General features: G+C 70.9%; 51 protein-coding genes. 19 read left to right on the top strand and 32 right to left on the bottom strand.

All coding sequences use genetic code 11. From position 1 onward, the window contains the following. Position 1: 1 nt before the first annotated feature. The 3 genes from ABZY57_RS14395 to ABZY57_RS14385 all read right to left on the bottom strand — a co-directional run bounded on the left by ABZY57_RS14395 (position 2) and on the right by ABZY57_RS14385 (position 4,588). Positions 2-2,023, bottom strand: coding sequence for a kelch motif-containing protein (locus ABZY57_RS14395; protein WP_356511636.1), 2,022 nt, complete (start codon positions 2,021-2,023; stop codon positions 2-4). A 3-nt stretch (positions 2,024-2,026) separates the two neighbouring features. After that, positions 2,027-3,790 carry a glycosyltransferase family 2 protein gene (locus tag ABZY57_RS14390; protein WP_356511634.1) on the bottom strand — a complete coding sequence of 588 codons (1,764 nt, stop codon included), beginning with the start codon at positions 3,788-3,790 and terminating at the stop codon, positions 2,027-2,029. 171 nt (positions 3,791-3,961) lie between these two features. After that, positions 3,962-4,588, bottom strand: coding sequence for a C39 family peptidase (locus ABZY57_RS14385; RefSeq protein WP_356511632.1), 627 nt, complete (start codon positions 4,586-4,588; stop codon positions 3,962-3,964). A gap of 55 nt (positions 4,589-4,643) precedes the next feature. Between ABZY57_RS14385 and ABZY57_RS14380 the strand changes: the two genes are divergently transcribed. Further along, the gene (locus ABZY57_RS14380; protein ID WP_356511630.1) at positions 4,644-4,967 is read left to right on the top strand and encodes a hypothetical protein; all 324 of its coding nucleotides are present in this window, start codon (positions 4,644-4,646) and stop codon (positions 4,965-4,967) included. Beyond that, positions 4,964-5,452 carry a hypothetical protein gene (locus tag ABZY57_RS14375; protein ID WP_356511628.1) on the top strand — a complete coding sequence of 163 codons (489 nt, stop codon included), beginning with the start codon at positions 4,964-4,966 and terminating at the stop codon, positions 5,450-5,452. Before ABZY57_RS14380 ends, ABZY57_RS14375 begins: the two co-directional genes overlap by 4 nt. 39 nt (positions 5,453-5,491) lie before the next feature. On the opposite strand, the gene ABZY57_RS14370 is transcribed toward ABZY57_RS14375, so the two are convergent. Next, the gene (locus tag ABZY57_RS14370; protein ID WP_250744763.1) at positions 5,492-5,788 is read right to left on the bottom strand and encodes an MTH1187 family thiamine-binding protein; all 297 of its coding nucleotides are present in this window, start codon (positions 5,786-5,788) and stop codon (positions 5,492-5,494) included. Next, the gene (locus ABZY57_RS14365; RefSeq protein WP_356511625.1) at positions 5,785-6,129 is read right to left on the bottom strand and encodes a DUF3817 domain-containing protein; all 345 of its coding nucleotides are present in this window, start codon (positions 6,127-6,129) and stop codon (positions 5,785-5,787) included. Before ABZY57_RS14365 ends, ABZY57_RS14370 begins: the two co-directional genes overlap by 4 nt. Positions 6,130-6,300: 171 nt before the next feature. On the opposite strand from ABZY57_RS14365, the gene ABZY57_RS14360 reads away from it, so the two are divergent. From ABZY57_RS14360 to ABZY57_RS14345, 4 genes are all read left to right on the top strand, one after another. Beyond that, a complete protein-coding gene (locus ABZY57_RS14360; protein WP_356511623.1) occupies positions 6,301-6,939 on the top strand; it encodes an AIM24 family protein in 639 nt (212 codons plus the stop codon). Further along, entirely contained in the window at positions 6,939-7,589 is a 651-nt protein-coding gene (locus ABZY57_RS14355) for an AIM24 family protein (protein ID WP_250744760.1), read from the top strand. Before ABZY57_RS14360 ends, ABZY57_RS14355 begins: the two co-directional genes overlap by 1 nt. Continuing rightward, positions 7,586-8,398, top strand: a complete 813-nt coding sequence (locus ABZY57_RS14350; RefSeq protein WP_356511621.1) for an AIM24 family protein — start codon at positions 7,586-7,588, stop codon at positions 8,396-8,398. Before ABZY57_RS14355 ends, ABZY57_RS14350 begins: the two co-directional genes overlap by 4 nt. A gap of 70 nt (positions 8,399-8,468) precedes the next feature. Further along, the gene (locus tag ABZY57_RS14345; protein ID WP_243336369.1) at positions 8,469-8,945 is read left to right on the top strand and encodes a MarR family transcriptional regulator; all 477 of its coding nucleotides are present in this window, start codon (positions 8,469-8,471) and stop codon (positions 8,943-8,945) included. A 381-nt stretch (positions 8,946-9,326) separates the two neighbouring features. Here ABZY57_RS14345 and meaB read toward each other — a convergent pair whose 3' ends face one another. Together meaB and ABZY57_RS14335 are read right to left on the bottom strand one after the other, a co-directional pair. Further along, positions 9,327-10,322, bottom strand: coding sequence for a methylmalonyl Co-A mutase-associated GTPase MeaB (meaB, locus tag ABZY57_RS14340; protein ID WP_356511619.1), 996 nt, complete (start codon positions 10,320-10,322; stop codon positions 9,327-9,329). 82 nt (positions 10,323-10,404) lie between these two features. After that, positions 10,405-11,601 (bottom strand): acetyl-CoA C-acetyltransferase, encoded by a 1,197-nt coding sequence (locus ABZY57_RS14335; RefSeq protein WP_356511617.1) that lies wholly within the window; start codon positions 11,599-11,601, stop codon positions 10,405-10,407. Positions 11,602-11,738: 137 nt separating this feature from the next. Between ABZY57_RS14335 and mce the strand changes: the two genes are divergently transcribed. The 7 genes from mce (at position 11,739) to ABZY57_RS14300 (ending at position 22,199) form a co-directional block, all read left to right on the top strand. Next, complete coding sequence (gene mce, locus ABZY57_RS14330) at positions 11,739-12,167, top strand: methylmalonyl-CoA epimerase (protein ID WP_274549601.1); 429 nt, start codon at positions 11,739-11,741, stop codon at positions 12,165-12,167. Between the two features lie 181 nt (positions 12,168-12,348). After that, on the top strand, positions 12,349-16,938 hold the full coding sequence (gene scy, locus ABZY57_RS14325; RefSeq protein WP_356511615.1) for a polarized growth protein Scy: 4,590 nt from the start codon (positions 12,349-12,351) through the stop codon (positions 16,936-16,938). A 202-nt stretch (positions 16,939-17,140) separates the two neighbouring features. Beyond that, positions 17,141-18,079 (top strand): cellulose-binding protein, encoded by a 939-nt coding sequence (locus ABZY57_RS14320; RefSeq protein WP_243336252.1) that lies wholly within the window; start codon positions 17,141-17,143, stop codon positions 18,077-18,079. 144 nt (positions 18,080-18,223) lie between these two features. After that, complete coding sequence (locus ABZY57_RS14315) at positions 18,224-19,246, top strand: ABC transporter ATP-binding protein (protein WP_356511613.1); 1,023 nt, start codon at positions 18,224-18,226, stop codon at positions 19,244-19,246. Next, positions 19,246-20,025: an ABC transporter permease gene (locus ABZY57_RS14310; RefSeq protein WP_356511642.1), complete on the top strand. Its 780-nt coding sequence runs from the start codon at positions 19,246-19,248 to the stop codon at positions 20,023-20,025. Before ABZY57_RS14315 ends, ABZY57_RS14310 begins: the two co-directional genes overlap by 1 nt. Before the next feature lie 135 nt (positions 20,026-20,160). Further along, positions 20,161-21,333, top strand: coding sequence for an ABC transporter ATP-binding protein (locus ABZY57_RS14305; RefSeq protein ID WP_356511611.1), 1,173 nt, complete (start codon positions 20,161-20,163; stop codon positions 21,331-21,333). Next, positions 21,330-22,199, top strand: coding sequence for an ABC transporter permease (locus tag ABZY57_RS14300; protein ID WP_356511609.1), 870 nt, complete (start codon positions 21,330-21,332; stop codon positions 22,197-22,199). Before ABZY57_RS14305 ends, ABZY57_RS14300 begins: the two co-directional genes overlap by 4 nt. 60 nt (positions 22,200-22,259) lie before the next feature. On the opposite strand, the gene ABZY57_RS14295 is transcribed toward ABZY57_RS14300, so the two are convergent. Next, complete coding sequence (locus ABZY57_RS14295) at positions 22,260-22,601, bottom strand: ATP/GTP-binding protein (RefSeq protein ID WP_254384262.1); 342 nt, start codon at positions 22,599-22,601, stop codon at positions 22,260-22,262. Between the two features lie 240 nt (positions 22,602-22,841). Here ABZY57_RS14295 and ABZY57_RS14290 point away from each other — a divergent pair, with 240 nt between their 5' ends. Further along, positions 22,842-23,873: an LLM class flavin-dependent oxidoreductase gene (locus ABZY57_RS14290; RefSeq protein WP_356511607.1), complete on the top strand. Its 1,032-nt coding sequence runs from the start codon at positions 22,842-22,844 to the stop codon at positions 23,871-23,873. A gap of 105 nt (positions 23,874-23,978) precedes the next feature. Here the strand turns inward: ABZY57_RS14290 and ABZY57_RS14285 are convergent, their stop codons facing one another. Further along, positions 23,979-24,371 (bottom strand): SCO5389 family protein, encoded by a 393-nt coding sequence (locus tag ABZY57_RS14285; RefSeq protein ID WP_243336246.1) that lies wholly within the window; start codon positions 24,369-24,371, stop codon positions 23,979-23,981. Between the two features lie 220 nt (positions 24,372-24,591). Between ABZY57_RS14285 and nucS the strand changes: the two genes are divergently transcribed. Further along, positions 24,592-25,263, top strand: a complete 672-nt coding sequence (gene nucS / locus ABZY57_RS14280; protein WP_356511605.1) for an endonuclease NucS — start codon at positions 24,592-24,594, stop codon at positions 25,261-25,263. A 55-nt stretch (positions 25,264-25,318) separates the two neighbouring features. Here nucS and ABZY57_RS14275 read toward each other — a convergent pair whose 3' ends face one another. The 3 genes from ABZY57_RS14275 to ABZY57_RS14265 form a co-directional block, all read right to left on the bottom strand. Continuing rightward, positions 25,319-28,192, bottom strand: coding sequence for an ATP-binding protein (locus ABZY57_RS14275; RefSeq protein WP_356511603.1), 2,874 nt, complete (start codon positions 28,190-28,192; stop codon positions 25,319-25,321). A 227-nt stretch (positions 28,193-28,419) separates the two neighbouring features. Next, positions 28,420-28,743 carry an STAS domain-containing protein gene (locus ABZY57_RS14270; RefSeq protein ID WP_243336243.1) on the bottom strand — a complete coding sequence of 108 codons (324 nt, stop codon included), beginning with the start codon at positions 28,741-28,743 and terminating at the stop codon, positions 28,420-28,422. A 159-nt stretch (positions 28,744-28,902) separates the two neighbouring features. After that, on the bottom strand, positions 28,903-29,751 hold the full coding sequence (locus ABZY57_RS14265; RefSeq protein ID WP_356511601.1) for a 3-hydroxyacyl-CoA dehydrogenase family protein: 849 nt from the start codon (positions 29,749-29,751) through the stop codon (positions 28,903-28,905). Positions 29,752-29,966: 215 nt separating this feature from the next. On the opposite strand from ABZY57_RS14265, the gene ABZY57_RS14260 reads away from it, so the two are divergent. Continuing rightward, entirely contained in the window at positions 29,967-30,539 is a 573-nt protein-coding gene (locus tag ABZY57_RS14260; RefSeq protein WP_356511599.1) for a cob(I)yrinic acid a,c-diamide adenosyltransferase, read from the top strand. On the opposite strand, the gene ABZY57_RS14255 is transcribed toward ABZY57_RS14260, so the two are convergent. Beyond that, the gene (locus ABZY57_RS14255) at positions 30,536-31,102 is read right to left on the bottom strand and encodes a hypothetical protein (RefSeq protein WP_356511598.1); all 567 of its coding nucleotides are present in this window, start codon (positions 31,100-31,102) and stop codon (positions 30,536-30,538) included. The genes ABZY57_RS14260 and ABZY57_RS14255 overlap by 4 nt on opposite strands. 168 nt (positions 31,103-31,270) lie before the next feature. Here ABZY57_RS14255 and ABZY57_RS14250 point away from each other — a divergent pair, with 168 nt between their 5' ends. From ABZY57_RS14250 to ABZY57_RS14240, 3 genes are all read left to right on the top strand, one after another. After that, positions 31,271-32,500 (top strand): histidine kinase, encoded by a 1,230-nt coding sequence (locus tag ABZY57_RS14250; RefSeq protein ID WP_356511596.1) that lies wholly within the window; start codon positions 31,271-31,273, stop codon positions 32,498-32,500. After that, the gene (locus ABZY57_RS14245) at positions 32,497-33,138 is read left to right on the top strand and encodes a response regulator transcription factor (protein ID WP_356511594.1); all 642 of its coding nucleotides are present in this window, start codon (positions 32,497-32,499) and stop codon (positions 33,136-33,138) included. The genes ABZY57_RS14250 and ABZY57_RS14245 overlap by 4 nt, the downstream gene beginning before the upstream one ends. 203 nt (positions 33,139-33,341) lie before the next feature. Further along, positions 33,342-35,189, top strand: coding sequence for a glycoside hydrolase family 18 chitinase (locus tag ABZY57_RS14240; RefSeq protein WP_356511592.1), 1,848 nt, complete (start codon positions 33,342-33,344; stop codon positions 35,187-35,189). Between the two features lie 101 nt (positions 35,190-35,290). Here ABZY57_RS14240 and ABZY57_RS14235 read toward each other — a convergent pair whose 3' ends face one another. The 19 genes from ABZY57_RS14235 to rho form a co-directional block, all read right to left on the bottom strand. Further along, positions 35,291-35,740, bottom strand: a complete 450-nt coding sequence (locus ABZY57_RS14235) for a DUF2550 domain-containing protein (protein ID WP_356511590.1) — start codon at positions 35,738-35,740, stop codon at positions 35,291-35,293. 154 nt (positions 35,741-35,894) lie between these two features. Beyond that, complete coding sequence (locus ABZY57_RS14230; RefSeq protein WP_267752085.1) at positions 35,895-36,269, bottom strand: F0F1 ATP synthase subunit epsilon; 375 nt, start codon at positions 36,267-36,269, stop codon at positions 35,895-35,897. 129 nt (positions 36,270-36,398) lie between these two features. Further along, the gene (atpD, locus tag ABZY57_RS14225) at positions 36,399-37,841 is read right to left on the bottom strand and encodes a F0F1 ATP synthase subunit beta (RefSeq protein ID WP_356511588.1); all 1,443 of its coding nucleotides are present in this window, start codon (positions 37,839-37,841) and stop codon (positions 36,399-36,401) included. After that, positions 37,841-38,758 carry a F0F1 ATP synthase subunit gamma gene (locus ABZY57_RS14220; protein WP_274549591.1) on the bottom strand — a complete coding sequence of 306 codons (918 nt, stop codon included), beginning with the start codon at positions 38,756-38,758 and terminating at the stop codon, positions 37,841-37,843. Before ABZY57_RS14220 ends, atpD begins: the two co-directional genes overlap by 1 nt. Before the next feature lie 20 nt (positions 38,759-38,778). Then, positions 38,779-40,374, bottom strand: coding sequence for a F0F1 ATP synthase subunit alpha (atpA, locus tag ABZY57_RS14215; protein ID WP_274549590.1), 1,596 nt, complete (start codon positions 40,372-40,374; stop codon positions 38,779-38,781). Between the two features lie 130 nt (positions 40,375-40,504). Continuing rightward, positions 40,505-41,320 carry a F0F1 ATP synthase subunit delta gene (locus ABZY57_RS14210; RefSeq protein WP_356511585.1) on the bottom strand — a complete coding sequence of 272 codons (816 nt, stop codon included), beginning with the start codon at positions 41,318-41,320 and terminating at the stop codon, positions 40,505-40,507. Beyond that, positions 41,317-41,859: a F0F1 ATP synthase subunit B gene (locus ABZY57_RS14205; protein ID WP_356511583.1), complete on the bottom strand. Its 543-nt coding sequence runs from the start codon at positions 41,857-41,859 to the stop codon at positions 41,317-41,319. Before ABZY57_RS14205 ends, ABZY57_RS14210 begins: the two co-directional genes overlap by 4 nt. A gap of 41 nt (positions 41,860-41,900) precedes the next feature. Beyond that, positions 41,901-42,131, bottom strand: a complete 231-nt coding sequence (gene atpE, locus ABZY57_RS14200) for an ATP synthase F0 subunit C (protein WP_024884520.1) — start codon at positions 42,129-42,131, stop codon at positions 41,901-41,903. A 74-nt stretch (positions 42,132-42,205) separates the two neighbouring features. Continuing rightward, positions 42,206-43,042: a F0F1 ATP synthase subunit A gene (gene atpB / locus ABZY57_RS14195; protein WP_356511640.1), complete on the bottom strand. Its 837-nt coding sequence runs from the start codon at positions 43,040-43,042 to the stop codon at positions 42,206-42,208. Between the two features lie 210 nt (positions 43,043-43,252). After that, on the bottom strand, positions 43,253-43,690 hold the full coding sequence (locus tag ABZY57_RS14190; protein ID WP_356511581.1) for a hypothetical protein: 438 nt from the start codon (positions 43,688-43,690) through the stop codon (positions 43,253-43,255). 274 nt (positions 43,691-43,964) lie between these two features. Further along, positions 43,965-45,299 (bottom strand): MraY family glycosyltransferase, encoded by a 1,335-nt coding sequence (locus ABZY57_RS14185; RefSeq protein ID WP_356511638.1) that lies wholly within the window; start codon positions 45,297-45,299, stop codon positions 43,965-43,967. Positions 45,300-45,403: 104 nt separating this feature from the next. Beyond that, positions 45,404-46,636 carry a serine hydroxymethyltransferase gene (gene glyA, locus ABZY57_RS14180; protein ID WP_356511579.1) on the bottom strand — a complete coding sequence of 411 codons (1,233 nt, stop codon included), beginning with the start codon at positions 46,634-46,636 and terminating at the stop codon, positions 45,404-45,406. Between the two features lie 153 nt (positions 46,637-46,789). Continuing rightward, positions 46,790-47,422, bottom strand: coding sequence for a protein-tyrosine-phosphatase (locus ABZY57_RS14175; RefSeq protein WP_266881145.1), 633 nt, complete (start codon positions 47,420-47,422; stop codon positions 46,790-46,792). Next, positions 47,419-48,066, bottom strand: coding sequence for an L-threonylcarbamoyladenylate synthase (locus ABZY57_RS14170; protein ID WP_112448421.1), 648 nt, complete (start codon positions 48,064-48,066; stop codon positions 47,419-47,421). Before ABZY57_RS14170 ends, ABZY57_RS14175 begins: the two co-directional genes overlap by 4 nt. Positions 48,067-48,139: 73 nt before the next feature. Further along, positions 48,140-48,985: a peptide chain release factor N(5)-glutamine methyltransferase gene (gene prmC / locus ABZY57_RS14165; RefSeq protein WP_274549586.1), complete on the bottom strand. Its 846-nt coding sequence runs from the start codon at positions 48,983-48,985 to the stop codon at positions 48,140-48,142. 78 nt (positions 48,986-49,063) lie between these two features. Beyond that, complete coding sequence (prfA, locus tag ABZY57_RS14160) at positions 49,064-50,143, bottom strand: peptide chain release factor 1 (RefSeq protein WP_266881142.1); 1,080 nt, start codon at positions 50,141-50,143, stop codon at positions 49,064-49,066. 114 nt (positions 50,144-50,257) lie between these two features. Next, positions 50,258-50,473: a 50S ribosomal protein L31 gene (gene rpmE, locus ABZY57_RS14155; protein WP_254384240.1), complete on the bottom strand. Its 216-nt coding sequence runs from the start codon at positions 50,471-50,473 to the stop codon at positions 50,258-50,260. A gap of 188 nt (positions 50,474-50,661) precedes the next feature. Beyond that, complete coding sequence (locus tag ABZY57_RS14150; protein WP_356511574.1) at positions 50,662-51,765, bottom strand: LCP family protein; 1,104 nt, start codon at positions 51,763-51,765, stop codon at positions 50,662-50,664. A 340-nt stretch (positions 51,766-52,105) separates the two neighbouring features. Further along, the coding region (gene rho / locus ABZY57_RS14145; RefSeq protein ID WP_356511572.1) for a transcription termination factor Rho at positions 52,106-53,638 on the bottom strand (1,533 nt) is incomplete at its 5' end.

The raw sequence follows: 53,638 nt of genomic DNA, 5'->3' as shown, positions 1-53,638 counted from the left end.
CCTAGTTCAGCCAGCCGTCCCGCGACGCCGCCGACGGCGGCCGCGCGGGCGGCGCCGGCTCCGGGGCAGGACGCACCCGGACCCACTTCGCCACCGACGGGGTGCCGTCCGCGTCCGTCACGAACAGCATGTACCAGCCGGGCGGCACCAGGGTCGGGTCGGCGGGCACGGTGACCGTCACCGTGCCGGCCTTCTTCTCCAGCCCGAGTTCGATCGAGCGCTGCTCCACGTCGGTGGTGTGCGTGACCGCGCTCGGCCGCATCAGCCGGGCCCGCTGGATCCGCTCGGTCCGCGGTGCCCGGAAGGTGGCGGAGCCGCCGAGCTCGGCCTCCTCGGGGCCCTCGCCCAGGACCGGCCGCAGCGCCGGGTCCCGGTGCAGGTAGGGCGGGCTGTACACCTCCAGCCGGTGTTCGAACCGGCCCAGCCTGGTGTTGTCCTTGTCCGCGAAGAGCGGGTCGGAGCCGAAGGTCGCCACCCGCCCGTCGGGCAGCAGCAGCGCCTCGGAGTGGTAGTTGCGCCCGACCGTCGGGGCCGCGGCGGCCACGAAGGTGTCGGTGCGCGGATAGTAGAACTGCGCCTTGCGGATGTCGCTGGCCCCCCGGCCCCGGTAGTCGGCGGAGCCGCCCGTGGTGAAGACGGAGTCGTCGGGCAGCAGCACGCTGCTGAGGTAGCGCACCCCTTGCGGCAGCCGGGCCGTCGACCGGAAGACCGGCACCTCCGCCGTGAGGTCCACGACCGCCGTGCGGGCCGTGGACCGCCTGGACTCGCCGACTCCGCCGCCGCCGAGCACCATCACCTTCTGGTCCTGGGCCGGGGGGAGCAGCACGGACGAGGAGGTCTCCAGCTGGTCGGGGTCGGCCAGTCCGCCGACCTTCCGGTACTGGTTCGTCGTCAGGTCCCACACGCCCGGCTCGCGCCCCTTGCCCTTGGGCCCGTAACCCGCGTTGGAGCCCGTGAAGAGCAGCTTGCCGCCCTGGGTGAGGAAGAGGGCGGGATAGGTCGGGAAGTAGCGGAAGGGGCCCTTGGACCACTTCTTCGTCTTCGGGTCGTAGTACTCGTTGTCGCCGGGTACGACGTCGCCCACGTCGTTGAGCCCGGACACCGCGAGGACCCGCCCGTCCTGGAGCGCGACCAGGGTCGGGTACCAGCGGGCGTCCTTCATCGGGTCGACCGGTACGTACTTCTCCGCCAGGGGGTCGAACTCGTAGGCGGACTTGATGCCCTGGAAGTCCTGCTTGCGGGCGCTGAGCCGCTCCGCGAGCCCGTAGACGTCGCGGGCGTCCCTGCCGGTCAGCCCGGCCACCGTGTACTGGGCGGCCTGGGTCGTCAGCCCCGCGGCGCCCTCCCGCACCGCCTCCACGAAGACCCTCGCCTCGGCCGCGACCACCTTGGTCCTCCACGGCATCATCTGCCCGCCGCGCCCCTGGGCGATCTCGAACCGCCGGGTGGCCTTGGGGACGGTGACGGCGAACTTCGACACGTACTCGACGCCGGAGGGGGACCGGAAGACGGTGCCCTTCGCCAGTGTGACCGCCTTGTCGGGGCTCTCGTTCTTGACCCGCATCCCGCCGCCGGCCCGGGTGACCTTCCCGTCGAGCACCTCGTAGCGCGCGGTCCCGCCGGCCACCAGGAGCTGCCCGTCGGGGAGTTGGCTGTGGCCCGAGCAGAAGAAGTCCTCCGGCGTCGGGATCTTCTTGAAGCTGTCGTCCTTCGGGTCCCACAGGACGGTGGAGAAGCTGCCCTTGTCGAAGTTCCGCTGGTCGTTGCCGGAGCCGGCGATCAGCAGCACCTTGCCGGTGCGCAGCAGCGCCGCGTGCATGGCGTTGATCCGGTACTCCCCGGGGAGGCCGATCAGCCCCCACGAGCCGTACTGGACGCGGTAGCTGGACCGCCCGATCTTGTACGAGTGGTAGCGCTCACCGGCGAAGGAGAGCGCGGCGGGCGCGTTGAGCGCGAGCAGCAGGGCGACGGCTCCGGCGCCCAGGGCCGTCTTCTTGAACTGCTCCGAAGGGCGGTACCCCATGGCTCAGTTCCCTCCCGCCGTCGTCGCGAAGGCCTGCTCCGGCTCCTCGCCCGGCTCGGGTCCCCCGTCGGGCGCGGCCCGGGCCGTACGGGCGCGCAGCTCCGTCACGGCCCATACGGCCGGCGGGGCGAGGGTGACGGCCAGGGCGAGCAACGCCCAGACGCGCATGGCCGCGTGGGTGTGCTCGTAGCGCACGGAGGCCGCGAGGGAGACGAGGAGGACGGCGGCCCAGAAGAGGTGGATGCGGAAGGTCGCGGGCCGGTCGGGGCTGGCGACGCCGCCCTTGGGGGTGACGACGAAACGGCCCCGGGTACGCAGGACGGCCGAGCCGAGCGATACCAGGTAGACGGGCGCGCAGACGGCCGACATGGCCATGCCGGCGAGGCCGCCGGAGCCCTCCGGCTCGTGGGGCGAGACGTTGTGGCGGCGGTTCCACAGGTACAGGCCGACCTGGAGGGCGGCGGCGTCGGAGCACAGCATCAGCCAGACCTCGGAGGAGACCTGGGTGCCGGAGGCGCCGAACCACAGGAACAGGACGCAGCTGAGGACGCCGAGCAGCCAGGTGACGGCGGTCATCGGGTAGTAGACGAGCATCAGGGTGTAGTTGAGCCGGCGGCCCGGGGGCATCCGGAAGCAGCCCCGCCAGTACTGCCGCAGCAGGGTCTCGTACGTCCCTCTCGACCAGCGCAGCTGCTGCGTGAAGAAGTCGGTCCAGGTGCTCGGCCCCTCCCCCACGGCGAGCACATCGGGGGTGTAGACGGAGCGCCAGAACCTGCCGGTGCCGGGGTTCCTGCTCCGGTGCAGCTCGAAGCCGGTGGCCATGTCCTCGGTGAGGGAGTCGTAGAGCCCGCCGACCTGCCGCAGGGCGCTGATCCGGACGGCGTTGTTGGTGCCGACGAACATGGGGGCGCCGTAGCGGTTTCCCGCGCGCTGGATCAGTGCGTGGAAGAGGTACTGCTGGGACTCGGCGGCCTTGGTGACCGAGGCGGTGTAGTTGCCGTAGACCTGCGGGCCGACGACGAAGGCGATGTCGGGGTCGCGGAAGAAGCCGAGCATCCGCTCCAGGTACTGCGGCAGCGGCACGTGGTCGGTGTCCACGGAGGCGAGGTAGTCGTAGTCCGCGCCGTGCCGGGCGAGCCAGGCGTTGTAGTTGCCGTGCTTGGTCCTCGCCCGGTGGGCACCCTCGGCCGTGTTCCACTCGGGGACGCCCTTGCGGGTGAAGTGGCGCACGCCGAGCGCCGCGCACAGCTCTTTGGCCTCGGGGTCGTCGCCCTCGTCGAGGAGCCAGACGTCGAGCGGCCCGTCGTGGCGGACGGCCACGGCCGCGCGCAGGGTGGCGGCCGCCATGGAGAGGGGTTCCTTGCCGGGGACGTAGGTGGTGAGGAAGGCGACGCGGGTGCCGGGTTCGGCGGGGACGGGGACGGGGTCCCGGGCGACCATCGTGGCGTGGGCGATCGAGATCACGTTGACCACCATGAAGAGCATGATCAGGGCGACGGAGCCGAGCATCACGGCGTCGAGCCGCACCAGCCAGGCCTCGCCGCCCTCCCGGACGGTCCGGTGCGTGGGCCAGACGAGGTAGAGCAGCAGCCCGGTGGCGGCGACGGGGGCGAGCGTCATGAGCGCGACGGCCCGTATTCGGGTCCGGAGGTCCTCGCCCGCGAGCAGGGAGCGGTACTTCACGCGGTAGGCGACGGCGGGATCCGGCTCCTCACAGGGGCCGGCCAGCCGGCTGTGGGTCTCGTAGTCGAAGGCTTCCTGCCGCACGGTTTCCTCCAGCGCTCGAAACCGGGGTACACATCCCCACGAAAGGGGAGATGCCTCCGGCTGTCGAACGGGACGCACCCGACCGGGCGGTTCCCTGCCGCGCCCGCCCGAACAGGGCCGAACGGGTCACCGCACCGGCAGGCGGAGACGCCCGTGCCCCGGCTGCGCCCCTCAGCCGGCCCGGCCGCCGAGCAGGATGCCGCGTCCGGCGTAGAAGCGGTCCAGGTCGGCCCAGGGGACGGGCGCGTACTGCTGGGAGCCGTCGGGGAAGCCGGAGGGATTGTGCACGAAGACGGCGTCCTCGGTGGCCCCGACGGCGAGCACCAGGTGGCCGCCCCTGGCCTCCGTCACGGGGGTCAGGGTGCGGATCGCCCAATGGACCGACAGCATCACCAGACCGCCCCCGGCGAGCGTGTCCCGGACGGTCCGGTGATCCAGTACGGGCGCCGAGCGGGCGTCCAGCCCCCAGCGGGCGCTGACGTACTCGGCGAACGGCTGATAGATGAGCCCCTTCACCGCGTCCCCGTCCCGCACGTACGCCCCGGCCCCGGAGAGTTCCTTCACCAGCTCCACCGAGGGCGGCACCGGGAGCCCCAGGCGCCCCAGCGCCATCCGCAGGCAGGCCACTCCGCACATGCGGGGCGCCCAGAAGGCGTACTCCTCGGGCGACTCGGCGCCCGACCCGGCCCACAGGGGATCCCGTGCCGCGTCGGCGCCCGCGACGAACTCCGGCACCAGCGCGGCGGACTCCCACTGGGAGTAGTACGGGACGACGTGCTTGATCATGGAGGTGGTCATGCCTCCGAAGTCTGCCAGGCTGGCCGGGGCGTAATACGCGTCATACACTGCGAGGGTGGCCAAGACCAGGATCAGCATCAGCCTCGAGCAGGAGCAGGCAGAGCGCATCAGGCGGCACGCCGAGCACGCCGGCCTGGACGTCTCCGCGTACCTCGTGCACGCGGCGACACGGCAGATGGCTGAGACCGAGGCCATAGAGGCGCGGTTCGCGGATGTGGACGCCTTGATCGCGGCGGCCGAAGCCGAGGCCGCGAACGCACCGCAGGCGGACGCGGCCGTCCCGGACCTGACGGAGCAGGAGCGGCGGGAGGTCGAAGCCGCCCTCGGTCTCGTCTACGGGGCGGACCGATCCGGCGCGGGTCCCGGAAGAGCCGCGTGAGCGGAGCGAGGGTCCCCGTCTACGACACCGGGATGCTCATCGCCCTTGCCGACCGCAAGGCCAAAGCGGTCCACCTGCATCAAGCCCTGAAGGAGACCCCGCACCGGGCCCTCGTCCTCGGGCCGGTGCTGGCGCAGGTGTGGCGCCCCCGCCCTGCACTGATCCATGCGCTGGCCACTGTGCTCGGGGACTGCACCGTGCCGCAGGCACGGGCTTCGGCCCCGCCGATGCGCGAGACCAGGGCGGGCCGTCCGGAGTGCATCGCCTGCGCCACGGGCTTCGACCTGGCGGACTGGCGGCGGATCGGCACCGCCCTGGGGGAAGCCGGACTCCCCCCGAAGAAACGGCCGGACGCGGTGGACGCCGCCGTGGCCCTGGCCGCCGCGAAGCACGGCAGTGCGGTGATCTTCACCAGCGACCCCGAGGACATCACCGCATATCTGTCGGTGCTCAATCCGCCCGACGTGCACGTCCACGCCGTGTGAGCCGACGGGCCGTGTGGGCCGGCGGGCCTCGCGATCCGCTCAGCCCCCGGCGAGGTGGCGTTCCACCGTTTCCATCTTGGACGTCATGCCGTCCGTGACGCCGGGGCGGATGTCGGCCTTGAGGACGAAGGAGACCCGGGGGGCGCGCGCCTCCACGGCGGCCACCGCGCGCTTGACCACGTCCATCACCTCGTCCCACTCACCCTCGATGGTGGTGAACATGGCGTCCGTGTGGTTCGGCAGCCCCGACGCGCGGACGACGCGGACGGCGTCGGCCACGTACTCGCCGACCTCTTCGCCGACGCCCAGCGGGGTCACCGAGAACGCGATCATCATGCGCGGGCCGCCTCGCGGGCGCGGGCGGCGAGCACGCCGGCCGTCTCGTCGCGCCCCAGCAGGCGGTCGCCGTACAGCCCGCCGAAGGGAACCAGCGCCAGCAGGAAGAACAGCACGACCTTCTTCAGGGGCCACTTCGCCTTGAACCAGACGTCCAGCAGGAAGACGCCGTAGAGGACGAACAGGATCCCGTGGAGGACGCCGAGCGGCATCATCAGGTAGTCGATGTCCGAGATCCGGCTCAGCACCGAGCCGAAGATCAGCAGCGCCGGGAACGAGAGCGCCTCCGGTACGGAGATGAGGCGCAGCCGGTGCAGGGCGGAAGCGGTCTTGATGTCCACGTGGAACCTTCGCGGTGGATGCCGGGGGTCCGTCCCAGTGTCTCAGCCGCCCCGGGCGATCTTGGCGCGGGGCCCGGGCCGCGGCGGGATCGGGACGCATGGGGACGGGTCGGGACGGATATCGGCCAACGGGCCCTGTTCGGTGCCGCCCGCTGCGGATACCGTCTTCCCGTGGCTCAGTTCCGACTCCAAGGCAGCAAGGTGCTCGCCGTCGACCTGACCGGGGACGCCGTGAAAGCGAAAAACGGCGCCATGGTCGCGTACGACGGCCAGATGGCCTTCAAGAAGATGACCGGCGGCGGCGAAGGCCTCCGCGGAATGGTGACCCGGCGGCTCACCGGGGAACAGATGACCGTGATGGAAGTGCAGGGTCACGGCACCTGCTTCTTCGCCGACCGGGCGAGTGAGATCAATCTCGTCAATCTGCGCGGCGAGAAGCTGTACGTCGAGTCCAGCAACCTGCTGTGCACCGATGCCGGCCTGCGCACCGGCACGACCTTCACGGGCCTGCGCGGCGCGACGACGGGCAACGGCCTGTTCACCACGACCGTCGAGGGCAGCGGGCAGGCGGCGATCGTGTCCGACGGCCCGGCGGTGGTGATGCGCGTCAGCGCCCAGTACCCGCTGTCCGTGGACCCGGGGGCGTACATCGCGCACACCGGCAACCTCCAGCAGTCCTTCCAGTCCGGTGTGACCTTCCGCACGCTGATCGGCGAGGGCTCCGGCGAGGCGTTCCAGATCCGCTTCGAGGGCGAGGGCCTGGTGTACGTGCAGCCCAGCGAGCGCAACACCATCGGGGGCGACGTCTGATGCCGTTCCGCGAGATCAACTCGAAGATGGTCGAGGCCCAGGTCGTCCCGGGCCAGAAGATGTACAGCCAGCGCGGCGCGATGCTCGCCTACCGCGGCGAGGTGTCCTTCACCCCGAGCCTGACCGGCGGCCAGGGCGGCGTGATGGGCATGATCGGGCGCCGCGTGGCGAACGAGCAGACCCCGCTGATGGAGGTCGAGGGCAGCGGCACCGTCATGTTCGGCCACGGCGGCCACCACATCCAGGTCATCAGCCTCACCGGCGAGACGCTCTACGTGGAGGCCGACCGGCTGCTCGCCTTCGACGGCACGCTGCAGCAGGGCACGATGTTCATGGGCGCGCAGGGCGGGGTCATGGGCATGGTCCGTGGCCAGGTGACGGGCCAGGGCCTGTTCACCACCACCCTCAAGGGCCACGGCTCAGTGGCCGTGATGGCCCACGGCGGGGTCATCGAGCTGCCGATCCACCCGAACCGCCCGATCCACGTCGACCCGCAGGCCTACGTCGCCCACCACGGCGAGGTCCGCAACAAGCTGTCCACGGCGCTGGGCTGGCGCGACATGGTCGGGCGCGGCTCGGGCGAGGCGTTCCAGCTGGAGCTGTCCGGACAGGGCGCGGTGTACGTACAGGCCTCTGAGGAGAAGCTGTGAACTTTGGTCCCGTGACCGGCGGACCGGGAGGACCGACGGTCTTCGACCCGTACACCCTGCCGTCCGACGACAACGTCAACGCCTACACCTTCTGCGTGGAGCTCAAGGGGAGCCAGTGGTTCCTGCAGAAGGGCAAGATGATCGCCTACTACGGGCGCATCGAGTTCAACGGCATCGGCCACGGCCGGTTCGACCGGCTGCTGCGCACCAGCTTCCACTCGCCGCTGCACGCGAGCGACTGGGTGGTGGCCGAGGGCCAGGGCAAGATGCTGCTCGCCGACCGGGCCTTCGACGTGAACTCGTACGACCTGGACAACGGCAACCTGACCATCCGGTCGGGCAACCTGCTCGCCTACCAGCCCACGCTCGCGCTCAAGCAGTCGATCGTGCCGGGCTTCCTCACCCTGATCGGAACCGGCAAGTTCGTGGCGGCCTCCAACGGGCCGGTGGTGTTCATGGAGCCGCCGCTGCGCGTGGACCCGCAGGCGCTGGTGGGGTGGGCGGACTGCCCCTCCCCCTGTCACCATTACGACCACGGGTACATGTCGGGCGTGATCGGCGGCCTGCGGTCGCTGACGGGCATCGGGGGTTCCTCGGGCGAGGAGCACCAGTTCGAGTTCGTCGGTGCGGGTACGGTGCTTCTCCAGTCCTCGGAGATGCTGATGGCGGAGCAGGCCATCGGGACCGTGGGCGCCGGCGCGGCCACGGGCAACGCCCAGGGCGTGCCCGGACAGGGTCCGCTGGGGCAGATGGGCGTACCCCGGATGCCGGGGCAGCTGGGTGATCTCCAGAGGCGCTTCGGCCTGTAGGAAACCTCTCACCCCGCCGTATTTTTGTACGCAATTCAACTTTTTTAGGTAGAGTTCTTTCATGGAGACCATCGAGACCGAGACGGCCACACCCTGGCTGAACGACGCCGAGCAGTGCGCCTGGCGCACCCACCTGGACGTCAGCAGACTGCTGATGCACCAGCTGGAAAAGGACCTCCAGCCGTTCGGGCTCACCAACAACGACTACGAGATCCTCGTGAACCTCTCCGAATCCGAGGAACACCGGATGCGGATGAGCGATCTCGCGACGTCGACCCTGCAGTCCAAGAGCCGGCTCTCCCACCAGATCACCCGCATGGAATCGGCGGGCCTCGTCCGCCGCGTGAACTGCGAGTCCGACCGCCGCGGGCTCTACGCCGTCCTCACGCCCGAGGGCATGGAGACGATGCGCAAGGTCGCCCCGCACCACGTGGCGTCCGTCCGCCGGCACTTCATCGACCTGCTCACCCCGGACGCCATCGCCGCGCTGCGCGGCGCCCTCGGACCGGTCGCCGAGCACCTGCGCGCGGGCCGCGGCAAGGCCTGAGACAGGCCGCTCGGCGCGCCCGCCCCGGCGGATCACCGGACCCATGGGGACCACGTACTCGCAGCCGGCCCAGCCGAGCGGCCGTAGGCGCACGTGGCCGACCGGAGGAGGTCCCATGCAGCGCACCACGCGGCCACCGCCGCGGCCAAGGTGGTCTCCTCCGAGTCCGATGACGGCGACGACGGGAACTGAGCCCCGCGCTCCACACACACGGAAGCCGCACCCCGTGGACGGGGTGCGGCTTCCGTAGGTGATCAGTGCTCACGGTCAGGCGTTGGGACGCTTTCCGTGGTTGGCCTTCTTCTTCTTGCGGGCTCGCTTCTTGTTACCGCGCTTCGCCATGAAACCTCCCTGCGTTGGGCATTCCGGGCGTTCGCCAGTCTATGACCGGCCCGCGGGCTCCGCATCCGGTTCCGCCGGTTCCGTCAGGGTCGCCAGCAGCGCGTCCGACGCCGCGTACGGATCCAGCTCGCCCGCCGCCACACGCCCGGCCAGGGCCTCCAGGTGGGCGTCGCCGTGCACGTCGGCCAGCCGGGCCCGCAGCGCGGTGATCGCGATCGTTTCCACCTCGCGCGCGGCCCGGGCCGTACGCCGCTGCGCCAGCACCCCGCGCTCGTCCATCCACGCCCGGTGCTTCTCCAGCGCCTCGACCAGCTCGTCGATGCCCGTACCGCGCGCCGCGACCGTCTTGACGATCGGCGGCCGCCAGTCGCCCTTGCCCCGGGACTCCCCGAGGCTCAGCATGTGGTTGAGCTCCCGGGCGGTGGCGTCCGCGCCGTCCCGGTCGGCCTTGTTCACCACGTAGACGTCGCCGATCTCCAGGATGCCCGCCTTGGCGGCCTGGATCCCGTCGCCCATCCCGGGGGCCAGCAGCACCACCGAGGTGTCGGCCTGCGCCGCGATCTCCACCTCCGACTGCCCGACCCCGACGGTCTCGACCAGGATCACCTCGCAGCCGGCCGCGTCCAGCACCCGGATCGCCTGCGGGGCGGCCCAGGCGAGTCCGCCCAGGTGGCCGCGGGTGGCCATGGAGCGGATGTACACCCCCGGGTCGGAGGCGTGGTCCGACATCCGCACCCGGTCGCCGAGCAGCGCGCCCCCGCTGAACGGCGAGGACGGGTCGACGGCCAGGACGCCGACCCGCTTGCCGGCCTGCCGGTACGCGGAGACCAGCGCCGAGGTCGTCGTGGACTTGCCGACGCCCGGGGAGCCGGTGAGGCCCACCACGTACGCGTTGCCCGTGAGCGGCGCCAGCGCCGCCATCACTTCGCGCAGCTGCGGGGACGCCCCCTCGACCAGCGAGATCAGCCGGGCGACCGCTCGCGGCCTGCCCTCACGGGCCTGGGCCACCAGCTGGGGGACGTCCACCGCCGTCATGCTTGCTGCGCTCCTTCGTTCTCGCGGTTCCCGCGGATCTCGTACGGACAAGGGTGCGGGCGGCCGGCCGGCCGCCCGTCCACTACGGGACGCGGACGATCAGGGCGTCGCCCTGGCCGCCGCCCCCGCACAGGGCGGCCGCGCCGACCCCGCCGCCGCGGCGCTTGAGCTCCAGCGCCAGGTGCAGCACCACACGGGCGCCGGACATGCCGATCGGGTGCCCCAGGGCGATGGCGCCGCCGTTGACGTTCACCTTTTCCGGGGTCACGCCGAGGTCCTTCATTGACTGGACGGCGACCGCCGCGAAGGCCTCGTTGATCTCGATGAGGTCGAGGTCCTCGACGCCGAGGCCCTCCTTCTTCAGGGCGTGCAGGATCGCGTTGGAGGGCTGCGACTGGAGCGAGTTGTCCGGGCCCGCCACGTTGCCGTGGGCGCCGATCTCGGCGAGCCACTCCAGGCCCAGCTCCTCGGCCTTGGACTTGCTCATCACGACCACGGCGGCCGCACCATCGCTGATCTGCGAGGACGTGCCGGCGGTGATGGTGCCGTCCTTGGCGAAGGCCGGGCGCAGCTTGCCGAGGGACTCGACCGTGGTCTCGGCCCGGATGCCCTCGTCGTGCGAGAACACCACCGGCTCGCCCTTGCGCTGCGGGATCTCGACCGGGGTGATCTCGGCCTCGAAGACGCCGTTCTTCTGCGCGGCGGCGGCGCGCTGGTGGGAGGTGGCCGCGAACGCGTCCTGCGGGGCCCGCTCGATGCCGAGGCGGGAGTTGTGCGTCTCGGTGGACAGGCCCATCGGGATGTTCTCGAAGGCGTCGGTGAGGCCGTCGTAGGCCATCGCGTCGAGCATCTCGATGGCGCCGTACTTGAAGCCCTCACGGGACTTCGGCAGCAGGTGCGGGGCGTTGGTCATGGACTCCTGACCGCCCGCGACCACGATGTCGAACTCCCCGGCGCGGATGAGCTGGTCGGCCAGGGCGATGGCGTCCAGGCCCGACAGGCACACCTTGTTGATGGTGAGCGCGGGCACGTTCATGGGGATCCCGGCCTTGACGGCGGCCTGGCGGGCCGGGATCTGGCCCGCACCGGCCTGGAGCACCTGGCCCATGATCACGTACTGGACCTGGTCGCCGGAGATCCCGGCCCGTTCCAGCGCGGACTTGATCGCGAAGCCGCCGAGGTCGGCACCCGAGAAGGACTTCAGCGAGCCGAGCAGTCGCCCCATGGGCGTGCGGGCCCCGGCGACGATCACTGACGTGGTGTTGTTCGTTCCGGACATGGAGCACAGCCCCTTGAAGATGAGGAGTGAACGAGGGTTTACCCGAATGTACTGAGCGGTACCCGTGCCGTCACCGGCACGTCAGTGTGATCGCGCGCACGTTGCGTAACCGCCCCTGATAGCGCTGCACTGTGTCCATGCTGACAAGAATCGACCACATCGGGATCGCCTGCTTCGACCTGGACAAGACGGTTGAGTTCTACCGTGCCACGTACGGCTTCGAGGTGTTCCACTCCGAGGTCAACGAGGAGCAGGGCGTCCGCGAAGCCATGCTGAAGATCAACGAGACCTCCGACGGCGGAGCCTCCTACCTCCAGCTCCTGGAGCCCACCCGCGAGGACTCCGCGGTCGGCAAGTGGCTCGCCAAGAACGGCGAGGGCGTCCACCACATCGCCTTCGGCACCGAGGACGTCCAGGGCGACTCGGAGGCCATCCGCGGCAAGGGGGTCCGCGTCCTCTACGACCAGCCCCGCACCGGCTCGATGGGCTCCTCCATCACCTTCCTGCACCCCAAGGACTGCCACGGCGTCCTCACCGAACTGGTCACGAGCAACCCCGACCACTGATGTCCCGTTTCCCCGGCCGGTAGAGTGGCTTTGGCTCGGCCGGGGTTCGGTGCGGAGACGGGGTCGTGGCCTGTATCGCCCGACCCGGGATCTGACACCATTCCCCGGGGGCGTCGTTCAGCGGGCGGACGGTGCTCGTTCGGGATCGGGCTTGCGACCAGGGGACGGATGGGACCGCGCTGTGCGGGGCTACGAAAGCCAGGAGAGCCATCAGGCCGAGGCCGACCATCTCTCGCGCTTCGAAGCCGAGATGGAGCGGCTGAAGAAGGAACGCGGGAAGGCCGTCCAGCACGCCGATGACCTGGGATACCAGGTCGAGGTGCTGCGCGCCAAGCTCCACGAGGTACGCCGCAATCTGGCGTCCCGCCCCGCCTACGACGGCGCGGACATGGGCTACCAGGCGGAGCAGCTGCTTCGCAATGCCCAGATCCAGGCGGATCAGATGCGTTCCGACGCCGAGCGCGAACTGCGCGACGTACGGGCGCAGACCCAGCGCATCCTGCAGGAGCACGCCGAGCACCAGGCGCGCCTCCAGGCCGAACTGCACGCCGAGGCCGTCAACCGCCGCCAGCGCCTGGACCAGGAGCTGAGCGAGCGCCGCCAGACGGTGGAAGCGCACGTCAACGAGAACGTGGCCTGGGCCGAGCAGTTGCGCGCCCGCACCGAATCGCAGGCCCGCCGGCTCATGGAAGAGTCCCGTGTCGAGGCTGAGCAGACCCTGAACACCGCCCGGGCCGAGGCCGCCCGGGTCGCCTCCGAGGCCACCCGCCGGCTCGCCTCCGAGAACGAAGCCGCCCGCGCCGAAGCCGAGTCGACGCTGCTGCGCGCCCGCAAGGAGGCCGAGCGGCTGCTGACCGCCGCCTCCGCGCAGGCCCAGGAGGCCACCGAGCACGCGGAGCGGCTGCGCTCCACCACCTCCGCCGAGGCCGAGCAGACCCGCCGCCAGACGATGGACCTGGGCCGGGTCGCCGAGCAGCGCACCCAGGAGGCCGAAGGGGCCCTGCGCGAGGCGCGCGCGGCCGCGGAGAAGCTGCTGGCGGAGGCCAAGGAGAGCGCCGCACGTCAGCTCGCCTCGGCGGAATCCGTCAACGAGCAGCGCACCCGTACGGCCAAGGAGCAGGTGGCCCGCCTGGTCGGCGAGGCCACCAAGGAAGCCGAGATCCTCAAGGCCGAGGCCGAGCAGGCGCTCGCCGATGCCCGCGCGGAGACCGACCGGCTGCGCGCCGAGGCCGGCGAGCAGGCCCGTACCGCGGCCGCCGAGGACACGGCGGCCCAGCTGGCGAAGGCGGCCCGCACCGCCGAGGAGGTCCTGAACAAGGCCTCGGAGGACGCCCGCGCCACCACCCGGGCGGCGTCCGAGGAGGCCGAGCGGATCCGCGGCGAGGCCGAGGCGGAGGCCGAGCGGCTGCGCGCCCAGGCCGCGGCCACGGCCGATGAGCTCAAGGGCGCCGCGAAGGACGACACGGAGGAGTACCGGGCCCGCACGGTCGAGCTCCAGGAGGAGGCCCGCCGGCTGCGCGGCGAGGCCGAGCAGTTGCGCGCGGAGGCCGTCGCCGAGGGCGAGCGGATCCGCGGCGAGGCCCGCCGCGAGGCGGTCCAGCAGATCGAGGAGGCGGCCCGCACCGCCGAGGAGCTGCTGGGCAAGTCCCGGGCGGACGCCGACGAGGTGCGCTCCGGAGCCAACGCCGAGAGCGAGCGGGTCCGCGGCGAAGCCGTCGAGCGGGCCACCACCCTGCGCAAGCAGGCCGAGGAGACCCTGGAGCGGACCCGCGCCGAGGCGACGCGGCTGCGCGCGGAGGCCGAGGAGCAGGCGGAGTCGGTACGGGCCGAGGCGGACGCCGCGGCGGCCGTACGGCGCGAGGAGACCGAGCGGGCGCTGGCGGCGAAGCGGGCGGAGGCCGAAGAGGAGCTCGTCCGGCTGCACACCGACGCCGAGGGACGCCTGACGACGGCCGAGCAGACGCTGCGCGACGCCCGGGCGGCCGCCGAGAACATCCGCAAGGAGACCACCGAGGAGAACGACCGGCTCCGGGCGGAGTCGGCGGAGCGGATCCGCACGCTGCAGACGCAGTCGGAGGCGGAGGCCGAGCAGCTGCGCACCGAGGCGGCACAGGACGCCGGCCGGGTCCGCGCGGAGGCCGAGCAGACCGCGGTACGGCTGACCGGCGAGGCCGAGGCGGAGGCGGAGCGGCTGCGCTCAGAGGCGCAGGAGACCGCGGACCGGCTGCGCGCGGAGGCCAAGGCCGCCGCCGAGCGGGTCGCGCAGGAGGCCGCCGAGGCACTGGCCGCCGCCCAGGAGGAGGCCGCCCGGCGCCGCCGGGAGTCCGAGGAGACCCTGGCTTCGGCGCGTACGGACGCGGAGAGCGAGCGGGCGCAGGCCCGGGAGGAGAGCGAGGAGCTCCTCGCCCAGGCCCGCAAGCGTTCCGAGGAGGCCACGGCCGAGGCCGTCTGGCTCACCGAGGAGGCCGAGCGGCGCGCGTCCGAGGTGGTCGCGGCGGCCGAGGCCACCGCCCAGCAGGTGCGCGACGCCGTGGCCGGCCTGCACGAACAGGCCGAGGAAGAGGTCGCGGGGCTGCGCAGCGCGGCCGAGCACGCGGCGGAGCGCACGAGGACGGAGGCCGAGGAGGAGTCCGCCCGGGTCCGCGCCGACGCGTACGCCGAGCGGGAGCGGGCCACCGAGGACGCCAACCGGATCCGCACCGAGGCGCGCACCGAGACGGACGCGGCGAAGGAGCTGGCCGCGCGGACGGTCGGCGACGCGATCGCCGAGGCCGAGCAGTTGCGCACGGACACGGCGGAGTACGCGCAGCGGGTGCGCACGGAGGCCACCGACGCGCTGGCCGCCTCCGAGCGCGACGCGGCCCGCACGAAGGCCGACGCCCGCGACGATGCCAACCGGATCCGCGGCGAGGCCGCGGAGTCCCTGGAGGCGGCACGCGCCGAGGGTGGCCGGATCGTCGCCGAGGCCACGGCCGAGGCCGAGCGCCGCACCGAGGAGACCCGCGCGGCCAACGAGGCCACGATCGCCGCGGCCGCGGCGGAGGCGGCGCGACTCACGGCCGAGGCCGAGGCCGCCGCCGAGGCGACCCGTACCGAGGCCGCGGGCACGCTGGACGAGGCCCGCTCGGAGGCCAACCGGCTGCGCACGGAGGCTGCCGAGCAGGCGGACCGCCTGATCTCCGAGGCCACCACGGAGGCCGACCGGCACACCGAGGAGACGCGCGCGGCCAACGAGGCCACGATCGGCGAGGCCCGGACCGCGGCCGAGGCGCTGCGCGCCGAGGCGGCCGCCGCCCTGGACGGGGCGAAGGCCGAGGCCCAGCGGCTCACGGAGCAGGCCGCGCAGGCGCTGGCCGGGGCCGAGCGGGACGCGACGAGGATCCTCATCGACGCGCGCACCGAGGGCGACCGGCTCGTCGAGGAGACGCGCACGGCCAACGAGGCCACCGTCGGCGAGGCCGCGGCGGAGGCCGACCGGCTGCGCGCCGAGGCGGCACGCACGCTGGACGACGCCCGCGCGGAGGGCGGCCGGATCATCGGCGAGGCCACCGCGGAGGCGGACCGGGTCACGGTCGCGGCGAACGAGACCCTGGCGAGCGCCGAGCGGGAGTCCGAGCGGACCCTGGACGAGGCGCGCGCCGAGGCGGGCCGGATCCGTACCGAGGCCGCCGAGCAGGCGGACCACCTGGTCGGCGAGGCCGTCGCCGAGGCGGACCGGCTCACCGAGCAGACCCGCAAGGACACCGAGCGCACGGTCGGCGAGGCGGCGAACGAGGCCGAGCGGCTGCGGGCCGAGGCCTCCGAGGCGCTGTCCTCGGCCCAGGAGCACGCGACCCGCACCCGGTCCGAGGCCGAGCGGGTCAAGGCCGAGGCCGCCACCGAGGCGGAGCGGATCCGCGCCGAGGCGCGCACCGAATCGGAGCGGGTGCTGGACGGGGCCCGCGAAGAGGCCAACAAGCGCCGCAGCGAGGCCGCGACCCAGGTCGACCGGCTCATCACGGAGGCCTCCTCGGAGGCCGAGAAGCTCACCGGGGACGCGCAGAAGCAGGCACTGGCCGCCACGACGGCGGCCGAGGAGCAGGCGGACGCGATGGTCGACGCGGCGCGCAAGGAGGCCGCGCGGATCTCCTCGGAGGCGACCGTGGAGGGCAACTCCCTGGTGGAGAAGGCCCGTACGGACGCCGACGAGCTGCTGGTCGGGGCGCGCAGCGACGCGTCGGCCATAAGGGAGCGGGCGGAGGAGCTGCGCAGCCGCGTCGAGGCGGAGGTCGAGGAGCTGCACGAGCGGGCCCGCCGCGAGTCCGCCGAGCAGATGAAGTCGGCCGGCGAGCGCGTGGACAAGCTGGTGCGGGCGGCGACCGAGCAGAGCGTCGAGGCCGACGCGAAGGCCAAGGAGCTGGTGTCGGACGCGAGCAGCGAGGCGAGCAAGGTCCGCATCGCCGCGGTGCGCAAGGCGGAGGCGCTGCTCAAGGAGGCCGAGCAGAAGAAGGCCGAGCTGGTCCGGGCGGCCGAGGCCGCTCTCGCGGAAGCGAAGGCGGAGGCCGAGCGGCTCGTCGAGGAGGGCCGGCGCGAGCTGGAGGTCCTCGTGCGCAGGCGCGAGGACATTCAGGCGGAGATCTCCCGTGTCCAGGACGTTCTTGAGGCGTTGGAATCATTCGAGGCACCTTCGGGTGGCGGAAAGCCCGGGGTCGGCGGCCAGGGCGCGGGGGGCGTGAAGGCCGGTGCGACAGCGGGTTCCACTCGTTCGGGTGGCAAGACGTCAGAGGGCTAGTCAGCACACTCGACTCTGTGCTCCTGATGGAGGTTCAGGCGAACGAGTGACAAGCATTCTGTCGCCTTGCCACTCAAAAGGGGTGTCATTGTCCAGATCAAACGCGGATTGACTCGATGACACGCCGTCTTGGCGCCTAGGATTCCCCTTAACACCTAACACCCCGCGTAGCACCTCATCGGTCTCATTCGACAGGAACCCCATGAGCGACACATCCTCCCCCTTCGGCTTCGAGCTCGTGCGGCGTGGTTACGACCGCGGTCAGGTGGACGACCGCATCACCAAGCTGGTCTCCGACCGTGACAGCGCCCTCGGACGTATCAACTCTCTGGAAAAGCGGATCGAGGAGTTGCACCTCGAGACGCAGAACGCCCAGGCTCAGGTGAACGACGCCGAGCCGTCGTACGCCGGTCTCGGCGCCCGGGTCGAGAAGATCCTGCGCCTGGCCGAGGAGGAGGCGAAGGACCTCCGTGAGGAGGCCCGTCGCGCGGCCGAGCAGCACCGCGAACTCGCCGAGTCGGCAGCCCAGCAGGTGCGCAACGACGCCGAGTCGTTCGCCGCCGACCGGAAGTCGACCGCCGAGGACGAGGGCGTCCGGATCGTCGAGAAGGCCAAGGGCGACGCCGCTTCCCTGCGCACCGAGGCCCAGAAGGACGCCGCCTCCAAGCGCGAGGAGGCCGACGCGCTCTTCGAGGAGACCCGCGCCAAGGCCGCCCAGGCCGCCGCGGACTTCGAGACCAACCTGGCCAAGCGCCGCGAGCAGTCCGAGCGCGACCTGGCCGGCCGTCAGGCCAAGGCCGAGAAGCGTCTCGCGGAGATCGAGCACCGCGCGGAGCAGCTGCGCCTGGAGGCCGAGAAGCTCCGTACGGACGCCGAGCGTCGCGCCCGCCAGACCGTGGAGACCGCGCAGCGTCAGGCCGAGGACATCGTGGCCGACGCCAACGCCAAGGCCGACCGGATCCGCAGCGAGTCCGAGCGCGAGCTGGCGGCGCTCACCAACCGCCGCGACTCGATCAACGCGCAGCTCACCAACGTCCGCGAGATGCTGGCGACGCTGACGGGTGCCGCGGTCGCCGCCGCCTCCGCGCCGATCGACGACGAGCCGGTCACCCGCGGCGTTCCGGCGCAGCAGAGCCGCTAGCCGGCTGCCGCCGGTCTGCGGTCGCCCGTCGCCCGTAGGCTTCCGGCACCAACTGGCGGAGGACGACAATCCGCTTCGACACCGAGGGCCCTTCGTCACCAGTAAGAGGTGGCGTAGGGCCCTCGGGCGTTCTAGCGTGGCGGAATGATCGAGCTCGAGGGCCTTACGAAACGATTCGGCGCGAAGACCGCCGTGGACAACCTCAGCTTCCAGGTCAGACCGGGGGTGGTCACCGGCTTCCTCGGCCCCAACGGGGCGGGCAAGTCCACGACCATGCGCATGATGCTCGACCTCGACAATCCGACCAGCGGTACGGTCCGGATCGACGGGAAGCACTACCGGGACCTGCCGGAGCCGTTGAAGTACATCGGGGCGCTGCTGGACGCGAAGTCGATGAACGGCGGCCGCAGCGCGTACAACAACCTGCTCTGCCTCGCCCAGTCGAACCGGATCCCGCGCAGCCGGGTCGACGAGGTGCTGGACCTGGTCGGCCTGACGGCCGTGGCGAAGAAGAAGTCGAAGGGATTTTCGCTGGGTATGGGCCAGCGGCTCGGCATCGCCTCCGCGCTGCTCGGCGACCCGGAGATCCTGATGTTCGACGAACCCGTCAATGGTCTGGACCCGGAGGGAATTCTCTGGATCCGCAATCTGATGAAGGGGCTGGCGGCTGAGGGAAGGACGATCTTCGTTTCTTCCCATCTGATGAGCGAAATGGCTCTGACCGCAGAGCATTTGGTCGTCATCGGACAGGGAAAACTACTCGCCGACCTGTCCATGGCCGATTTCATCCAGCAGAACTCCCGCAGCTACGTCCGCATGCGCTCTCCGCAGCAGGAACGGCTGAAGGACGTCCTGCACGAGGCCGGCATCGACGCGATCAGCGTCCCGGCCACCGGCACCCTGGAGATCGACGGCGTGGAGGCGGAGCGGCTCGGCGAGCTGGCCGCCCAGCACCAGATCGTGCTGCACGAACTCAGCCCGCAGCGGGCTTCACTGGAGGAAGCGTTCATGCGCATGACGGCGGACTCCGTCGAGTACCACGCCCACGCACCGGGGGCAGCCGGCTTCCCGGCCGGTCCCGGCATGGCGGCGGACAACCCGGCCCGGCCCGCCGACGTACCCGCGTGGGGCGCCGGCTTCGAGGCGACGCGCAAGGGCGGCGAGTGATCATGGCTTTCTCCGCCGTCCTCCAGTCCGAGTGGACCAAGATCCGCACGGTCGCCTCCACCAGCTGGACCCTCGCCGTCGCCTTCCTCGTCACCGTCGGCTTCGGCGCCGGCTTCTGCGCCCTGGTCAACGCGACCTTCGACGACCTGAGCGAGATCGAGAGGGCAACCTTCGACCCCACCCTGCTGAGCTTCACCGGAATGGGGTTCGGGCAGCTGGCCATGATCGTCTTCGGCGTGATGGTCGTCAGCACCGAGTACAGCTCGGGCATGATCCGCACCTCGCTGGCCGCCGTGCCCGGACGCGGCGGCTTCCTCGCGGGCAAGTTCGCCGTGGCCACGGCGCTGGCCCTGGTGGTCGGGCTGCTGACCAGTTTCGTGTCGTTCTTCCTCGGCCAGGCGATCCTGGGCGACCGCGGCATCGGTATCGGCGAGGACAACGTCCTGCGGGCGGTCGTCGGCGCCGGGCTCTACATGGCGCTGCTCGCCCTGTTCTCCATGGGCGTGGCCACGATGCTGCGCAGTTCGGTCGCCTCGATCAGCATCCTGATCCCGTTCTTCCTGATCGTCTCGAACCTCCTCAGCGGTTTCGACGCGACCCGCAAGTACGGCCAGTACCTGCCGGACAAGGCGGGATCCAAGATCATGCAGGTCGTTCCGGACGCCATGGGCAGCCCCGAGACCCCCTACGGCCCCTGGGGCGGCCTCGGGATCATGCTCCTGTGGGTGGCCGCCTCGGCCATCGGCGGCTACCTCGTCCTCAAGAAGAGGGACGCCTGACGTACTACGGGGGATCCCCGGGTCGATTCTCAGGGGTAGCTCAGGGTCGGGGGCGACATGGAACCGCAAGGGACTGGATATCCTCTTAACCCTTACGCGGGCGACAGTCGTCCCGGCCTGGCAAGGGGCAGCAAGATGATCGAGGCAGTCGGCCTGACCAAGCGCTTCGGCGCGAAGACCGCTGTCGACGACCTTTCTTTCCAGGTCAAGCCCGGTCACGTGACGGGATTCCTGGGGCCCAACGGCTCCGGGAAGTCCACCACGATGCGCATGATCGTCGGCCTGGACCGGCCCACCGCCGGCCGGGTCACGATCAACGGCCTGCCCTTCCGCGAGCTCCCGAACGCCCAGCGGCACGTCGGGGCCCTGCTCGACGCCAAGGCCGTCCACGGCGGCCGCCGGGCCCGTACCCACCTGCTGTCGATCGCCCAGCTCTCCGGGATCCCCGAGAAGCGGGTGGACGAGGTGCTGGGCGTCGTGGGGCTCCAGGACGTGGCCCGCCAGCGCGCCAAGGGATTCTCGCTCGGCATGGGCCAGCGGCTCGGCATCGCGACCGCCCTGCTCGGCGACCCCCAGGTGCTGCTCTTCGACGAGCCGGTCAACGGCCTCGACCCGGAGGGCATCCTCTGGGTCCGCAATCTGATGCGCCGGCTTGCCTCCGAGGGCCGCACCGTCCTCGTCTCCTCCCACCTCATGAGCGAGATGGCGCTGACCGCCGACCACCTGATCGTGATCGGCCGGGGCCGGCTGCTCGCCGACATGGGCACCCAGGAGTTCATCACCCACAATTCGGCCGGATTCGCCCGGGTCCGCACGGCAGACACCGAGCCGGGCGGATGGGACACCCTGGGCTCCGTCCTCACCAGAGCGGGCGGCCGGGTCCTCCGGGAGCCCGACGGCGCGCTGCGGGTGACCGGGCTGGAGCTGCCGCGGATCTCCGACCTCGCGCACATGGCCGGGGTACGGCTGTGGGAGCTGTCTCCGCACCGGGCCTCGCTGGAGGAGGCGTACATGCGGATGACCCAGTCCTCCGTCGAGTACACCTCCACCGAGGACCCGCGCGCCGAGCTCTGGGAGCCCGAACCGCTGAGCGTCCCGACGTGGGAGGAGGAGGCCCAGGAGGCCGCCGAGGCCCTCCAGGTCCCCGCGGCGGGCTTCTTCGCGCCCCCGCCGCCCGGGAGCGGCGGGCAGCCGTTCCTGATGCCCGGCAGCCCCGGCGAGCTCGCCGGGAGCGGGCACTCCCCCGGCGCCGCGCACTCCCCCGATCCCGTGCACACCCCCGCGCAGAAGCCCGAGGACACCCGATGACCGCCCCCACGACCGCGACCGCCGGGGAGCAGGGCCCGGCGGCGGGCTACAACTCGCCGCTGCCGAACCCCCGGCCGCACCTGGGGCACGCGGTGGCCTCGGAGTGGACCAAGCTGACCTCGGTGCGCTCCACGGTGTGGACGCTCGGCGTGCTGGTGCTGCTCGTCGTCGGCATCGGCGGCGCGGTCATCGCGCAGACCCGCTCCCTGGACTACGAGCAGATGCCGTTCATCGCCCCGGCCCTCTTCGGCCTGCTGGTCGGCCAGCTCGCGGTGATGGTGCTCGGGGTGCTGACGATCACCTCCGAGTTCGGCACCGGCCTGGTCCGCACCACCTTCACGGCGGCCCCCGACCGGTACCGGGTGCTCACCGCGAAGTACCTCGTCTTCGGCCTCACCGCGTTCCTCACGACGGCCGGGTCGGTCTGCCTGGTGGGGCTGGCCGCGTCGATCCTGCGCGACGGCCCGGGCGCCGGGCCGCACTCGGGCACCGAGTGGGCCTCCGGGATCCTGGGCAGTTTCTACGTCACCCTGCTCGGCGTCCTGGCCCTGGCGGTCGGGGCGCTGGTGCGGCACTCCGCGGGGGCGGTCGCCGTCATGCTCGGCGTCGTCACGCTGCCCCCGGTCATAGGGGCGGTGGTCAGCATCTGGGAGGCCCTCGCCCCGGTCGGCCGGGCCCTGCTCCAGTACAACTCGCCCATGGCACTGATACAGCTGTTCGGGATGCCCACCAGCGACGACCCGGCCGCCGTCGCCGAAGGCGCCGTCGTGAGCCCGAGCAGCCTGAGCCACATGGTGCTGATCCTGCTGGTGACCGGCGCCGCTGTCGCCGCCTCGTACGTGGTGGTCGGCCGCCGGGACGTGTAGGGGGCCGGGTGGCCGCACCGCCCGGTGCCTGCCGAGCCCCTCGCTCTGGGCTTCTCCCCCTCAGTACTTGGGAGCATTGCGGGACCGCTGCACCTTGGAGGTGCGGCGGTCCTTCGCGTTCCAGCAGGCCTTGTGCCAGTGCCGGCGGTCGTCGACCCCTCCGTACTCGGGCCAGGCCACCAGGTGCGGGGTGCCGGAGGGGATCTCCTGGTCGCAGCCGGGGCAGCGGTAGCGCTTGCCCGCGGCGCTCGCGCCCGCGACGTGCCGGACCTTCCAGTCCTCGCCCTGGTACTCCTCCGTGCGCTCCAGGCCGTACCGGTCCAGACTGCCCGGGCCCGAGCCCTGGTCCGAACGATCGGCTGGATTCTCGCCGCCCCTGGGGCGGTTGTGGCGCGGTGACACGTATACCTCACGGATGGGCGGACGGCAGTGACTTTCTCCCAGACTACGCGCAGCGAGCCCGGGTACCCGCAGGGTGGCCGAAGACGGCCGTGGTACCGACGGCCGATGGGCGCGACTGGCCTGACAATCCCAATAACTTTCCGGTCAGGCCGTGCCTTTGGCACGTGTCAGACGTTGTTGCCGATGAGGAAAACGGTCCGCCTGGGGGAGGCCGCGTCAGCCGCAAGGAGGCTAAAGGCGATGCGCGTAGGAGCATTTGTACTGGCAGCCCAGTTCCCGGGCCAGGGACAGGGCGAGGCACTGCACCGGGCGGTGCGGACCGCCGAGGTGGCCGAGGAGGCCGGACTCGACTCGGTCTGGCTCGCCGAACACCACTTCGTCCCGTACGGGGTCTGCCCGTCCGCGGTGACCCTGGCGGCCCTGATGCTGGGCCGCACCCGGCGGCTGCGCGTGGGCACGGCGGTGAGCGTACTGCCGAGCACCCACCCGGTGGCCCTGGGCGAGCAGGCGGCCCTGCTGCACCTGACGTCGGAGGGGCGGTTCACCCTGGGGGTGGGCCGGGGCGGTCCCTGGGTGGACCTGGAGGTCTTCGGCGGCGGGCTCGACGCGTACGAGAACCGCTTCCCGGAGGACCTGGACCTGCTGCGGCGCTGGCTGACAGAGCCGCGCGTGGGGGCACGTGGGGCCGAGGCCGGCGGCCGGTACGGCTTCCGCGAAGTGGCCGTCGTACCGCGCGCGTCGGAGGCTCTGCACGGGGACGGGACAGGGCCGGAACTGATCGTCGCCTGCACCTCCCCCGGCTCGGTACGGATGGCCGCGGAGCGCGGACTGCCGATGCTGCTGGGCATGCACTGCGGGGACGAGGACAAGGCCGACATGGTCGAGCTGTGGCGGCGTACGGCACGGGCCGCGGGGCATTCGCCCGAGGCCGGCCACGTGTCGGCCGGGGTCTGCCAGCTGGCGGACCGGACGGCGGACGCCCGCGAAACCCTGCTGAAGGCGATGCCGGGCTGGCTCAAGCAGGGCCTGGACGCGCACGTCACGGTGGACGGACGGAAGCGGGCGATGCGGGACCCGGTCGCGTACACCGAGCTGCTGTGCGATCTCCACCCCGTGGGCACACCGGAGCTGGCGGCGGACCGGCTGGCGGCCACGTCGGAACGTACGGGGATCACGCGGTTCGCCCTGCTGACGGAAGGCTCGGGTGACCTCGCCGCGACGGAGGAGAACCTCCGGCGTCTCGGCGCCGAGGTGCTTCCCCGGCTCGGCTGAGACCAGGGCTGCCGCTCCGTTGGCACCGGAGCGGCAGCGGGATACCGGTCGTGCGGCGGTGCGGTCGTACGGAGGTGCGGTCGTGCTGGTCGTGCGGTCTTCCTGCTAGCAGTCGCGCATTTCGGGCGACTGGTTGAGCAGCTGACCACGGATCGAAGTGAACTTGGCCAGCCGGTCGTCCACCGAGGAGTCCAGCGGGAACACCGCAACCCGGTGGCAGTTCTGGAATGCCAGGCGCACTCCGAAGTGGCGCTGCAGCGCACCCCGTATCGCGTCACTCGCGAGAGCACGCAGCAGCTGGCCACGCGCCTGCTCGTCCGGCGGCGGCGTCTGGTTGTCGGCGAACTGTCCGCCGTCCACCTTGAGCTGGGCCACCAACGAGCTGATCATCTCCCATGCGTAGGGCAGGGAGGTCCGGACGCAGTCGACGAAAGCGGCTTCGTCGACCTCGCCTCGCTCGGCCTGTTCGAGTAGGGCCGGTGAGACGTCGAGCGACATGGGTTCTCCTCTCGCGACTCCGGCCGATTGGGTTGCCGGAGCCTTACGGGCAGGGAGGGAGATCGCCACGCAGTGTGCACGTGTCGCAACCTCCCGCTCACCACGGTAGGCGCCCGCTGGGTACCGCACCAGGAGAATGCGCATACAACGCGCCATCCTCGAACGGGGCTTTCGGGGGCGAATCGCGTGCAGGCCCGTCGGTCGAGTAGCGTTGCCGACCATGCGTCTCGTCATTGCCCGCTGCTCCGTCGATTACGCGGGCCGGCTCACCGCCCATCTGCCCTCGGCACCCCGTCTGATCCTCGTGAAGGCCGACGGCAGTGTCTCGATCCACGCGGACGACCGAGCGTACAAACCGCTCAACTGGATGTCGCCTCCGTGCACCCTCAAGGAGGGGAGCGGCGACGACGCCGGCGTCTGGACCGTCATCAACAAGGCGGGCGAGAAGCTCATCATCACCATGGAGGAAGTCCTCCACGACTCCTCGCACGAGCTGGGCATCGACCCGGGTCTGATCAAGGACGGGGTCGAGGCCCACCTGCAGGAGCTCCTGGCCGACCGGATCGAGACCCTCGGCGAGGGCTACACGCTGATCCGCCGCGAGTACATGACCGCGATCGGACCGGTCGACATCCTGTGCCGGGACGCCTCCGGCGCCACGGTGGCGGTGGAGATCAAGCGCCGCGGCGAGATCGACGGCGTCGAACAGCTCACGCGGTACCTGGAGCTCCTGAACCGGGACCCGCACCTGGCGCCCGTGAAGGGCGTCTTCGCCGCCCAGGAGATCAAGCCCCAGGCCCGCGTCCTGGCGAACGACCGCGGCATGGACTGCGTCGTCCTCGACTACAACGCGATGCGCGGCATCGAGGACGACAAGCTCCGCCTGTTCTAGGGCCTGTCCGCGCGGGGCGGCGGCTGCCGACCGCCCCGGCTGAGCGGACGGGCTGTCAGGGGGCCCCGGTCTCCGTCCCGCCCTCGGCATCCGTCGGGGGCTTCGGATCCACGGTGGCCGTGTTCGTGGGGCTCGGCGACGCGGGCACGGACGCGGACGGGCTCGGGGAAGCCGGCGGGCTGCTCACCGGCGGGGCCGAGCTGCTCACCGGCGGCGACGGCGGGATCACCGGGCTCGACGACGACGGGCGCGAGCTCGGCGTCGGCGTCGCCGACGGGGACTTGCGCGGCGGCGGGGTCGTACCCGAAGCCTGCGAAGTGGGGGACGAGACCTCCGGCTCCGGCGAGGGACCGCTGCCGCTCGGATCCGGCGTGCTCTGATCCGGCTGCGTCTCCTCCGAGGTCGGTGCCGTGGAGACCGCCGGCGCCTGTGCGGGCGGCGGCTCCTCATCGGGGGCCATCGCCAGGGCGACCACCGTGCCCAGCACCACGACGGTCACCGCCCCGGCCGCGGCCAGCAGCATCGGCTTGCGACCGGGCCTCTGCTTCGGCTTCGGCTCGGGCAGCTCCCTGGGCGCCGGAGCCGGCTCGGGCGTGAGGGGGAAGGCGTCCTCGAACACCTCGGCCAGGGTCGCGGGCGCGACCGAGCCCGGCGGGGCCACCGCGGGCACCACCGTCGTGAAGGCGTCCGGAGCCCGCGTCGCCGCGCGTTCCGGTACGGGGGCGGCCCCGGCACCCGCCCCGGCACCCGCCCCGGGCAGGGCGGCGAGGGCCTTCGACAGGGTCGCCGGAGTCACGGGAGCCGAGGGGGCCACGGGAACGGACGGCGTCCCGGCAGCACCAGGCGTACGGGAAGCACGAGGAGTCGGCGGAGTCGGGGCAGCACCCGCAGCACCCGCAGCACCCGCAGCACCCGCAGCACCCGCAGCACCCGCAGCACCCGCAGCACCCGCAGCACCCGCAGCCAACGAAGTCGCTGCGGCCCCGGACACACCGGGAGCGCCCGGAATCCGGGGAAACTCAGGGAGCAGCGGAGGCCCCGCGACCCCGGCTGCCTTGGGAGCAAGCGGAGTCCCGGCAGCGCCAGGAAGCCCCGGAGGCGCGGGAAGGGCGGGAAGCCCAGGAGCCGGTGCAGCCCCGGCAGCAGTCCCCGGCCCCGGCGGGAGTCCCGGCAGACCCGGAACGGGCAGGACGCCCGCAACACCCGGTGCCCCCGCACCCGGCTGACCCGGCCCGGCCGGCTTCGTAGCTCCCCCGGACCCGCCCCCGGACGCGGCCGGCGGAGCCAGTCGCAGCGGCGGGGACGTCTGGACCTCCGCCGCCTCGCGGTCGGTGACCAGGGCCAGGGCCCGCCGTCCCGCCACGGTCCCCCGCTTGTCGGCCAGCGCGCCGCGCAGGCCGATCGAGGCCTCCAGCTCGGCCCGCGCCCGATCGAGGCGGCCCTCGCACAGGGCCAGTACGCCCAGCTCGTGGTGGAAGTACGCCTGCTCCGCGACCTCGCCGGCCTTCCGCGCGGCCTCCGCGCCCGCGCGCAGCACCCGCTCCCAGGCCTCCCAGTGCAGCGAGGCCGCGAACGCCGGCGCCGCCGTCCGCGCGAGCAGCACCGCGGCCACCACGTCGGCCCCGGCCAGCGCCGCGAGCACCGCGTCGGCCTCCGCGGCGACCCGCTCGGGGCTCACCGAGGCGTGCCCGGTCCACCAGGCGTAGTGGCGGGCGGCCGTACGGGCCTCCTCGGCCGCGGTGTCCCCGTAGCCGATCTCCTCCAGCTGTCGCACGGCCCCCGCGGCCAGCCGGTAGCGCGTCCCGACGGGGCTCAGCAGTCCGCAGTCGAGCAGTTCCCGGGCGGCCGTGTCGGCGTGCGTGTCGCCGACCAGCGCGGGCAGGTGCGCGTGGTGCGGCAGCTCTCCGCCCAGTGCGCAGGCGATGCGCAGCGCGGCCCGGGCCGACTCGCTGACCCGCGAGGCGAGCAGCTCCGCCGGAGCGGCGCCCTCGGCGAGCGTCGGCAGCGGCACGAAGACGGTGTCGCGCGGCTTCCCCTCGAAGACGCCGGGCTCCTCGTACTCGGCGTCCTCCTCGTCGTAGCCGGTCCGGTTGAGCTCGTCGCGCTGGCGCAGGAGCGCGGCCGCCTGCACGAAGCGCAGCGGCAGTCCTTCGGAGGCGAAGGCGAGGTCCCCGGCCCAGGCCGTTTCCTCGGCCGTCAGCGCCCGTCCGGTGCCCGCTTCGAGCAGGGCCACGCAGTCGGTGCGGGCCAGCCCGGCGAGGAAGACCTCTTCGAGGTGCGAGTCGTCGGAGGGGGCCCGGGTGCCGGGGGTGGCGGTCAGCAGGTACGCGCACTCGGGCGTGGCCCGCAGCAGTTCGTCGAGGGCGGCGGCGCCCATGTCGAGGTCGTCGACGAGGACGACGGCGCCTATCTCCGCCACCCGGGCGAGGAGTCCGGCCCGGTCGGGGCGTTCGGCCGGAGCCTCGTACACGGTGGAGTACAGCGCCTGGAGCAGTTCGCCGGGCTGCTGGTGTCCGTGCCCGCAGAGCCGTACGACCCCGTCGGGGGCGAGGTCCGCGCAGGCGTCGGCGACCGCGTCGAGCAGCGCCGTGCGCCCGGATCCGGGCGGCCCGGTCAGACGTACGGAGCGGCCGCGCGTGAGGAGGCGTACGAGGCGTTCGAGTTCCTCCTCACGGCCCAGCAGGGGCCGCGAGGAGGCCGGGGCGCCCGGCGGTACGGGGGGCCGTGCGGCGGCCGCGGCGGAGGCGCGGGCGGCGGGGGTGCGCTTGACCGGGGTGGGGGCGGGCTCGCCGCCGGGGCGGTGCGTGCGGACGATCTCGCTGCCGTCGACGGGGTTCACGGTGAGGGTGAGGTCCCCGGACGTCAGCGTCACCACCCGCGCCGGCGGCTCCGCCGGGTCGGCCTGCCCCTGTGTGCTGCTGCGGTCCATGACCAAGTCCCCCGATCGCGCCGTGCGCCGTCGTCTCGCCCGGCCTTCGCACACGCCGCTGTCGCTACTGGTCCGGTTTCCGCCCGAACCCTAGACCGTGCCCGGCGGGGCGGGAACCGCAGGGGTGCCTTCACCACCGGACCGTTACGTTTGCGCAGGCCCTGTAAAGCAGGCCAGGCACGGCAGACGCCGCGCAGGACCCCGCGCACGTGAACGGCGTACGGGCGTCACGCGCGCGGCAGCGACTCCGCTTCCAGCCCGCCCTCGATCGCGAGGATCCGGTGCAGTCGGGTGGCCACGAGCAGCCGCTGCATCTGCGGCGGCACCCCGCGCAGGACGAGCCGGCGGCCGGTCCGGCCGGCCCGGCGGTGGGCGCCCATGATCACGCCGAGGCCCGTCGCGTCCCAGGAGTCGAGCCCGGTGAGGTCCAGCACGAGGTCGCCGTGACCGTCGTCCAGGGCGGTGTGCAGGACCGTACGGGCGTCCGCCGCGCTGCGCACGTCGAGGCGACCCCCGACAGCGAGTTCGGCGTGGTCGCCCCTGATGTGCATGTGTACTCCCGGCAGCGCGGTACTGATTGCGTATGGTCCGACTGGTCCGTGGTCGGCAACTCTCACTCCAACTGACTGCCTCGGGGGCAGGGAAGTTGCCGACCGTGAGCGAACCGATACCTAATTCACCCTGTGGGGTGCAGGTATTCGAACTGGTGCTCAGTGCTTGTAGAAGCCCTGACCGCTCTTGCGGCCGATGTCGCCCGCGTCCACCATGCGGCGCATCAGCTCCGGCGGCGCGAACTTCTCGTCCTGGGACTCCGTGTAGATGTTGCTGGTGGCGTGCAGCAGGATGTCGACGCCGGTGAGGTCCGCGGTGGCCAGCGGGCCCATCGCGTGCCCGAAGCCGAGCTTGCAGGCGATGTCGATGTCCTCGGCCGAGGCGACGCCCGATTCGTACAGTTTCGCCGCTTCGACGACGAGTGCCGAAATGAGACGGGTCGTCACGAATCCGGCGACGTCGCGGTTGACGACGATGCAGGTCTTGCCGACCGACTCGGCGAACGCCCGGGTGGTGGCGAGGGTTTCGTCGCTCGTCTTGTAGCCGCGCACGAGTTCGCACAGCTGCATCATCGGGACCGGCGAGAAGAAGTGCGCGCCGACGACCCGCTCCGGACGCTCCGTCACGGCCGCGATCTTGGTGATCGGGATGGCGGAGGTGTTGGAGGCCAGGATCGCGTCCTCGCGCACGAGCTTGTCGAGCGCACGGAAGATCTCGTGCTTGACCTCGAGCTTCTCGAAGACGGCCTCGACGACGATGTCGGCGTCGGCGACCGCTTCGAGCTCGGTGGTCGTGGTGATGCGGGCGAGCGCCGCCTCGGCGTCCTCGGCCGTCAGCTTGCCCTTGGAGACGAACCTGTCGTACGAGGCCTTGATCCCGTCGGTACCGCGCTTCAGAGCGGCGTCGGTGACATCGCGCAGCACGACGTCCCAACCCGCCTGAGCGGAAACCTGCGCGATTCCGGAACCCATCAGTCCGGCACCGATGACGGCGAGCTTCCCAGCCACTGCACACCCCAAGTTCACTAAATAGGACACGGCCTTCAATAGGACACGGCCTCAGATACGGCACAGCCTCGTTCGTTCTCCGGCGGAGACTAGCGTCCGCGAGGGGCCGAGTGACCGCGAAGTAACACGCGTCACGTCTCAGATGACGGACATCACACCGGGACGGCCCAGCAGTACGACAGGGGCCCGCAGTTGGCCCGGACTAGGCTGGCGGCATGGTGAACCTCACGCGCATCTACACCCGCACCGGCGACAAGGGCACGACCGCACTCGGCGACATGAGCCGCACGGCCAAGACCGATCTGCGGATCTCGGCGTACGCCGACGCAAACGAGGCGAACGCGGCCATCGGGACGGCGATCGCGCTCGGCTCGCTGTCCGCCGATGTCGTGAAGGTCCTGGTCCGTGTGCAGAACGACCTGTTCGACGTGGGCGCCGACCTCTGTACCCCGGTCGCGCCGAACCCCGAGTACCCGCCGCTGCGCGTCGAGCAGTTCTACGTGGACAAGCTGGAGGCCGACTGCGACCTCTTCAACGGCGAGCTGGAGAAGCTCCGCAGCTTCATCCTCCCCGGCGGCACCCCCGGAGCCGCCCTCCTGCACCAGGCCTGCACGGTGGTCCGGCGCGCCGAGCGCTCCACGTGGGCGGCCCTGGAGGTGCACGGCGAGGTCATGAACCCGCTGACGGCGACCTACCTCAACCGTCTCTCCGACCTGCTCTTCATCCTGGCCCGCACGGCCAACAAGGAGGTCGGCGACGTCCTGTGGGTCCCGGGCGGCGACCGCTAGTACCCGGAAGGCGCCCGCTCGGCCGTCTCTTTCGCGGGCGCCCGCTTCGGCCACACCGCGTACGTCAGGGCGATCAGGGCGTGGATGCCGGCCACGCGCAGCGAGGTGAGCTGCCATCCGCGCAGCGGGGCGGTGTCGCCCGAACCGCCGACGTACCAGATCGCGGCCTGCAGGAGGACGATCGCGACGGCCGCCGCGAGGAGGGTCCGGCCGACCAGCTTCCACTCGTGGACGGCCCGCGCCCTCCCGTATCCGGCGCCGGCCGGCTTCGGGCCCCCGGCCAGGCGGTACGCCACGTGGCCGTCGAGCCAGCGCACGGTGTAGTGCCCGTAGGCGACGGTGAAGCCGAGGTACAGCGCGGCGAGGCCGTGCTTCCAGTCCGGCGCGGCGCCACCGCGCAGGTCCGCGGCGGTGGCGGCCAGCAGGACCAGCTCCAGCAGCGGCTCGCACAGCAGGACGGCCGCGCCGGTCCTCGGCAGCTTCGCGAGGTAGCGCAGGGCCAGGCCGCCGGCCAGCAGGACCCAGAAGCCGATCTCACAGGCGATGATCAGGGTGACGATCACGGGAGTCTCCGTTCCTGCGGTGGGGGACGTCACCAGCTTCCCGCCCGGATCGCGCCCGTTCCTCGTCTCCGAAGACGAATCCCCGGGGGCCGCCCTGCATCCTTCGATGTAGGGCGCCTCGGTCACCATGGCGACGCACGCCTGCGCCGCAGCCTGTTGGATGGGACCGTGACCCTCAAGATCCCGCCGCCGCACCGGGACGACGTGCTGCTCGCCGTGTTCAGCGTGGCCGCCGGCCTGCTCCTGTGGTCGCTCGGGGTGCACAGCTCCCCCACCCGCGACCTGCTCCCCGGCTGGGCGGCGCTGGTCCCCCTCCTCGCCCTCGGCGCGATGGAGCTGCTGCGCCGCAGCGCGCCCCGGCTGACGCTCGCCGTCGGCACCGCCGGGCTGATCGCCGACCAGTTCACCGTGGGGAACCTGGCCACCGTCCTGATCTTCACCGACCTGATGTACGCGGCCGTCGTCTACGGCAAACCGGCCATGGCCCGCCGCCTCCCGCTGATCACCGGCCTGATCACCGTCGCCGTGACCATCGCCTCCGTGGCCTGGCTGCGCACCCCGCAGGCCCTGCTGATCGGTGTGGTCACGGGCATCGTGAGCTTCGGCCCTGCCCTGACCGGCGCCACGCTGCGCAACCACCGCGAGGCCGCCGTGGCCGCCCGGCTGCGCGCCGAGCAGACCGCCCTGCTGGCCGAGATGGACCGGTCGCAGGCAGTCGTCGCCGAGCGCGCGCGGATGGCCCGCGAGCTGCACGACATGGTGGCCAACCACCTTTCCGCCATCGCCATCCACTCCACCGCCGCGCTCTCCATCGACTCCCCCGCCACCAGCCGCGAGGCTCTGGGGGTGATCCGGGAGAACAGCGTGCAGGGCCTGGCCGAGATGCGCCGGCTGATCGGACTGCTGCGGAACGCGGGCGCCGGCCAGGAGGCCGTCGCCACGCCCTCGCTTGACGCGCTGGACGCCCTGCTGGAGCAGGCCCGTACGAACGGGGCCGCGAGCGGGCTGGACTTCGTACTCCTCGACGGACGGCCCGGGGCCGGGTCCGGGGAGGACCGCGAGCCGCTGCCCACGCCGGTGGAGCTGGCCGCGTACCGGATCGTCCAGGAGTCGCTGACCAACGCCCTCAAGCACGCCGCCCCCGGCACGGTCACCGTCCGCCTGGCCCGCGAGGGCCCCGGGGCCGGCACCAGGGGCGGAGGCGGCGCGCTGCGCGTGACGGTCGACTCCCCCTACGGCGAGCGCCCCGGCCCCCGCGCGCCCGGCTCCGGCGCGGGCCTGATCGGCATGCGCGAGCGGACGGAGCTGCTCGGCGGAGCGTTCGAAGCGGGCCGCGCGAACGCGGTCTGGCGGGTCCGGGCGACGCTGCCCGTGGAAGAAGAGGCGGTACGGGCGTGACGATCAGGGTCGTGGTGGCGGAGGACCAGAGCGCGGTACGGGCCGGGCTGGTCCTGATCCTGCGCAGCGCCGGCGACATCGAGGTGGCGGGCGAGGCCGCGGACGGGGAGGAGGCCGTGCGCCTGGCCCGCGAGCTGCGCCCCGACCTGGTGCTCATGGACGTGCAGATGCCGCGTCTGGACGGGGTGTCGGCGACCCGCCTGGTGGTCGCGGAGGGCCTGGCCGACGTCCTCGTGCTCACCACCTTCGACCTGGACGAGTACGTCTTCGGCGCACTGCGCGCGGGCGCGTCGGGCTTCCTGCTGAAGGACGCGGACGCGGCGGAGCTGATCGGGGCGGTACGGACCGTCGCGCGCGGGGAGGGCCTGATCGCCCCGGCGGTGACCCGGCGGCTGATCGCCGAGTTCGCGGATCCGTCGCCCGTACGGGTCCCCGTACCGGCGACGGTGGAGTCGCTGACCCCGCGCGAGCGGGAGGTTCTGGGGTGCCTGGGCGAGGGGCTGTCGAACGCGGAGATCGCGGTGCGCCTGGAGATGGCGGAGGCGACGGCGAAGACCCACGTCAGCCGGGTGCTGGCCAAGCTGGAGCTGCGCAGCCGGGTCCAAGCGGCCGTGCTGGCACAGGAGTTGGGGATCTAGCGGAATCCGGCCGGAAATATTTCCGCGGTCGCTACGGGAGGTCTGGACCTCTTGACGGTTGGTCCAGACCTTTCTACTCTCACGCACAACTGTGGTGAGCGTGCCATGACAAGACGTCATAGGGGCGCGCTCACGGGCGGCGCAGGTCCCACCCCCATGCAGCGGCCGTCCCCACGGCCGCTGCGGACCTCGGAGGAGCACCCTTGAGCACAGCACCCCCACGACGCGCACCGCTGTTTCGAAGAGTCGCGGCCGCACTGGCCGTCCTCACCCTGCCCCTCGCCGGACTGGTGGCGATCGCCGGTCCCGCCGAGGCGGCCGCCTCGGCCACCGCGACGTACACCAAGGTCTCCGACTGGGGCTCCGGCTTCGAGGGCAAGTGGACGGTGAAGAACACCGGCACGACGACCCTCAGCAGCTGGACCGTGGAGTGGGACTACCCGGCCGGCACCGCCGTCACCTCCGCCTGGGACGCCACCGTCACCAGCTCGGGCACCCACTGGACCGGCAAGAACGTCGGCTGGAACGGCACCCTGGCTCCCGGCGCCACCATCAGCTTCGGCTTCAACGGCACGGGCTCCGGCGCCCCCAGCGGCTGCAAGGTCAACGGCGGCAGCTGCGACGGCGGCACCACCCCCACCGACAACCCGCCCGGCGCCCCCGGCACCCCCACGGCCAGCGGCGTCACCGACACCGGGCTGACCCTCGGCTGGGCCGCGGCCACCGACGACAAGGGCGTCAAGAACTACGACGTCTTCCGCGGCGGCGCCAAGATCGCCACCGTCACCAGCCCCTCGTACACCGACTCGGGCCTGACCAAGGGCACGACCTACAGCTACACGGTCACCGCCCGCGACACCATCGACCAGACCGGTCCCTCCTCCGGCGCCCTCTCGGTGACCACCACCGGCGGGGTCGTCGATCCCCCGCCGCCGGGCGGCCCGGTCAAGCTCGGCTACTTCACGGAGTGGGGCGTCTACGGCCGCAACTACCACGTGAAGAACCTGGTCACCTCGGGTTCCGCGGCGAAGATCACCCACATCAACTACGCCTTCGGCAACGTCCAGGGCGGCAAGTGCACGATCGGTGACTCCTACGCCGACTACGAGAAGGCCTACACCGCCGACCAGAGCGTCGACGGCGTCGCCGACACCTGGGACCAGCCGCTGCGCGGCAACTTCAACCAGCTGCGCGAGCTGAAGAAGAAGTACCCGAACATCAAGGTGCTGTGGTCCTTCGGCGGCTGGACCTGGTCCGGCGGCTTCGGCCAGGCCTCGCAGAACCCGGCCGCCTTCGCCCAGTCCTGCTACGACCTGGTCGAGGACCCGCGCTGGGCCGACGTCTTCGACGGCATCGACCTGGACTGGGAGTACCCGAACGCCTGCGGCCTGACCTGCGACACCAGTGGAGCGGCCTCCCTCAAGAACATGATGCAGGCCATGCGCGCCAAGTTCGGCACGAGCAACCTGGTCACCGCCGCCATCTCCGCCGACGGTTCCAACGGCGGCAAGCTGGACGCCGCGGACTACGCGGGAGCGGCGCAGTACGTCGACTTCTACAACGTGATGACCTACGACTTCTTCGGCGCCTGGGCCGCACAGGGCCCGACGGCCCCGCACTCCCCGCTCACCTCGTACACCGGCATACCCCAGCAGGGCTTCAACTCCGAGGCCGCCATCACCAAGCTCAAGGGCAAGGGCATCGCCGGCTCCAAGCTCAACCTCGGCATCGGCTTCTACGGCCGCGGCTGGACCGGCGTCACCCAGGCCACCCCGGGCGGCACCGCCACCGGCCCCGCCGCCGGCACGTACGAGCAGGGCATCGAGGACTACAAGGTGCTCAAGAACAGCTGCCCGGCCACGGGCACCATCGCCGGCACCGCCTACGCCAAGTGCGGCAGCAACTGGTGGAGCTACGACACCCCCGCCACCATCGCCGGGAAGATGACCTGGGCCAAGCAGCAGGGCCTCAAGGGAGCCTTCTTCTGGGAGTTCAGCGGCGACACCACGAACGGTGAACTGGCCTCCGCGATCCACAGCGGCCTGCAGTAGAAAGACCGAAGCCGGGGAGACGGGTCCGCCCCCGTCTCCCCGGCTTCTTCACTTTCGGGCGCCTCGTCACGCGCCGCGCGCACGGCCCGGCGCTGCGGGCCTCAGGCGACGTTCACCCTCTGCCCGGGGGGCGCAGCCTCCAGCCAGGCCAGGAAGCCGGTCAGCGCGTCCTCGCTCATCGCCAGCTCGAGGCGGATGCCGCGGTGCAGGCAGCCGAGGACGACGGCGTCGGAGAGCAGGGCCAGCTCCTCCTCGCCCTCGGGCGCACGGCGGGCGATGACCTCGATCGAGGACCGCTCCAGCAGCCGGCGCGGCCGCGGGGAGTAGCTGAAGACACGGAACCAGTCGATGCGGTCGCCGCTGTAGCGCGCGACCCCGTACACCCAGCCCTTGCCGGAGACGTCGGGTTCCTCGGACACGCCCCAGCGCATGCTGCAGTCGAAGGTGCCGCCGGAGCGCTGGATCAGCCTGCGGCGCAGCCCGAACACAAACAGCCCGATCACCACCAGGGCTACTACGACCAGGCCGCTCACAAGCAGAGCGAGGAGCATCTTTCACCGACCTCCTCGCTCATCGAATACCGCACGACTGAGTTCTTGCCAGACAGAGTCTGGTCCGGACCCGCATCGCCTCAGCCGCGACCCGGTCCGGAAAATTCCGGAACAGGCCGCGGCTGAGGTTTGAAACTCTTACCGGTACCGGGGCTCAGCGCCCCGAAACCGCGCGCAGCCGGACATCGGCGCGACGTTCGGCGGCCCCATCGGTCTCCGACTTCGCGCGCTCCAGTGCCCGCTCCGCCCGCTCGACATCGATCTCGTCGGCAAGCTCGGCGATCTCGGCCAGCAGGGACAACTTGTTGTCCGCGAACGAGATGAATCCGCCGTGCACCGCGGCGACAACAGTGTTGCCCCCGACGGTACGGATGGTCACCGGGCCCGATTCCAGCACACCGAGAAGCGGCTGGTGACCGGGCATGACGCCGATGTCGCCGGACGTGGTGCGGGCGACAACCAGGGTGGCCTCGCCGGACCAGACATTCCGGTCCGCCGCGACCAGCTCGACGTGCAGCTCAGCAGCCAAGGTGGCTCCTCGGGTCACCACCCGGCGGGAAAGCCGGGTGTTGGGTCAAATTCTAATGGGCGTGGGGAGAGGGACGGGACACACCCGCCCCTCTCCGTCAGTCAGCTGTGCTCACGGATGAGCGCGGCTTCAGGAGACGCCCAGCTCCTTGGCGTTCGCCTTCAGGTCCTCGATGCCACCGCACAGGAAGAACGCCTGCTCGGGGAAGTGGTCGTAGTCTCCGTCGCAGATCGCGTTGAAGGCCGTGATCGACTCCTCGAGCGGAACGTCCGAACCGTCGACGCCGGTGAACTGCTTGGCGACGTGCGTGTTCTGCGACAGGAAGCGCTCGACACGACGGGCACGGTGGACAACGAGCTTGTCCTCCTCGCCCAGCTCGTCGATACCGAGGATCGCGATGATGTCCTGGAGGTCCTTGTACTTCTGGAGGATCCCCTTGACGCGCATCGCCGTGGCGTAGTGGTCCGCCGCGATGTACCGCGGGTCGAGGATGCGGGACGTCGAGTCCAGCGGGTCCACGGCCGGGTAGATGCCCTTCTCGGAGATCGGACGGGAAAGAACCGTCGTCGCGTCGAGGTGGGCGAAGGTGGTGGCCGGCGCCGGGTCGGTCAGGTCGTCCGCGGGGACGTAGATCGCCTGCATCGAGGTGATCGAGTGACCGCGGGTCGAGGTGATGCGCTCCTGCAGCAGACCCATCTCGTCAGCCAGGTTCGGCTGGTAACCCACGGCGGACGGCATGCGGCCCAGAAGGGTCGACACCTCCGAACCGGCCTGGGTGTAACGGAAGATGTTGTCGATGAAGAAGAGCACGTCCTGCTTCTGCACATCGCGGAAGTACTCCGCCATGGTCAGACCGGCGAGCGCGACGCGAAGACGGGTGCCCGGGGGCTCGTCCATCTGGCCGAAGACAAGCGCCGTCTTGTCGATGACGCCCGACTCGGCCATTTCCTCGATGAGGTCGTTGCCCTCACGGGTACGCTCACCGACGCCCGCGAAGACCGACACACCGTCGTGGTTGTTGGCGACGCGGTAGATCATTTCCTGGATCAGAACGGTCTTGCCGACACCGGCACCACCGAACAGACCGATCTTTCCACCCTTGACGTACGGGGTGAGAAGGTCGATGACCTTGACGCCGGTCTCGAACATCTCGGTCTTCGACTCGAGCTCGTCGAAGCGGGGCGCCTTGCGGTGGATCGGCCAGCGCTCGGTGACGTTGGCGTTCTCCTCCGGGTAGTTCAGCACCTCACCGAGGGTGTTGAACACCTTGCCCTTGGTGAAGTCACCGACGGGGACGGTGATGCCCTCGCCCGTGTCGGTCACCGCGGCCTGGCGGACCAGGCCGTCGGTGGGCTGCATGGAGATGGTGCGGACCAGGCCGTCACCCAGGTGCTGGGCGACTTCCAGGGTCAGCGTCTTCAGCTTGCCGTCCTCGGCCGGGTCTGCGACCTGGACCTTGAGGGCGTTGTAGATCTCGGGCATGGCGTCGACGGGGAACTCCACGTCGACGACCGGGCCGATGACCCGGGCGACGCGGCCCGTGGCGGCGGCCGTCTCAACAGTGGTCGTCATTACTTGTCACTCCCCGCGGTCGCGTCAGCCATGGCGCTGGCGCCACCGACGATCTCGCTGATTTCCTGGGTGATTTCGGCCTGGCGGGCCGCGTTGGCAAGCCGGGAGAGGCTCTTGATGAGATCCCCGGCGTTGTCGGTAGCCGACTTCATCGCGCGGCGGCGGGCGGCGTGCTCGGAGGCGGCCGACTGCAGCAGTGCGTTGTAGATGCGGCTCTCGACGTAGCGCGGCAGAAGGGCGTCGAGGACGTCCTCCGCCGACGGCTCGAAGTCGAACAGCGGAAGGATCTCGCCCTTCGTACCGCTCTCCTCCGCAGCCTGGTCGAGGCTGAGCGGCAGCATCCGGCCGTCCACCGCGTTCTGCGTCATCATCGACACGAATTCCGTGTAGACGATGTGCAGCTCGTCGACGCCACCCTCGGCCGTAACCGTCTGGATGGCCTCGATCAGCGGCGCCGCGACGCGCTTGGCGTCGGCGTAGGCCGGGCTGTCGGTGAAGCCGGTCCACGACTCCGTGACCTTGCGCTCACGGAAACCGTAGTAGGCGACACCCTTGCGGCCGACGATGTAGGTGTCGACCTCCTTGCCCTCGCCGCGCAGCCGCTCGGTGAGCCGCTCCGCCTGCTTGATGGCGTTCGAGGAGTAGCCGCCGGCCAGACCGCGGTCGCTCGTGATGAGCACGATCGCGGCGCGCACCGGCGCCTCGACCTCCGTGGTCAGGGCGTGCTTGGTGTTCGAACCGGTCGCCACCGCGGTCACCGCACGGGTGAGCTCGGTCGCGTACGGCATCGACGCCGCCACCTTGCGCTGCGCCTTGACGATGCGCGAGGCGGCGATCATCTCCATCGCCTTGGTGATCTTCTTGGTCGCCGTGATGGCACGGATGCGACGCTTGTAGACCCGGAGCTGCGCTCCCATGAGTCAGGTCCCTTCCGTCGTCACTTGGAGACGTTGACGGCCGGTACGTCCTCGCCCAGGAGCTTGCCGTCCGAGGTCTCGAACTGCCGCTTGAAGTTGGCGATCGCGTCGGCGATGGACGTCAGCGTGTCGTCCGACATCTTGCCGCCGTCCGCGATGGAGGTGAGGAGCTCCTTGCGCTCGAGGCGCAGGTGGTCCAGCAGCTCCGACTCGAAGCGACGGATGTCGTTGACCGGGACGTCGTCCATCTTGCCGGTGGTGCCGGCCCAGACGGAGACGACCTGCTCCTCGACGGGCATCGGCTGGTACTGGCCCTGCTTCAGCAGCTCCACCAGGCGCTTGCCGCGCTCCAGCGAGGCCTTCGAGGCGGCGTCCAGGTCGGAACCGAAGGCGGCGAACGCCTCCAGCTCGCGGTACTGGGCGAGGTCCAGGCGCAGACGGCCGGAAACCTGCTTCATGGCCTTGTGCTGGGCCGAGCCACCGACGCGGGAGACCGAGATACCGACGTTCAGCGCCGGGCGCTGGCCCGCGTTGAACAGGTCGGACTCAAGGAAGCACTGGCCGTCGGTGATGGAGATGACGTTGGTCGGGATGAACGCCGACACGTCGTTCGCCTTGGTCTCGACGATCGGCAGACCGGTCATCGAACCGGCACCCATGTCGTCGGAGAGCTTGGCGCAACGCTCCAGCAGACGGGAGTGCAGGTAGAAGACGTCGCCCGGGTAGGCCTCGCGGCCCGGCGGACGGCGCAGCAGCAGCGACACGGCGCGGTAGGCGTCGGCCTGCTTCGACAGGTCGTCGAAGATGATCAGGACGTGCTTGCCGGCGTACATCCAGTGCTGGCCGATGGCCGAGCCGGTGTACGGCGCCAGGTACTTGAAGCCGGCCGGGTCGGAGGCCGGGGCGGCGACGATCGTCGTGTACTCGAGCGCGCCGGCGTCTTCCAGGGCGCCGCGAACGGACGCGATGGTCGAGCCCTTCTGGCCGATGGCGACGTAGATGCAGCGAACCTGCTTGTTCACGTCGCCCGAGCGCCAGTTGTCGCGCTGGTTGATGATCGTGTCGACGGCCAGAGCGGTCTTGCCGGTCTGACGGTCACCGATGATCAGCTGACGCTGACCACGGCCGACCGGCACCATCGCGTCGATGGCCTTGTAGCCGGTCTGCATCGGCTCGTGGACCGACTTGCGGACCATGACGCCGGGGGCCTGCAGCTCGAGGGCGCGGCGGCCCTCGGTCGCGATCTCGCCGAGGCCGTCGATCGGGTTGCCGAGCGGGTCGACAACGCGGCCGAGGTAACCCTCGCCGACGCCGACGGAGAGCACCTCACCGGTGCGCTGCACCGGCTGGCCCTCCTCGATACCGCTGAACTCGCCGAGGACGACCGCACCGATCTCGCGCTCGTCGAGGTTCAGGGCGAGACCAAGGGTTCCGTCCTCGAACTTCAGCAGCTCGTTCGCCATGGCGGAGGGCAGGCCCTCCACCTTCGCGATGCCGTCGCCGGCAACGCTGACCGTACCGACCTCCTCGCGCGAGGCCGCGTCCGGCTGGTACGACTGGACAAAGTTCTCCAGTGCGTCCCGGATCTCCTCCGGCCGGATCGTGAGCTCCGCCATCTGGGTTCCCTGCTCTCCTTGTTGGGCCTGAAGCTTCTTAGGGGTCTGGGGGCGACCCCCAGGAATCTTCTGCAAGTTCTGCACGGCCCAACCGGGCCGCTAGGAATGCTTCGTACTAATTGGTGGCTGGTCAGCCGGCCATGCGTCGGGACGCCTCTGCGATGCGGTCCGAGATGGTGCCGTCGATGACCTCGTCGCCGACCCGCACCGAGATCCCGCCGAGGACCGTCGGGTCCACGTCGAGGTTCAGGTGCATCGGGCGGCCGTACAGCTTGGCCAGCACCGCGCCGAGACGCTGCTTCTGGACGTCGCTGAGCGGAACCGCGGTGGTCACGGTGGCGACCATGCGGCCACGACGCTCGGCGGCGACCTTGGAAAGGGACTCGAGTCCCGCTTCCAGGCTACGTCCACGCGGGTGCGTGACGAGACGCGTGACCAGCCGCTCGGTGACGGCGTTCGCCTTGCCGCCGAGCAGGCTGCGGAGCAGCTGGCTCTTGGCGGCGGCGGTGGCCGACCGGTCGGTCAGTGCTGCGCGCAGCTCGGTGCTCGAAGTGACGATCCGGCCGAACCGGAACAGCTCGTCCTCGACGTCGTCGAGGCCTCCGCTGCTCTGGGCTGCCGTGAGGTCGGCGGTGGCCGCCAGGACCTCGAGCGAGTCCACCAGGTCACGGGACTGCGACCAGCGGGACCGGACCATGCCGGACACCAGGTCGAGGGTTTCCCCGCCCACCTGGCCGCCGAGCAGACGACCGGCCAGCTCGGCCTTGGCCTCGCCGGACTGCGCCGGGTCCGTGATGACCCGACGCAGCGAGACCTCACGGTCGAGCAGCGCGGTGACGGCCGCCAGCTCGCCGGCGAGCTTCGCCGCGTCGACGGACGTGTTGTCCGTCAGCGCGTCGAGACGCTCGCGGGCGGTGGCCAGCGCGTCGCGGCTCGCTCCGTTCATCGGGCGGCCTCGGCCTTCTCCTCAAGCTCGCTGAGGAAGCGGTCGATCGTGCGGCTCTGCCGGGCGTGGTCCTCGAGGGACTCGCCTACGAGCTTTCCGGCCAGGTCGGTCGCCAGCTTGCCGACGTCCTGACGGAGCGCCGAAGAGGCAGCCTTGCGGTCAGCCGCGATCTGGGCGTGACCGGCAGCGATGATCTCCTCACGCTGCCGCTGGCCCTCTGCGCGCAGTTCTTCCTTGAGCGCAGTGCCCTGCTCCAGAGCATCCTGGCGCAGGCGAGCGGCTTCGTGCCGGGCTTCGGCGAGCTGGGCCTTGTACTGCTCCAGAACGCTCTGAGCCTCGGTCTGAGCGGCCTCAGCCTTTTCGATACCGCCTTCGATGGCCTCGCGGCGCTCGTCCAGAACCTTGTTGATGTTCGGGAGGAGCTTCTTCGCGAGGAAACCAAGGACGATGACGAAGGCGATCAGACCGATGACAAGCTCGGGGATCGGCGGAATGAGGGGGTTTTGAGCTTCCTCAGCCGCGAGAACCAGGAGGTTCACTTCAGTGCCTTTCGTCTAGTGGCTGGTCGTGGATCCGAAGATCACTTGCCGTAGACGAACGGCATGACCAGGCCGATCAGCGCGAGCGCCTCACAGAAGGCGAAGCCGAGGATCTGGTTGGCGCGGATGAGACCGGCCGCCTCGGGCTGACGGGCGAGAGCCTGGGTGCCGTTACCAAAGATGATGCCGACGCCGACGCCGGGGCCGATGGCCGCAAGGCCATAACCGATGGAGCCGAGGGAGCCGGATACGGCAGCAAGGGTCTGGGACATGCCAGTTCTTCCTTCTCTTTCACGGACCGGTGGGGGTTGGCCACCGGACGAATAAGGGACTCAGGGAGCGAAGGTCAGTGGTGCTCGGCGAGCGCGCCCTGAATGAAGCTGCAGGCCAGGAGGACGAAGACGTACGCCTGGACGGCCTGGATGAAGAGCTCGAAAGCGGTCATCACGAGGACCATGACGAACGAGACGCCCGCGTAGGCGATCCCGATGCCGTTCAGCAGGTACCAGCTGGCGATCGTGAAGAGCAGCAGCAGGGTGTGACCGGCGAACATGTTCGCGAACAGTCGGACCGCGTGGGTGAACGGGCGGACCAGGACGTTCGAGAAGAACTCGATGACCATGACCATCGGCAGGACCGCGCCGAGCGACTTGTCGTAGCCCGTCAGGTTCTTGAAACCACCGACGAGGCCGTGACGCTTGAAGGTCACGCTCATCCAGACCACGTACACGATCGCGGCGAGGCCTGCCGGGTACGCGATGATCGCGGTCACCGGGAACTGGGCGAGCGGAATGATCGACCAGAGGTTCATGATCCAGACGAAGAAGAACAGCGAGACCATCAGGGGGACGTACTTCTCGCCCTCCTTCTTGCCCAGCGTCTCGTAGACGATGCCGCGGCGCACGAAGTCGTAGCCGGCCTCCGCCACCATCTGCAGCTTGCCCGGGACGACCTTCGGCTTGCGGAAGGCGGCCCAGAAGAAGCCGACGATGACGACCGTACCGAGGAGCGCCAGCAGCATCGTCTTGTTGAAGTACGAGCTGCTGTCACCGTCCCCGAAGATCGGCTCGAACAGGAACGAGTGCAGGCCGGGAGCCGGGAATCCACAACCGTCGAAGATGTGGCAATCGGTCTCGAAGGCGAGCACCGTCGTCGGGTCAGCACTCACCGCGGGCTCCTTCAGCGTGGCGCATAGGTACGGCAACCTCGTTGTGTCGGCGCGGCGGACAGCCGCTGTTCGGCACTGGACTGGTGTAACGGATGTGGGGGCGGCGTTCGGGCATCGAGCCTCGCGATGGAACAGGCGTCAGCTCAGATGCCCGCGCCAGCATTGCCACAGTTGAAACCGGACGATAGCAGCATCCCGAACGCGTACTTATTCCGCCCCTACCCCTCACGGCTTCTGGCCCGAATTTCCGGGCTTGTCGCCCTTCATCGAGTCAGGTTCGACGTAGAGGATCTTGGCCTTCATATGAGCACGCGCCTGTGCGCCGATCCACACCAGGGTGGTGACGACGAGCGTGATGGCGAAGGCCCGGGGGTTAAACAGCGTCGTGTTCTTGAACACGGCGAGAAAGACGAAGAGCAGCAGGATCTGGGCCGTGTAGAGCATGAGCCCCATGGCCTGGAACAGGTGCGGCAGTGATTTCGCCGTGCGCTGCAGTACGAGGAATCCGATGCCCATGAACAGCATCACCAACAGCGTCGCGACGACAGCACCCAGAGCCCCCTTGCCACCGGCGACGATGCCACTGATGACGGCGGCGAGAGCGCCGGCGACAGCCGTGGGTACGGCGGATTGCAGGAGGGATCGGACGTCATCTGACCGCATGGCGGTTTGCTCCGCGTGGTGGTGGGGGCACGGGACTCGTACAGGACGAGCGTAAGCCCGGTCCGAGAGGGAACCTCGGGCCAATGGACCGTCGCACTACGGCCCTTCGGCTCTGTCGCCGGGTTTAGTGAACGGTATCACAAAGTATTTGATGAGAGCTTTACTCAGAGGGTGTGCGGACTGTCACACATGAGAGTGACCCTGCGCGTGTGTGCGCGACACGCAAGTGGCTTGTCTGGTAAAGAGCGTTCATGTCCGACATGCGCGCCGGACGTCAGCGCGCGGAACCGGCCTTACGCCGGTCGGGGAAGCGCGAACGGGGGCCGATGGCGGTCGCCCCGTTGACGCCTGACACACCCGCCGCGATGGGCCGGACCGGCTCCGGCTCCGGCGCCGCATCGTCCTGCAGGGCCGCCTCGGCGGCCCGTTCCGCGTGCCGGTAGCGCGGCGGGACCAGCCGCTCCGCCCACTGCGGGGCCCGCGGGGTGAAGCGCGGCAGCAGCAGCAGGAGCAGGCCCACGGCGCTCAGCGCGGAGATCGCCAGCACGATCCACATCGAGGCGGAATGCACCGAGTACGCGACGGTGCCGAAGGCGATCAGTCCTGACCAGAAGTACATGATGAGCACCGCCCGGCTGTGCGAATGCCCGAGTTCGAGCAGCCGGTGGTGGAGGTGACCGCGGTCCGCGGCGAAGGGTGACTGGCCCTTCCAGGTGCGCCGCACGATGGCGAGGATCAGGTCCGTCATCGGGATCGCGATGATCGTGAGCGGCAGGATCAGCGGGATGAAGACCGGCAGCATCGCGTGGGTCGCGTTGCGCTCGCCGCCCACGAACAGCGCCATCGCGTCCGGGTCCACCTGTCCGGTGATGGAGATGGCGGCGGCGGCCAGCACCAGGCCGATGAGCATCGAGCCGGAGTCGCCCATGAAGATCCGGGCGGGGTGCATGTTGTGCGGCAGGAAGCCGAGGCACATGCCCATCAGGATGGCGGCGAAGAGCGTCGCGGGCGCGGCCGCCTCGATCCCGTAGCCGAACCAGATCCGGTACCCGTAGAGGAAGAACGCACAGGTCGCGATGCAGACCATGCCGGCGGCGAGGCCGTCGAGGCCGTCCACGAAGTTCACCGCGTTGATGGTGATCACGACGAGGGCCACGGTGAGCAGGTTGCCCTGCCAGGGGGTGAGCGAGACGGAGCCGACGCCCGGAATCGGGATCCACAGGATGGTCAGGCCCTGCATGCACATCACGCCGGCCGAGATCATCTGGGCGCCGAGCTTGATCAGGGCGTCGAGCTCGAACTTGTCGTCCAGCACGCCGACCAGCCAGATCAGGGCTGCTCCGGAGAGCAGGGCCCGCGGCTCGTTCGACAGCTCGAAGACCCCGTTGAGGTTCTGCAGGTGGTCCGCGACGAGCAGGCCGGCGCACAGTCCGCCGAACATCGCGATGCCGCCGAGCCGCGGCGTGGGCTCCCGGTGCACGTCGCGGGCACGGATCTCGGGCATCGCGCCCACGGCGATCGCGAACTTCCGCACGGGCCCGGTGAGTAGATAAGTCACCGCGACCGTGACGCAAAGCGTCAGCAGATATTCACGCACGGGCTGCCCCAGATGTATCGCCGGCCATCTCAGCCCCACACACTAGCTGCGAAGTACTCACTGTCGGGGACGCGCAGGGGCGGTATCCCGGTTGCGGTACGCCGCGCTTGCCCCGCTTAAACCCCATACGGCGGAAATCTGACCACCAGCTCGTTGACGTCTCCACGGATCTTCGCGGGCTCCCCGCCGCTCAGCGCGGCCGTGAACAGCTCGGCGATCCGGCCCATCTCCTCCTCCCCCATGCCCTGGGTGGTCACCGCGGCGGTACCGAGGCGGATCCCGCGCTGGTCACCGTACGGAAGGGCGCACGTGTCCAGCACGATCCCGGCGGCGGCCAGCCGGCCGCGGGCTCCCGCACCGTCGAGGCCCAGCGGTGCGGGGTCGGCGGTGATCAAGTGGGTGTCGGTCCCCCCGGTCGTGACCGCGAATCCGCGGGCGGCGAGCGCGTCGGCCAGGGCGCGGCCGTTGGCGACCACCCGGTGCGCGTACGAGGTGAAGGCGGGCCCGGCGGCCTCGCCGAAGGCCACGGCCTTGGCGGCGATGGTGTGCATCTGCGGGCCGCCCTGGGTGAAGGGGAACACCGCCCGGTCGATCCGCTCCGCGAACTCGGCCCCGCACAGGATCATCCCGCCGCGCGGTCCCCGGAGCACCTTGTGCGTGGTGGCCACGACGATGTCGGCGTAGGGCACGGGGCTGGGCGCGGCCCCGCCCGCCACGAGCCCGATGGGGTGGGCGGCGTCGGCGATCAGGAAGGCCCCGACCTCGTCGGCGATCTCCCGGAACACGGAGTACTCGGGGTGCCTCGGGTAGGAGATGGACCCGCACACGATGGCCTTGGGCCGGTGCTCGTGCGCGAGCCGCTGCACCTCGGCGTAGTCGATGAGCCCGGTCTCGGCGTCCACGCCGTACCCGACGAAGTCGAACCAGCGCCCCGAGAAGTTGGCGGGCGACCCGTGGGTGAGGTGGCCCCCGGAGGTCAGCGCCATGGCCAGCACGGTGTCCCCGGGCCGCAGCAGCGCGGCGTACGAGGCGAGCACGGCGGCGGATCCGGAGTGCGGCTGCACGTTCGCGTGCTCGGCGCCGAAGAGGGCGCGGGCCCGCTCGACGGCGATCTGCTCGGCGAGGTCGGCGTACGAGCAGCCGCCGTGGTGGCGGGCTCCGGGGTACCCCTCGGCGTACTTGTTGGCGAGCACCGATCCCAGTGCGGTGAGCACGGCGGCGGAGGTGAAGTTCTCGGCGGCGATCAGCTGCAGCCCGGTCGCCTGGCGCTGCCGCTCCCCGTCGAGGACGTCGGCCATCTGCGGATCCTGCTGCCGCAGCAGGTCCAGGGGCTGGGTGATGACGCTCATGGCGCGACTCCAGGGGGGTACCGCATACCGGGTACCAGCCACTGTAGGCCTGGGCCGCGCATCGCGCCTCGCGACGCATCCGGCGAATTCAGGCCCGCCGGCATTCGGGGCGCGGAGGTTCGGGGGCAGCGCCCCCGGCGACGGTGCCGCTGGTCAGCGGGAAGCCGTGACGCCCGTCAGGGCCGTGACCACGGGGTCCAGCGCCTGGTTGATCTCGTCGCCGATCGACCGGAAGAAGGTGATCGGCGCCCCGTACGGGTCGTACACCTCGTCCGCGTCCGGGGACGGCGCCAGGAGCCACCCGCGTAGAGCGGCGGCGGCACGGACCAGCGCGCGGGCCCGCTCCACCATCCCGTCCTCCAGCGGCGGCAGCGTCGCCGGGTCTATCGCCCGCACCAGCCGGGTGAACTCCTTCAGCGTGAAGGTGCGCAGCCCCGCCGAGTGCCCCATCGAGATCACCTGGGCGCGGTGGTCGCGGGTGGCGGTCAGGACCAGGTCCGCGCGTATGACGTGCTCGTCCAGGAGCTCACGGCCGGTGAAACCGGAGGCGTCCGCCCCGAAGTCGGCCAGCACGGCGGCCGCGTTGGCCTCCATGGGCGCGCCCTCGTGGCCCCACGTGCCCGCGCTCTCCACGATCAGGTCGCCGGTGACGGGGCCACCGAGCCGGTGGGACAGCGCGTGCCGGGTCAGCCGCTCGGTGATGGGCGAGCGGCACACGTTGCCGGTGCTGACGTGGAGTATGCGGAAGGTGCTGTCCCCGGCTATGCCACGCCCCTCAGGGCTCACGGAGCCACCTCGAGGTCGGGCACGACCTCCCGCAGCTGCTCGGCGGTCAGTGCCCCCTCGCGCAGCAGGACGGGAACCTTCCCGGTGACGTCGACGATCGACGAGGGCTGGATGCCCGGGGTCGGGCCGCCGTCCAGGTACACGGACACGGAGTCGCCGAGCATCTCGCGGGCCGCGTCGCAGTCCTCGGGCGCCGGGTGTCCGGTCAGGTTCGCCGAGGACACCGCCATCGGTCCGACCTCGGTCAGCAGCTCGATCGCGACGGGGTGCAGGGGCATGCGTACGGCCACGGTCCCGCCGGTCTCACCGAGGTCCCACGCCAGCGAGGGCTGGTGCTTGGCGACCAGGGTCAGCGCGCCGGGCCAGAAGGCGTCGACGAGCTCCCACGCCTGCTCGGAGAAGTCGGTGACCAGGCCGTGCAGGGTGTTCGGGGAGCCGATGAGGACGGGGGTGGGCATGTTGCGGCCGCGCCCCTTGGCGGCGAGCAGGTCGCCGACGGCTTCCGCGCTGAAGGCGTCCGCGCCGATCCCGTAGAGGGTGTCGGTGGGCAGCACGACGAGCTCGCCGCGGCGGACGGCGGAGGCGGCTTCACGCAGGCCCGTCTTGCGGTCCGTCGCGTCGTTGCAGTCGTATCGCCGGGCCATCAGCGGGCCTCCTCGTGCAGCAGGGGGGTGGCGGGAATGCGCGCGGTGACCGAACCGGGCATGACGGGGCCGGTCACGGCAGGGCCTTGCGGGCGGTCGCGAAGCGCGGGCGGTTGTTGAGGTCGGGGTGGTCCGCGGCGTCGGCCCAGCCCCGCTCCTCGGCGAAGATCCACGGGACCTGTCCGCCCTGGGTGTCGGCGTGCTCGATGACGACGATCCCGCCGGGGCGCAGCAGCCGGTGGGCGGTGCGCTCGATGCCCCGGATGGTGTCCAGGCCGTCCTCGCCGGAGAACAGTGCCATCTCGGGGTCGTGGTCGCGGGCCTCGGGTGCCACGTACTCCCACTCGGTGAGCGGGATGTACGGCGGGTTGGAGATGACGAGGTCGACCTGGCCGTCCAGCTCGGGCAGCGCGCTCAGCGCGTTGCCCTGGTGGACGGTGACCCGGGATCCCTCGGCGTTCTTACGGGTCCACCGCAGGGCGTCCTCGGACAGCTCGACGGCGTGCACGCGCGAGCGCGGCACCTCCTGCGCCATCGCGAGCGCGATGGCGCCGGAGCCGGTGCAGAGGTCCACGATCAGCGGTTCGACGACGTCCATCGCCCGGACGGCCTGTATGGCCCAGTCCACGACCGACTCGGTCTCGGGCCGGGGCACGAAGACCCCGGGCCCGACCTGGAGCTCCAGGTACCGGAAGAAGGCGCGGCCGGTGATGTGCTGGAGCGGCTCTCGCGCCTCGCGGCGGGCGACGGCCTCCCAGTAGCGGGCATCGAAGTCCGCGTCCTTGACGTGGTGGAGTTCCCCCCGCTTGACGCCGTGCACGAAGGCCGCGAGCTCCTCCGCGTCGAAACGCGGTGAGGGCACGCCGGCGGCGGCCAGCCGCTGGGTGGCCTGGGCCACCTCGGCAAGCAGCAAGTTCACGCTGGTCCTCCGGGCTGCTGTCGTACGGGGGGGTGGTGCGGGGGTCCTGCGGGGTGGTGCGGGGGTCCTGCGCGGGACTCAGTGCGCGGACGCGAGCTTGGCGGCGGAGTCCGTGTCGACGCAGGCCTGGATGACCGGGTCGAGGTCTCCGTCGAGGACCTGGTCCAAGTTGTACGCCTTGAAGCCCGTGCGGTGGTCCGAGATCCGGTTTTCCGGGTAGTTGTACGTACGGATCTTCTCGGAGCGGTCCACGGAGCGCACCTGGCTGCGGCGCACGTCGGAGGCCTCCTGCTCGGCGGCTTCCTGGGCTGCGGCCAGCAGGCGCGAGCGCAGGATGCGCATCGCCTGCTCCTTGTTCTGGAGCTGGCTCTTCTCGTTCTGGCAGGAGGCGACCACACCGGTCGGGATGTGCGTGATGCGCACGGCCGAGTCGGTGGTGTTGACGGACTGGCCGCCGGGGCCCGAGGAGCGGTACACGTCGATGCGGAGGTCGTTCATGTTGACCTCGACCTCCACCTCCTCGGCTTCCGGGGTGACGAGCACGCCGGCGGCGGAGGTGTGGATGCGGCCCTGGGACTCGGTGGCCGGAACGCGCTGCACGCGGTGCACGCCGCCCTCGTACTTCAGGCGGGCCCAGACGCCCTGGCCGGGCTCGGTGGCGCCGTTGCCGCCCTTGGTGCGGACGGAGACCTGGACGTCCTTGTAGCCGCCGAGCTCGGACTCGGTGGCGTCGATGATCTCGGTCTTCCAGCCCACGCGCTCGGCGTAGCGCAGGTACATGCGCAGCAGGTCGCCGGCGAACAGGGCCGACTCGTCACCGCCCGCACCCGCCTTGACCTCCAGGAGCACGTCCTTGTCGTCGCTGGGGTCGCGCGGAACGAGCAGCAGGCGGAGCTTCTCGGTGAGCTCTTCGCGCTGTGCGGTCAGTTCCTTGACCTCTGCCACGAAGTCCGGGTCGTCGGCCGCGAACTCCTTCGCCGTCTCGATGTCCTCGGCGGACTGCTTCCAGGCACGGAAGGTCGCGACGATCGGGGTCAGCTCCGCGTAGCGCTTGTTGAGCTTGCGCGCGTTGGCCTGATCCGAGTGGACCGAAGGGTCGGCGAGCTTCTTCTCAAGATCGGCGTGCTCGCCGATCAGTTCCTCGACCGCCTCGAACATCGGGGGCTCCTGAAGATGGTGAATGTGAAGAAAAGGGCTGCGGGACGAGAAAGGCGCCGGTCCGGCTGCCCCCGTACGTACAGGGTGCAGCCGGGATCCGGCGCCTGAGGCTCGCTACTTCTGTGCAGCCTTGCCGAAGCGGGCCTCGAAGCGGGCCACGCGGCCACCGGTGTCGAGGATCTTCTGCTTGCCCGTGTAGAACGGGTGGCACTCGGAGCAGACCTCGGCACGGATGGTGCCTTCGGTCAGGGTGCTACGAGTGGTGAACGACGCGCCACAGGTGCAGCTGACCTGGGTCTCGACGTACTGGGGGTGAACATCGCGCTTCAAGGTGTCTCCTAGATTCGGGAGGGCGCCGGGTCGCAGGAGCCGAATTGCGCGCTGCGTGAACCGGGGCCGACAGACCAGTCTGCCAGGACCGGGCTGCCTGTCAAAATTCTGAGGACGCCTCCCTCAACGGCAGGGGGCGGGCATCTATTCCACGGCCCGGGGGAACCCGTCCCACCAGGCGGTTCGGGCTACCGGACGACCGTACCGGCCGTGCCCTTGTCGCCGGCCGAGTTCGCGGTGGCCGCGGCGGGGACCTCCTGGTCGGCCAGCAGCGCGTCCCAGACCATCTTGGACTCCTTGGTGAGCGGGACGACCCGGTTGGGGTCACGGGCGTCTCCGGTCACCGGCAGGGTGATCATCTGCATGTTCCCGGGGCCGATGCCCTCCAGGCTCTGGGCAAATCCCATGAGGGACTTCACGTCGCCGAGGGCCTTGTCCGTGGTGATGGCCCTGGTGGCGGTGTCGGCCACGTCGAGCAGCTTCTTCGGGTTGTCGAAGACGCCGATGGTCTTGACCTGCTTGATCAGCGCCTTGATGAAGGCCTGCTGGAGCTGTATCCGGCCCAGGTCGCCGCCGTCGCCGACGCCGTGCCGGGTGCGGACGAGGCCGAGGGCCTGCTCGCCGTTCAGCCTGTTCGTCCCGGCGGGCAGGTCGAGGTGGCTGTAGTCGTCCTTGATCGGCTTGGTGGTCGTCACCTCGACGCCGCCGAGCTTGTCGATGATCTCCTTGAAGCCCGTGAAGTCGACTTCGAGGTAGTGATCCATGCGGATCCCCGACATCTTCTCCACGGTCGCCACCGCGCAGGCGGCCCCGCCGACGGTGTAGGACTCGTTGAACATCTTGCGCGGGCCGCCCAGGTCGCTCTTGCCGTTCGCGAGCTTGCAGGTGGGCCGGGTCACGAGGGTGTCGCGGGGTATCGATATGACGGTGGCCCTGGTGTGGCCCTCGTCGAGGTGGACGATCATCGCCGTGTCCGAGCGCGCGGAGCCGCCGTCGTCCTGGCCGTACTCCCCGTTGGCGCCGCCCCGGGAGTCCGATCCGAGCACGAGGATGTCCATCGAGCCGTTGTCCACGTTCTGCGGGCGGTCCGTGCCGAGGGCTGCGTCGATGTCGACCGTCTTGAGGTTGCCGTTGAACGTGACGTAGAAGTAGCCGAGCCCCGCCCCGCCCAGGAGGACCACGCCCGCGGCGGTCCACGCGGCGATGACGACGGCCCTGCGGCGCGCGGCCGGCTTCCGTCGGCGTCGGCCCGCGCCGGCCCTTGGGCCGCGTCCCCTGCTGTCCTGGCTCATGCTCTGCTCTGCCCGCCCGTCCGTGTTCGGTTCGACTCCCCGTGCTCCTTTTGACAAGGACGGCCGGAAACCATCCGGGGTTCCACGGCCCCGGGCGCGCGGAACCCGGCCCGCCCCGTCGGGCCGCGCTGACGGGCAGCGCGCAATGTGCCGCCGGCCTGCGGTTTCTCCCGGGGACGCGGGGTCACTGTGCGGGTCGGCCGGCGTACGGATTGTGGCCGAGGTCGCACCGCGCCCGAAGCGCCATGGCCCGCACAGGGCCCCGGTACGACGCGACCGCCCCCGTCGCGGGTGCGGCGGGGGCGGTCGGCGGTCACGCAGGTGGTGCTGCGCGGAGACGTCAGTCGTCGTTCTTGCCCGACGGGGTCGTCTTCGCGATCTGCATGAGGAACTCGGCGTTCGACTTCGTCTGCTTCATCTTGTCGAGGAGCAGCTCGATGGCCTGCTGCGAGTCGAGCGCGTGCAGCACCCGGCGCAGCTTCCAGACGATGGCGAGCTCCTCGCTGTTGAGGAGGATCTCCTCCTTGCGGGTGCCCGAGGGGTCCACGTCGACGGCCGGGAAGATGCGCTTGTCGGCGAGCTTCCGGTCGAGCTTGAGCTCCATGTTGCCGGTGCCCTTGAACTCCTCGAAGATCACCTCGTCCATGCGCGAGCCGGTGTCGACCAGCGCGGTGGCCAGGATGGTCAGCGAGCCGCCGTCCTCGATGTTGCGCGCGGCACCGAAGAAGCGCTTCGGCGGGTACAGCGCGGTCGAGTCGACACCACCGGACAGGATGCGGCCGGAGGCGGGGGCGGCGAGGTTGTACGCGCGTCCCAGGCGGGTGATGGAGTCCAGCAGGACGACCACGTCGTGACCCAGCTCGACGAGACGCTTGGCGCGCTCGATGGCCAGCTCGGCGACGGTGGTGTGGTCCTCGGCCGGGCGGTCGAAGGTCGAGGAGATGACCTCGCCCTTCACCGACCGCTGCATGTCGGTGACCTCTTCCGGACGCTCGTCGACCAGGACGACCATCAGGTGGCACTCGGGGTTGTTGACCGTGATCGCGTTGGCGATCGCCTGCATGATCATGGTCTTACCGGTCTTCGGCGGGGCCACGATCAGACCGCGCTGGCCCTTACCGATCGGCGACACGAGGTCGATGATGCGGGTGGTCAGCACGCCCGGGTCGGTCTCCAGGCGGAGCCGGTCCTGCGGGTACAGCGGGGTCAGCTTCTGGAACTCCGGTCGGCCGCGGCCGGATTCGGGCGCCATGCCGTTGACGGAGTCCAGGCGCACGAGCGCGTTGAACTTCTCGCGGCGCTCGCCGTCCTTGGGCTGACGGACCGCACCGGTGGTGTGGTCGCCCTTGCGCAGACCCGCCTTGCGGACCTGGGCGAGGGAGACGTACACGTCGTTCGGGCCGGGCAGGTAGCCCGAGGTCCGGATGAACGCGTAGTTGTCGAGGATGTCGAGGATGCCCGCGACGGGGATCAGGACGTCGTCGTCGGCGACCGCGGTCTCGACCGGGGCGAACTCGTCGCGCCCGCGACGGCCACGGCGGTCGCGGTAGCGGCCGCGACGGCCGCGACGGCCGTCCTCGTCGAAGTCGTCCTGCGGACCGTTGTCCTGACGGTCCCGGTCCTGACGACCGCCCTGCTGGCCCTGGCCGCCCTGCTGACCCTGGCCGCGGCCGCCCTGCTGGCGGTCCTGACGGTCGGTCCGGTCCTGGCGGCCGCCCTGCTGGCCCTGGCCACCCTGGCCCTGACCACCCTGACCCTGACCCTGGCCACCCTGGCCCTGGTCGTCGGCCTTGGCACCGCGGTCACGGCGCTCGCGGCGGCCGTCGGCGCGGTCGCTGCCCCGCTCGCGGCGGTCGCGACGGCCGCGGCCCTC

This window comes from Streptomyces sp. NPDC006450 (assembly GCF_040612195.1).
GTDB lineage: Bacteria > Actinomycetota > Actinomycetes > Streptomycetales > Streptomycetaceae > Streptomyces.
Note: the sequence above shows the minus strand (reverse complement) of the source record. Positions and strands in the feature narration are given on the sequence as shown.

Bases quoted from the DNA above. Each gene is read 5' to 3' on its own strand.
- ABZY57_RS14395 (WP_356511636.1), bottom strand. From the start codon at position 2,023: ATGGGGTACCGCCCTTCGGAGCAGTTCAAGAAGACGGCCCTGGGCGCC.
- ABZY57_RS14385 (WP_356511632.1), bottom strand. From the start codon at position 4,588: ATGACCACCTCCATGATCAAGCACGTCGTCCCGTACTACTCCCAGTGG.
- ABZY57_RS14370 (WP_250744763.1), bottom strand. From the start codon at position 5,788: ATGATGATCGCGTTCTCGGTGACCCCGCTGGGCGTCGGCGAAGAGGTC.
- ABZY57_RS14355 (WP_250744760.1), top strand. From the start codon at position 6,939: ATGCCGTTCCGCGAGATCAACTCGAAGATGGTCGAGGCCCAGGTCGTC.
- meaB (WP_356511619.1), bottom strand. From the start codon at position 10,322: ATGACGGCGGTGGACGTCCCCCAGCTGGTGGCCCAGGCCCGTGAGGGC.
- ABZY57_RS14335 (WP_356511617.1), bottom strand. From the start codon at position 11,601: ATGTCCGGAACGAACAACACCACGTCAGTGATCGTCGCCGGGGCCCGC.
- mce (WP_274549601.1), top strand. From the start codon at position 11,739: ATGCTGACAAGAATCGACCACATCGGGATCGCCTGCTTCGACCTGGAC.
- ABZY57_RS14320 (WP_243336252.1), top strand. From the start codon at position 17,141: ATGAGCGACACATCCTCCCCCTTCGGCTTCGAGCTCGTGCGGCGTGGT.
- ABZY57_RS14315 (WP_356511613.1), top strand. From the start codon at position 18,224: ATGATCGAGCTCGAGGGCCTTACGAAACGATTCGGCGCGAAGACCGCC.
- ABZY57_RS14305 (WP_356511611.1), top strand. From the start codon at position 20,161: ATGATCGAGGCAGTCGGCCTGACCAAGCGCTTCGGCGCGAAGACCGCT.
- ABZY57_RS14300 (WP_356511609.1), top strand. From the start codon at position 21,330: ATGACCGCCCCCACGACCGCGACCGCCGGGGAGCAGGGCCCGGCGGCG.
- ABZY57_RS14290 (WP_356511607.1), top strand. From the start codon at position 22,842: ATGCGCGTAGGAGCATTTGTACTGGCAGCCCAGTTCCCGGGCCAGGGA.
- ABZY57_RS14285 (WP_243336246.1), bottom strand. From the start codon at position 24,371: ATGTCGCTCGACGTCTCACCGGCCCTACTCGAACAGGCCGAGCGAGGC.
- nucS (WP_356511605.1), top strand. From the start codon at position 24,592: ATGCGTCTCGTCATTGCCCGCTGCTCCGTCGATTACGCGGGCCGGCTC.
- ABZY57_RS14275 (WP_356511603.1), bottom strand. From the start codon at position 28,192: ATGGACCGCAGCAGCACACAGGGGCAGGCCGACCCGGCGGAGCCGCCG.
- ABZY57_RS14270 (WP_243336243.1), bottom strand. From the start codon at position 28,743: ATGCACATCAGGGGCGACCACGCCGAACTCGCTGTCGGGGGTCGCCTC.
- ABZY57_RS14260 (WP_356511599.1), top strand. From the start codon at position 29,967: ATGGTGAACCTCACGCGCATCTACACCCGCACCGGCGACAAGGGCACG.
- ABZY57_RS14235 (WP_356511590.1), bottom strand. From the start codon at position 35,740: ATGCTCCTCGCTCTGCTTGTGAGCGGCCTGGTCGTAGTAGCCCTGGTG.
- atpD (WP_356511588.1), bottom strand. From the start codon at position 37,841: ATGACGACCACTGTTGAGACGGCCGCCGCCACGGGCCGCGTCGCCCGG.
- ABZY57_RS14220 (WP_274549591.1), bottom strand. From the start codon at position 38,758: ATGGGAGCGCAGCTCCGGGTCTACAAGCGTCGCATCCGTGCCATCACG.
- atpA (WP_274549590.1), bottom strand. From the start codon at position 40,374: ATGGCGGAGCTCACGATCCGGCCGGAGGAGATCCGGGACGCACTGGAG.
- ABZY57_RS14210 (WP_356511585.1), bottom strand. From the start codon at position 41,320: ATGAACGGAGCGAGCCGCGACGCGCTGGCCACCGCCCGCGAGCGTCTC.
- atpE (WP_024884520.1), bottom strand. From the start codon at position 42,131: ATGTCCCAGACCCTTGCTGCCGTATCCGGCTCCCTCGGCTCCATCGGT.
- ABZY57_RS14190 (WP_356511581.1), bottom strand. From the start codon at position 43,690: ATGCGGTCAGATGACGTCCGATCCCTCCTGCAATCCGCCGTACCCACG.
- glyA (WP_356511579.1), bottom strand. From the start codon at position 46,636: ATGAGCGTCATCACCCAGCCCCTGGACCTGCTGCGGCAGCAGGATCCG.
- ABZY57_RS14170 (WP_112448421.1), bottom strand. From the start codon at position 48,066: ATGGCCCGGCGATACGACTGCAACGACGCGACGGACCGCAAGACGGGC.
- prfA (WP_266881142.1), bottom strand. From the start codon at position 50,143: ATGTTCGAGGCGGTCGAGGAACTGATCGGCGAGCACGCCGATCTTGAG.
- ABZY57_RS14150 (WP_356511574.1), bottom strand. From the start codon at position 51,765: ATGAGCCAGGACAGCAGGGGACGCGGCCCAAGGGCCGGCGCGGGCCGA.